Source organism: Streptomyces blattellae (assembly GCF_009709555.1).
Classification (GTDB): domain Bacteria; phylum Actinomycetota; class Actinomycetes; order Streptomycetales; family Streptomycetaceae; genus Streptomyces; species Streptomyces blattellae.
In genome coordinates this window covers 1-51633 of the sequence record NZ_WJBG01000250.1, presented here as the reverse complement: position 1 = coordinate 51633, position 51633 = coordinate 1, and the positions used below count along the sequence as shown (strand labels likewise).

General features: G+C 69.5%; 42 protein-coding genes, 8 tRNA genes, 1 other RNA gene and 4 pseudogenes. 28 read left to right on the top strand and 27 right to left on the bottom strand.

Going from position 1 to position 51633, the window contains the following annotated elements; all coding sequences use genetic code 11:
- Window positions 1-249 precede the first annotated feature (249 nt).
- Both GFH49_RS41140 and GFH49_RS37665 read left to right on the top strand, forming a co-directional pair.
- Window positions 250-381: a hypothetical protein gene (locus GFH49_RS41140; RefSeq protein WP_268867556.1), complete on the top strand. Its 132-nt coding sequence runs from the start codon at window positions 250-252 to the stop codon at window positions 379-381.
- Window positions 378-1571 (top strand): methyltransferase domain-containing protein, encoded by a 1194-nt coding sequence (locus GFH49_RS37665; protein ID WP_230396720.1) that lies wholly within the window; start codon window positions 378-380, stop codon window positions 1569-1571. The genes GFH49_RS41140 and GFH49_RS37665 overlap by 4 nt, the downstream gene beginning before the upstream one ends.
- A 294-nt stretch (window positions 1572-1865) precedes the next feature.
- Here GFH49_RS37665 and GFH49_RS41705 read toward each other — a convergent pair.
- The 3 genes and pseudogenes from GFH49_RS41705 to GFH49_RS37650 all read right to left on the bottom strand — a co-directional run.
- Window positions 1866-2099: pseudogene (locus tag GFH49_RS41705) on the bottom strand (sigma factor); the annotation flags it as partial.
- On the bottom strand, window positions 2068-2283 hold the full coding sequence (locus tag GFH49_RS37655) for a hypothetical protein (RefSeq protein ID WP_155060541.1): 216 nt from the start codon (window positions 2281-2283) through the stop codon (window positions 2068-2070). The pseudogene GFH49_RS41705 and the gene GFH49_RS37655, both read right to left, overlap by 32 nt.
- 140 nt (window positions 2284-2423) lie before the next feature.
- A complete protein-coding gene (locus tag GFH49_RS37650) occupies window positions 2424-2573 on the bottom strand; it encodes a hypothetical protein (protein WP_155060540.1) in 150 nt (49 codons plus the stop codon).
- A 281-nt stretch (window positions 2574-2854) separates the two neighbouring features.
- Between GFH49_RS37650 and GFH49_RS37645 the strand changes: the two genes are divergently transcribed.
- Complete coding sequence (locus tag GFH49_RS37645; protein WP_107443221.1) at window positions 2855-3205, top strand: metallopeptidase family protein; 351 nt, start codon at window positions 2855-2857, stop codon at window positions 3203-3205.
- A 69-nt stretch (window positions 3206-3274) separates the two neighbouring features.
- Here the strand turns inward: GFH49_RS37645 and GFH49_RS37640 are convergent, their stop codons facing one another.
- Complete coding sequence (locus tag GFH49_RS37640) at window positions 3275-3613, bottom strand: metallopeptidase family protein (RefSeq protein ID WP_196218267.1); 339 nt, start codon at window positions 3611-3613, stop codon at window positions 3275-3277.
- A gap of 104 nt (window positions 3614-3717) precedes the next feature.
- Here GFH49_RS37640 and GFH49_RS37635 point away from each other — a divergent pair, with 104 nt between their 5' ends.
- From GFH49_RS37635 to GFH49_RS37620, 4 genes are all read left to right on the top strand, one after another.
- Window positions 3718-5310: a metallophosphoesterase family protein gene (locus GFH49_RS37635; protein ID WP_196218266.1), complete on the top strand. Its 1593-nt coding sequence runs from the start codon at window positions 3718-3720 to the stop codon at window positions 5308-5310.
- Between the two features lie 80 nt (window positions 5311-5390).
- Window positions 5391-5463: transfer RNA gene (locus GFH49_RS37630), tRNA-Glu, on the top strand.
- 37 nt (window positions 5464-5500) lie between these two features.
- Window positions 5501-5575 (top strand) — tRNA-Asp (locus tag GFH49_RS37625).
- 24 nt (window positions 5576-5599) lie between these two features.
- Window positions 5600-5673, top strand: a tRNA-Phe gene (locus GFH49_RS37620).
- Between the two features lie 81 nt (window positions 5674-5754).
- On the opposite strand, the gene GFH49_RS41700 is transcribed toward GFH49_RS37620, so the two are convergent.
- Window positions 5755-6054: a hypothetical protein gene (locus GFH49_RS41700; protein ID WP_196218265.1), complete on the bottom strand. Its 300-nt coding sequence runs from the start codon at window positions 6052-6054 to the stop codon at window positions 5755-5757.
- A 341-nt stretch (window positions 6055-6395) separates the two neighbouring features.
- Between GFH49_RS41700 and hrpA the strand changes: the two genes are divergently transcribed.
- From hrpA to GFH49_RS40880, 3 genes are all read left to right on the top strand, one after another.
- Complete coding sequence (gene hrpA / locus GFH49_RS37610) at window positions 6396-10349, top strand: ATP-dependent RNA helicase HrpA (protein WP_155060539.1); 3954 nt, start codon at window positions 6396-6398, stop codon at window positions 10347-10349.
- Window positions 10350-10443: 94 nt separating this feature from the next.
- Window positions 10444-10518 (top strand) — tRNA-Asp (locus tag GFH49_RS37605).
- Between the two features lie 211 nt (window positions 10519-10729).
- Complete coding sequence (locus GFH49_RS40880; RefSeq protein WP_155060538.1) at window positions 10730-10921, top strand: DUF6274 family protein; 192 nt, start codon at window positions 10730-10732, stop codon at window positions 10919-10921.
- Window positions 10922-11403: 482 nt separating this feature from the next.
- Here the strand turns inward: GFH49_RS40880 and bldC are convergent, their stop codons facing one another.
- Window positions 11404-11610, bottom strand: coding sequence for a developmental transcriptional regulator BldC (gene bldC / locus GFH49_RS37595; protein WP_003949541.1), 207 nt, complete (start codon window positions 11608-11610; stop codon window positions 11404-11406).
- A gap of 577 nt (window positions 11611-12187) precedes the next feature.
- Complete coding sequence (locus GFH49_RS37590) at window positions 12188-13030, bottom strand: DUF8083 family protein (protein ID WP_155060537.1); 843 nt, start codon at window positions 13028-13030, stop codon at window positions 12188-12190.
- A gap of 317 nt (window positions 13031-13347) precedes the next feature.
- Between GFH49_RS37590 and GFH49_RS37585 the strand changes: the two genes are divergently transcribed.
- Together GFH49_RS37585 and GFH49_RS37580 are read left to right on the top strand one after the other, a co-directional pair.
- Window positions 13348-14439 carry a Leu/Phe/Val dehydrogenase gene (locus GFH49_RS37585; RefSeq protein WP_155060536.1) on the top strand — a complete coding sequence of 364 codons (1092 nt, stop codon included), beginning with the start codon at window positions 13348-13350 and terminating at the stop codon, window positions 14437-14439.
- Window positions 14440-14741: 302 nt separating this feature from the next.
- Window positions 14742-14993, top strand: coding sequence for a DUF3073 domain-containing protein (locus GFH49_RS37580; protein WP_155060535.1), 252 nt, complete (start codon window positions 14742-14744; stop codon window positions 14991-14993).
- Between the two features lie 93 nt (window positions 14994-15086).
- Here the strand turns inward: GFH49_RS37580 and purM are convergent, their stop codons facing one another.
- The 8 genes and pseudogenes from purM to purS form a co-directional block, all read right to left on the bottom strand.
- Window positions 15087-16163 carry a phosphoribosylformylglycinamidine cyclo-ligase gene (gene purM / locus GFH49_RS37575; protein ID WP_155060534.1) on the bottom strand — a complete coding sequence of 359 codons (1077 nt, stop codon included), beginning with the start codon at window positions 16161-16163 and terminating at the stop codon, window positions 15087-15089.
- 34 nt (window positions 16164-16197) lie between these two features.
- On the bottom strand, window positions 16198-17724 hold the full coding sequence (purF, locus tag GFH49_RS37570) for an amidophosphoribosyltransferase (protein ID WP_155060533.1): 1527 nt from the start codon (window positions 17722-17724) through the stop codon (window positions 16198-16200).
- A gap of 57 nt (window positions 17725-17781) precedes the next feature.
- Window positions 17782-18666: an META domain-containing protein gene (locus GFH49_RS37565; RefSeq protein WP_155060532.1), complete on the bottom strand. Its 885-nt coding sequence runs from the start codon at window positions 18664-18666 to the stop codon at window positions 17782-17784.
- A gap of 82 nt (window positions 18667-18748) precedes the next feature.
- The gene (locus GFH49_RS37560) at window positions 18749-19546 is read right to left on the bottom strand and encodes a maleylpyruvate isomerase family mycothiol-dependent enzyme (RefSeq protein ID WP_155060531.1); all 798 of its coding nucleotides are present in this window, start codon (window positions 19544-19546) and stop codon (window positions 18749-18751) included.
- A 9-nt stretch (window positions 19547-19555) separates the two neighbouring features.
- Window positions 19556-19735: pseudogene (locus tag GFH49_RS40875) on the bottom strand (M23 family peptidase); the annotation flags it as partial.
- Window positions 19736-20398: 663 nt separating this feature from the next.
- Entirely contained in the window at window positions 20399-22681 is a 2283-nt protein-coding gene (gene purL, locus GFH49_RS37550) for a phosphoribosylformylglycinamidine synthase subunit PurL (protein ID WP_155060530.1), read from the bottom strand.
- On the bottom strand, window positions 22678-23358 hold the full coding sequence (gene purQ / locus GFH49_RS37545) for a phosphoribosylformylglycinamidine synthase subunit PurQ (protein ID WP_155060529.1): 681 nt from the start codon (window positions 23356-23358) through the stop codon (window positions 22678-22680). Before purQ ends, purL begins: the two co-directional genes overlap by 4 nt.
- Window positions 23355-23618 (bottom strand): phosphoribosylformylglycinamidine synthase subunit PurS, encoded by a 264-nt coding sequence (gene purS, locus GFH49_RS37540; RefSeq protein WP_155060528.1) that lies wholly within the window; start codon window positions 23616-23618, stop codon window positions 23355-23357. The genes purQ and purS overlap by 4 nt, the downstream gene beginning before the upstream one ends.
- Window positions 23619-23951: 333 nt before the next feature.
- Between purS and GFH49_RS37535 the strand changes: the two genes are divergently transcribed.
- The 8 genes from GFH49_RS37535 (at window position 23952) to GFH49_RS37500 (ending at window position 28606) form a co-directional block, all read left to right on the top strand.
- Window positions 23952-24269 carry a histone-like nucleoid-structuring protein Lsr2 gene (locus tag GFH49_RS37535; RefSeq protein ID WP_155060544.1) on the top strand — a complete coding sequence of 106 codons (318 nt, stop codon included), beginning with the start codon at window positions 23952-23954 and terminating at the stop codon, window positions 24267-24269.
- A gap of 137 nt (window positions 24270-24406) precedes the next feature.
- A tRNA-Gly gene (locus GFH49_RS37530) sits at window positions 24407-24478 on the top strand.
- 80 nt (window positions 24479-24558) lie between these two features.
- Window positions 24559-24631: transfer RNA gene (locus GFH49_RS37525), tRNA-Gly, on the top strand.
- Window positions 24632-24841: 210 nt separating this feature from the next.
- Window positions 24842-25801, top strand: coding sequence for an ABC transporter ATP-binding protein (locus GFH49_RS37520; RefSeq protein ID WP_155060527.1), 960 nt, complete (start codon window positions 24842-24844; stop codon window positions 25799-25801).
- On the top strand, window positions 25798-26607 hold the full coding sequence (locus GFH49_RS37515; protein WP_155060526.1) for an ABC transporter permease: 810 nt from the start codon (window positions 25798-25800) through the stop codon (window positions 26605-26607). Before GFH49_RS37520 ends, GFH49_RS37515 begins: the two co-directional genes overlap by 4 nt.
- A 20-nt stretch (window positions 26608-26627) precedes the next feature.
- Complete coding sequence (locus tag GFH49_RS37510) at window positions 26628-27905, top strand: sensor histidine kinase (RefSeq protein WP_155060525.1); 1278 nt, start codon at window positions 26628-26630, stop codon at window positions 27903-27905.
- Window positions 27902-28510 (top strand): response regulator transcription factor, encoded by a 609-nt coding sequence (locus tag GFH49_RS37505; protein ID WP_155060524.1) that lies wholly within the window; start codon window positions 27902-27904, stop codon window positions 28508-28510. The genes GFH49_RS37510 and GFH49_RS37505 overlap by 4 nt, the downstream gene beginning before the upstream one ends.
- Window positions 28511-28533: 23 nt before the next feature.
- Window positions 28534-28606, top strand: a tRNA-Gly gene (locus tag GFH49_RS37500).
- Between the two features lie 57 nt (window positions 28607-28663).
- Here GFH49_RS37500 and GFH49_RS37495 read toward each other — a convergent pair.
- The 6 genes from GFH49_RS37495 to ffs all read right to left on the bottom strand — a co-directional run bounded on the left by GFH49_RS37495 (window position 28664) and on the right by ffs (window position 38049).
- Entirely contained in the window at window positions 28664-29566 is a 903-nt protein-coding gene (locus tag GFH49_RS37495; protein WP_155060523.1) for a phosphoribosylaminoimidazolesuccinocarboxamide synthase, read from the bottom strand.
- 132 nt (window positions 29567-29698) lie between these two features.
- Window positions 29699-31333, bottom strand: a complete 1635-nt coding sequence (locus tag GFH49_RS37490; RefSeq protein WP_155060522.1) for a N,N-dimethylformamidase beta subunit family domain-containing protein — start codon at window positions 31331-31333, stop codon at window positions 29699-29701.
- A 317-nt stretch (window positions 31334-31650) separates the two neighbouring features.
- The gene (locus tag GFH49_RS37485) at window positions 31651-33486 is read right to left on the bottom strand and encodes a hypothetical protein (RefSeq protein WP_155060521.1); all 1836 of its coding nucleotides are present in this window, start codon (window positions 33484-33486) and stop codon (window positions 31651-31653) included.
- 376 nt (window positions 33487-33862) lie between these two features.
- Window positions 33863-35113, bottom strand: coding sequence for a phosphoribosylamine--glycine ligase (gene purD, locus GFH49_RS37480; protein ID WP_155060520.1), 1251 nt, complete (start codon window positions 35111-35113; stop codon window positions 33863-33865).
- A 214-nt stretch (window positions 35114-35327) separates the two neighbouring features.
- Window positions 35328-37841, bottom strand: coding sequence for a DNA polymerase III subunit gamma and tau (locus tag GFH49_RS37475; protein ID WP_155060519.1), 2514 nt, complete (start codon window positions 37839-37841; stop codon window positions 35328-35330).
- 108 nt (window positions 37842-37949) lie between these two features.
- Window positions 37950-38049: signal recognition particle sRNA small type (ffs, locus tag GFH49_RS37470), an RNA gene on the bottom strand.
- Window positions 38050-38143: 94 nt separating this feature from the next.
- Here ffs and GFH49_RS37465 point away from each other — a divergent pair.
- Window positions 38144-38228 (top strand) — tRNA-Ser (locus GFH49_RS37465).
- Between the two features lie 253 nt (window positions 38229-38481).
- Here the strand turns inward: GFH49_RS37465 and GFH49_RS39620 are convergent.
- Both GFH49_RS39620 and GFH49_RS37450 read right to left on the bottom strand, forming a co-directional pair.
- Window positions 38482-38625, bottom strand: a complete 144-nt coding sequence (locus GFH49_RS39620) for a hypothetical protein (RefSeq protein ID WP_196218264.1) — start codon at window positions 38623-38625, stop codon at window positions 38482-38484.
- 69 nt (window positions 38626-38694) lie between these two features.
- Window positions 38695-41037 (bottom strand): 2OG-Fe(II) oxygenase, encoded by a 2343-nt coding sequence (locus GFH49_RS37450; RefSeq protein ID WP_155060518.1) that lies wholly within the window; start codon window positions 41035-41037, stop codon window positions 38695-38697.
- Between the two features lie 230 nt (window positions 41038-41267).
- On the opposite strand from GFH49_RS37450, the gene GFH49_RS37445 reads away from it, so the two are divergent.
- The 4 genes from GFH49_RS37445 to GFH49_RS37430 all read left to right on the top strand — a co-directional run bounded on the left by GFH49_RS37445 (window position 41268) and on the right by GFH49_RS37430 (window position 44127).
- A complete protein-coding gene (locus GFH49_RS37445; RefSeq protein ID WP_155060517.1) occupies window positions 41268-41996 on the top strand; it encodes a hypothetical protein in 729 nt (242 codons plus the stop codon).
- Window positions 41993-43309 (top strand): helicase-associated domain-containing protein, encoded by a 1317-nt coding sequence (locus GFH49_RS37440; protein ID WP_155060516.1) that lies wholly within the window; start codon window positions 41993-41995, stop codon window positions 43307-43309. The genes GFH49_RS37445 and GFH49_RS37440 overlap by 4 nt, the downstream gene beginning before the upstream one ends.
- 183 nt (window positions 43310-43492) lie before the next feature.
- Complete coding sequence (locus tag GFH49_RS37435) at window positions 43493-43708, top strand: type II toxin-antitoxin system VapB family antitoxin (RefSeq protein WP_155060515.1); 216 nt, start codon at window positions 43493-43495, stop codon at window positions 43706-43708.
- The gene (locus tag GFH49_RS37430) at window positions 43705-44127 is read left to right on the top strand and encodes a PIN domain nuclease (protein WP_053752750.1); all 423 of its coding nucleotides are present in this window, start codon (window positions 43705-43707) and stop codon (window positions 44125-44127) included. Before GFH49_RS37435 ends, GFH49_RS37430 begins: the two co-directional genes overlap by 4 nt.
- 90 nt (window positions 44128-44217) lie before the next feature.
- Here the strand turns inward: GFH49_RS37430 and GFH49_RS37425 are convergent.
- Window positions 44218-44541, bottom strand: a pseudogene (locus GFH49_RS37425) (transposase family protein); the annotation flags it as partial.
- Between the two features lie 240 nt (window positions 44542-44781).
- Between GFH49_RS37425 and GFH49_RS37420 the strand changes: the two are divergent.
- Entirely contained in the window at window positions 44782-45648 is an 867-nt protein-coding gene (locus tag GFH49_RS37420) for an NAD-dependent epimerase/dehydratase family protein (RefSeq protein ID WP_230396719.1), read from the top strand.
- Window positions 45649-45911: 263 nt separating this feature from the next.
- Here GFH49_RS37420 and GFH49_RS37415 read toward each other — a convergent pair whose 3' ends face one another.
- Window positions 45912-47174, bottom strand: coding sequence for a competence protein CoiA family protein (locus GFH49_RS37415; RefSeq protein WP_230396718.1), 1263 nt, complete (start codon window positions 47172-47174; stop codon window positions 45912-45914).
- A gap of 405 nt (window positions 47175-47579) precedes the next feature.
- Complete coding sequence (locus GFH49_RS37410; protein ID WP_155060513.1) at window positions 47580-48167, bottom strand: KpnI family restriction enzyme N-terminal domain-containing protein; 588 nt, start codon at window positions 48165-48167, stop codon at window positions 47580-47582.
- 270 nt (window positions 48168-48437) lie between these two features.
- On the opposite strand from GFH49_RS37410, the gene GFH49_RS37405 reads away from it, so the two are divergent.
- Together GFH49_RS37405 and GFH49_RS41335 are read left to right on the top strand one after the other, a co-directional pair.
- Window positions 48438-50051: an Eco57I restriction-modification methylase domain-containing protein gene (locus tag GFH49_RS37405; RefSeq protein ID WP_230396717.1), complete on the top strand. Its 1614-nt coding sequence runs from the start codon at window positions 48438-48440 to the stop codon at window positions 50049-50051.
- A 154-nt stretch (window positions 50052-50205) separates the two neighbouring features.
- Window positions 50206-50788, top strand: a pseudogene (locus GFH49_RS41335) (PaeR7I family type II restriction endonuclease).
- A gap of 209 nt (window positions 50789-50997) precedes the next feature.
- Here GFH49_RS41335 and GFH49_RS39615 read toward each other — a convergent pair.
- Window positions 50998-51633: transposase (locus GFH49_RS39615; protein WP_328288280.1), on the bottom strand; the 636-nt coding region annotated here is incomplete at its 5' end.

Sequence of the window (51633 nt, the reverse complement as noted above, 5' to 3'; positions counted from 1 at the left end):
GACCGCGCGGGAGGAACTGAGCGCCCGGCTCGCGGTGAAGAACTCCGGGAATCGGTGGGGGAAATGATCCGGGCTTTAGACCGGTACGCGGGTGTCCTGTTCATCATCATGGTGGCGGGATCGTGCGGGCTGGTCATCGGCGTGGCCATCGCGTCGTCCGGACCTTAAGCGGCCCGCCCGGTTGGTGCTGGGGCACTTTCCGGGCGGGTCATCCACGCACGACCGACCATATGGAGCGGTGAGACGACGATGAGGGTACGCATCGACCTGCGCGCCGACGGCGACGACGACAACACTCCTGGCCAGCCCTGGCAGCCTCCGCAGGACCCGCCGAGCCCCGACGGGTCCAGCCCGGAGGGCGACGGGAAGCACCGCAAGTGACAACCGACGCTCTACGTAGTGACCGCCCCAGCCGCAAGGAGCTGGGGCGGGTCCTCATGGACTCCGGCGCACTGTCCTCGGACTGGGTGCCGACGTTCGCGGCCGTGGACCGGGCCATGTTCCTCCCGGACCTCATGTGGCCCTACGACATGAAGGCCCGCGCGAGTGTTCCCGCCGACCGGCGGGAGGACCCGGACGCCTGGTACGACGCGGCGGACAGCAACGTCCCCATCGTGACCCAGTGGGACGACGGGGCCCACCAGGGCCCTGGCCCGGGAGAGCTGTCCACTGGCTCATCGTCCATGCCGTCCGTCGTTTACTCCCTGCTCCAGGACCTGGACGTGGAGGAGGGCATGCGCGTTCTGGACGTGGGCACGGGCACCGGTGAAACGGCCGGCGCACTGGCCCACCGCCTGGGCGGGGAGAACGTGACCACGCTTGAGGTGGACGCGTCCGTGTCCGCCAGGGCCCGTGAGCGGCTGTGCCAACACGGTCTGTACCCACACGTGGTTGTGGGGGACGGATACAAGGGCCATCGGGATGCGGCTCCCTATGACCGCATCCTGGCGACGGTCGGAATCCGCAGCGTGCCCCCGGCATGGATCGAACAGACCCGGCCCGGCGGGGCCATTCTCGCGCCGTGGGGGACGTTGTACAGCAACGCGGACGCCATGGTCCGGCTGGAGGTCACCGGGGATGAAGCCGTGGGCCCCTTCACCCGCTCCGTGGAGTTCATGAAACTCCGCGCGCAGCGGGGCCCCACGGTCCACCACGCCGACTACCTGTCGGCGGGCCCTCTGGAGGACGCGGAGCAGAGCACCACGGACACTACGGAGGACGAGTTCGTCACCGGCCGGTTCACAGACCTGCCGTTCGTACTCGGCCTCCGGGTGCACCAGTGCCGCCAGTCCGTGGCGGAAAAGCGTGACGGACAGCGGCCCGTGTGGTTCTACGGTCTGGCAGACCAGTCCTGGGCGTGCGTGATGTTCCGGGACGGGGAGCGGCGTGCATCCGTTTGGCAGTCAGGACCCCGGCGTCTGTGGGATGAGGTGACCGACGCCCACCGCTGGTGGAAAGACCAGTGGTCTCCCGAACTGACCCGGTTCGGACTCACGGCCACGGCGCACGGACAACGCGCATGGTTGGACGACCCGGCAAACGAAACCTGGCCCGTCCAACCGCCTGAGTGACCCACCCCGCAGGACCGGCCCGCCCGTGCGCCTCCCCCGTAGCGCATGGGCGGGCCTTTGTGTTGCAGGGCTATGCGGCGGTGGCCACCAGGGTGTCCAGGACTCCGCCGGTTGGAGGGCCACACGGACGGCGTGGGCCGTGGCGGCGGACATCCGGTGGCCGGGGCCAGGGAGGAGAGTCGCCAGGTATTCGGCGGCCTCCGTGTCCCCGCCCACGTTGCCCAGGCACGCCCGGAAGGTGGCCACAGCACGGGGTGGCACATGCACGGTCGGCGGAGTGGCCGCGTAGTCGGCCACGGTCCGCGTGATCCGGAGATAGGTGTACGTGGAGAACTTGGCCCCGCCCTCCGGGTCGTACCGCTTCAGGGCCTCCAGGGCGGCCACCCGGCCCTCCTGGACCATGTCGTCCACGTCCATCCCTGGCCGCCAACGGTGTTGGACCGCTCGGCGGACGATGCCCTCCACGGAGTCCAGGACGGCCAGGGTGGCCGTCTCGTCACCGTTCTGCGCGGCCCGTATGGCGGCCATCATGCGGCCACCGCCGGGGACACAGGGCCAGCGTCTCCGTGTCCCGGCGGGCCGTACGGGCGGACACGCCCACCAGGCGGCCGTACGTGGTGCCGTTGACCGGCTGGCCAGTGGCCTTCAACTCCTCCACGGCCGCCCGGATGTCCTCCAGCGAACGGCCGGACTTGGCGTGGACCTGGGCCACCTTGACCGGCTCCGGCTCCTCCAGGCCCGAAAGCGTGTCCGCCTGGGCTGTTAGGAGCGTCCAGCGATCACGGACAGCTCAGCCAGCCGTGACTCAACGTGCATTAGTTCCGGCTCCAGGGCCTCCAGGGCCTCCAGGTCCTAGCCGTCCACGGCGTCCGACTCCGGGACGTGAGGGACGGCCGCCAGGTGGAACATGTGCGCCACCACGACCGGCTGGACGGCCGACATGGCGGCCACCAGAAACGCGGAGGGGCACGGCGCACCCGGCCGCAAACAGGTGGCGGTCACATGGGCAGTCAGGGGCCATCGGCGCTCCGGGACGGCCGTTCCCCGGCCTGGAGATCATGCCGAGGTCCGGGCTCCATCAACATGGCCCGCCAGGCACGTAGACGGTGGAGACGGGCACCCGTACGAGCCAGGACACGGCCAGGGACCTACCGACCACCGGGCCAACTGGTACCACCAGCGGCCAGGACATCTAGGACGGCTGAGCCCTGTCTGTGGGCACGGCGGAAGGTCAGGACTCCGTAAGTGCTCCGATTACGTGACCACTCACAGACAATGGGCCTGTGCTGGAGATGACACGCGACAGGTTCGAAGAACTGGTGAGTGAGGCCCTGGACCAGATCCCGCCGGAGTTGACGCGGGTCATGGACAACGTGGCCGTCTTCGTGGAGGACGAGCCGCCCGCCGACGACCCGGAGCTACTGGGGCTGTACGAGGGGACCCCGCTCACGGAGCGCGGCGAGTGGTACGCCGGAGTCCTTCCGGACCGCATCACGATCTACATGGGCCCGACCCTGCGCTTCTGCGAGACATCGGAGGACGTGGTGCACGAGGTGGCCGTGACGGTCGTCCACGAGGTGGCGCACCACTTCGGCATTGAGGACGCGCGGCTCCACGAACTGGGCTGGGGCTGATCTCCTGGCGTCTTTCCGACGCCCCCACCTGCCCCCTGACCAGGAGTAATAACAGGCCCTCCGGGGATGTCACCCAACTGGCAGGAGACCAGCAAAAGAGGTGTACGACGGGGTATCCTGCACCACCGTCACCTCGGTCTCCTCCACGACCTCCTCCCGCGACTCGCACATCCGCAGCGTCGGACCCCGGTAGATCGTGATCCGGTCCGGCAGCACCCCGGCGTACCACTCCCCGCGCTCGGTCAGCGGAGTCCCCTCGTACAGGCCGAGCAGCTCGGGATCGTCCGCGGGCGGTTCGTCCTCGACGAACACCGCGACGTTGTCCATCAGCCGTGTCAGCTCCGGCGGGATCCGGTCCAGGGCCTCGGCGACCAGTTCCTCGAACGCCTCGCGCGTCATCTCCAGCACAGGGCCATTGTCCGGTACGGAACCGTCGTAGGAGAGTCACGGCGACGGTATGAGAGTCACCGCTGTCCGGCATATCCACTGGCGGACTTGGGCATACGGGACCAATGGCCGCCCGCGTTCCCAACGTCGCCGTCCTGAACCGCGTACGCCGGGCACCGCGTGCGCTCGCCCGCCGCTATCGTTCCCGCCGACCGCACCCCGCCGTCGAAGTCGAACTCGTCCCGCAGCCGCACCCCTGGGGCCGTGCCCTGGGGCTGGTCGCGGTCGTGCTGCTGGGCGCCTGGCTGGGTCTGCTGATCGTCGGGAACGTCCGGGTTCCCGTCGGGCCCATGGACACCACCATGACCCTGCGCCCCTCACTCACCGGCGGTACGAAGATCAACGTCTCGCCGCTCGGCGCGCTGCAACTGGAAAGCCACACCGCCCCGGTCCGCCTGGACGTGAACGTCGACCAACTGGACCCGGCCCGCTCCCAGGCCCTCGTCGACCACCCCGAACGAATCTCCGGCCTCCAGGACGAGGTCGCCGCCGACGTCGGCCACGGCACGCTCGACCTCGCCGTACGCTCCTGCGTCGCCGTCGTCTCCGGCGCCACCGCCCTGGGCCTCGCGGTCTACCGCCGCCCCCGCCGCGCCCTCGCGGCCGGCGGTCTCGCCTTCACCCTCCTCGCCGCGTCCGGCGGCACGGCAGCCGCCACCTGGAATCCGAACTCGGTCCTCGAACCCAGGTTCTCCGGCCTGCTCTCCTCCGCACCCTCCCTGGTCGGCGACGCACGCAGCATCGTCACCGAATTCGACGTCTACCAGAAGGAGTTGGCCCGTCTCGTCACCAACGTGACGAGGCTGTACGACGCCACGTCCACGCTCCCGGCCTACCAGCCCGACCCGACCACGATCCGGGTCCTGCACGTCTCGGACATCCACCTCAACCCGGCGAGCTGGCAGATCATCGCCTCGCTGGTCGAGCAGTACAAGGTGAACGTGATCGTCGACTCCGGCGACACCATGGACCACGGCACGGCCGCCGAGAACGCCTTCCTGGACCCGATCGAGGACCTGGGCGCCCCGTACGTCTGGGTCCGCGGCAACCACGACTCCGCCACGACCCAGCGCTATCTGGAGGGCATGAACAACGTCCATGTCCTCGACGACGGCCGAGGGGTGTCGGTCGCGGGACTGCGCTTCGCGGGCATGGGTGATCCCCAGTTCACGCCCGACCGCACGAACAAGGCCGGAGCCGAGCAGTCGCAGGAGCTGGCGGGCGCACGGCTGGCCTCCGCCCTGCGCGACCAGACGGCCGCCGGAACCCCGGTCGACGTGGCCGTGGCCCACGAGCCGTCCGCGGCCCGGGTGACGGACGGCCAGGTGCCGCTGGTCCTGGCGGGCCACCTCCACCACTCCGAGATGGAGGTCATGCCGTTCGGCACCCGTCTGCGCATCGAGGGCTCGACGGGCGGCAGCGGCCTGCGCGCGGTGGAGGGCGAGTACCCCGACCCGATCGAGACGTCGATCCTCTACTTCGACCGGGACACCCGCCGCCTCCAGGCCTGGGACGAGATCACACTGGGCGGCCTGGGCCTGACGACGGCGGAAGTGGCCCGCCACCTCCCCGAGGAGAACCAGCCAGGAGCCTCCCCGTCCCCCACCCCCACCCCGACCCCCTCACCCTCGCCCAGCCCCGCGACCCCGTCCCCGTAAACCGTTTTGGCGATACCTACCGCCATCCCATATGCTGCTCACGTCCCCGACGCGCTGAGAAGCGCCCAGGCGGGCCGATAGCCCTCATCGTCTAGCGGCCTAGGACGCCGCCCTTTCAAGGCGGTAGCACGGGTTCGAATCCCGTTGGGGGCACGCAACACCGTGTGCGACACTGTCGTACGCATCGCTTGGTCCTGTGGAGCAGTTTGGAGTGCTCGCCACCCTGTCAAGGTGGAGGCCGCGGGTTCAAATCCCGTCAGGACCGCTGAGGTTCCTCCCGGAGCCTCGTGGCTGGGTAGCTCAGTTGGTACGAGCGTCCGCCTGAAAAGCGGAAGGTCGCCGGTTCGACCCCGGCCCCAGCCACAGCCCAAGGGCCCTGCTCAGCGAGCGGGGCCCTTGATCATTTCGCCTTGGCGCAGGGGAGACGACGAGTCGGGACGAGGCTCAGGCCATTCCGGATGACGAGCTGGAGGAGCGCCGGGCGCGGTACGGGCTGCTCGCGGTGATCATCAGTAACCTCGCGATCTCGGGCGTGGCGATCTTCGGCGTCCGGCAGCTCGACGGCGACAACGCGGTGATCGTCGGTGTGCTCACGGCCGCGTTCACCGCGGTGAGCAGCATGACGACGGCGTACCTGGGGATCAAGGCCGTATCGAATACGGCGAAGTCCATCGCTCGGGGGGAATCGAGCCGGCGACGCCCGTCGAACTCCACGACCACGACCGCGACCACAAGCACAAGCACGACCACGCCTCCGTCGCAGCGCACTTCCTGAGGCCGGTCCGCCGAAGGAACCCGCTCGCCGGCCGCAGCCGGTCCGCCGGAAGAACCCGGTCACCACACCCAGCCAGTCCACCGGAAGAACCCGGTCACCACACCCAGCCAGTCCACCGGAAGAACCCGCTCGCCACACCCAGCCAGTCCACCGGAAGAACCCGCTCGCCACACCCAGCCAGTCCACCGGAAGAACCCGGTCACCGGACGCAGCCGGTCCACCGGAAGAACCCGCTCGCCGGACTTAGCCGGTCCGCCGGAGGCAAAAGCGTTCGCCACCGATTTCCCCGGGATGAGATCCTGGGTCGCGTATGTCTACGCACCCCGCCCCCGGCGCCCCCGCCCTCGGGACCCTCGCCCCCCGTCTGGCCGAACTGTCGCTGCGCGACGCGCACCGGCTCGGTCGGCGGCTCGAAGGTGCCCGCAAGATCCGCAAGCCGGAGGCCCGCACCGCCGTCCTCGCCGAGATCGAGGCCGAGGTCGCCAAGGCCGAACAGCGGATGGGTGAGCGGCGGGCCCGCGTACCCGCCGTCACCTACCCCTCGCAGCTTCCCGTCAGCCAGAAGCGGGACGAGATCGCCGACGCCATCCGCGACCACCAGGTCGTGATCGTCGCCGGTGAGACCGGCTCCGGGAAGACCACGCAGATCCCGAAGATCTGCATGGAACTCGGCAGGGGGGTGCGCGGGATGGTCGGGCACACACAGCCCCGCCGTATCGCCGCCCGTACCGTCGCCGAGCGGGTGGCGGAAGAGCTGGACACCCCGCTCGGCGAGGCCGTCGGCTGGAAGGTGCGCTTCACCGACCAGGTGAACCCGGACGCCACCTTCGTCAAGCTGATGACCGACGGCATCCTGCTCGCCGAGATCCAGACCGACCGCGAGCTGCGCGCCTACGACACGATCATCATCGACGAGGCCCACGAGCGGTCCCTGAACATCGACTTCCTGCTCGGGTATCTCGCGCAGTTGCTGCCGAAGCGGCCCGATCTCAAGGTCGTCATCACCTCCGCGACCATCGACCCCGAGCGCTTCTCGCGGCACTTCGGGGACGCCCCGATCATCGAGGTCAGCGGGCGCACCTACCCCGTCGAAGTCCGCTACCGGCCGCTCCTCGAAGACGACTCCGACGACGCCGACCGCGACCAGATCACCGCGATCACCGACGCCGTGGAAGAGCTGCAGGGGGAGGGGAAGGGCGACATCCTCGTCTTCCTCTCGGGGGAGCGGGAGATCCGGGACACCGCCGACGCCCTCGTCAGGAAGCAGTACCGGTTCACGGAGGTGCTGCCGCTCTACGCCCGGCTCTCCCACGCCGAGCAGCATCGCGTCTTCCAGCCCCATACCGGCCGCAGGATCGTTCTGGCGACCAACGTGGCCGAGACCTCCCTCACCGTCCCGGGCATCAAGTACGTCATCGACCCCGGCTTCGCCCGGATCAGCCGGTACAGCCACCGCACGAAGGTGCAGCGGCTGCCCATCGAGCCGGTCTCCCAGGCCAGCGCCAACCAGCGCAAGGGCCGCTGCGGACGGACCAGCGACGGCATCTGCATCCGGCTCTACTCCGAGGACGACTTCGAGGCCCGTCCGGAGTTCACGGACGCGGAGATCCTCCGTACGAACCTCGCGTCCGTCATCCTGCAGATGACCGCCGCCGGCCTCGGCGACATCGAGAAGTTCCCCTTCATCGACCCGCCGGACCACCGCAACATCCGCGACGGCGTCCAACTCCTCCAGGAACTGGGCGCGTTGGACCCGAGCCAGAAGGACGTACGCAAGAAGCTCACGGACACCGGCCGCAAGCTCGCCCAGCTGCCCGTCGACCCCCGGCTGGCGCGGATGGTCCTGGAGGCCGACAAGAACGGCTGTGTCCGCGAGGTCATGGTGATAGCCGCCGCCCTGTCCATCCAGGACCCGCGCGAGCGCCCGGCCGACAAGCAGACGCAGGCCGACCAGCAGCACGCCCGCTTCAAGGACGAGACGAGCGACTTCCTCGCGTATCTCAACCTCTGGCGGTACATCCGCGAGCAGCAGAAGGAACGCGGCTCGTCGTCCTTCCGCCGGATGTGCAAGCAGGAGTATCTGAACTTCCTGCGCATCCGCGAATGGCAGGACATCTATACGCAGTTGAGAACGGTCGCCAGGCAGATGGGCATCCATCTCAACGAGGAGGACGCGCCGGAGCAGAGCGTGCACGTCTCACTGCTCGCGGGGCTGCTGTCCCACATCGGCATGAAGGACGTGAAGGAGGGCGCGAAGAACGAGTATCTGGGCGCCCGGAGCGCCAAGTTCGCGATCTTCCCGGGCTCGGCCCTCTTCAAGAAGCCCCCGCGCTTCGTGATGTCCGCCGAGCTGGTGGAGACCAGCCGCCTGTGGGCCCGCGTCAACGCCCGCGTCGAGCCCGAGTGGGTCGAACCCCTCGCCGAGCACCTGCTCAAGCGGACGTACAGCGAACCGCACTGGGAGAAGGACCAGGCCGCGGTGATGGCGTACGAGAAGGTCACGCTCTACGGCGTCCCGATCATCGCCGACCGCAAGGTCAACTACGGGCGGATCGACCCGGAGGCCTCCCGCGAGCTGTTCATCCGCAACGCGCTCGTCGAGGGCGACTGGCGTACGCACCACAAGTTCTTCGCCGACAACCGCAGGCTGCTCACCGAGGTCGAGGAGCTGGAACACCGCGCCCGGCGCCGGGACATCCTCGTCGACGACGAGACGCTCTTCGACTTCTACGACCAGCGGGTCCCCGAACACGTCGTCTCCGGCGCCCACTTCGACTCCTGGTGGAAGCACAGACGGCACGAGCAGCCCGACTTCCTCGACTTCGAGCGCGAGATGCTCATCCGGGAGTCGGCGGAGGCGGTCACCAAGGCCGACTATCCGGACTCCTGGCGGCAGGGCAATCTGAAGTTCCGGGTGACGTACCAGTTCGAGCCGGGCGCGGACGCCGACGGTGTGACCGTCCATGTCCCGCTCCAGGTCCTCAACCAGGTCACGGACGAGGGCTTCGACTGGCAGATCCCGGGACTGCGGGAGGAGGTCGTCACCGAACTCATCCGCTCCCTCCCGAAGCCGATCCGCCGCAACTACGTGCCGGCGCCGAACTTCGCGAAGAGGTTCCTGGACGCGGCCGTGCCACTCCAGGAGCCGCTCACCATCACCATGGCCCGCGAGCTCAAGCGCATGGTGGGCGTTCCCTTCACCGCGGACGACTTCGACTGGACCAAGGTCCCCGACCACCTCCGCATCACCTTCCGGATCGTCGACGAACGCCGCCGCAAGCTGGCTGAGGACAAGGATTTGGAGGCGCTGAAGCTCCGCCTGAAGCCGAGGGCGCGCAAGGCCCTCTCGCAGGCCGCGGCGGCCACGGCCGAGCGAGAGGGCGGCGAGTTGCTGGAGCGCAAGGGCCTGACCGACTGGACGATCGGCTCCCTCACCCGCCTCTTCGAGACCCGGCGTGCGGGGCAGCCCGTGAAGGCGTACCCGGCGCTGGTCGACGACGGCGACACCGTCTCCGTACGCCTCTTCGACACGGAGGCGGAACAGCAGCAGGCCATGTGGCAGGGCACGCGGCGGCTGCTCCTCCGCAACATCCCGGTGAACCCGGCGAAATTCGCGAGCGATCGCCTGACGAACGCCCAGAAGCTCGCCCTGTCCGCCAACCCGCACGGCTCCATCCAGGCCCTGTTCGACGACTGCGCGATGGCTGCGGCGGACAAGCTGATCGGGGACTTCGGCGGGCCGGTCTGGGACGAGGAGTCGTACCGGAAGCTGTACGACAAGGTGCGCGCCGAGATCGTCGACACGACGGTCCGTACGGTGGGGCAGGCGCAGCAGGTCCTCGCCGCGTGGCAGGCCTGTGAGCGCCGCCTGAAGGCCGTACGGAGCCCCGCGCTGCTGCCTAACCTCGCGGACGTACGGGCGCAGCTGGACGGTCTCGTGAAGCCGGGGTTCGTGACGGAGACGGGGACACGGCGGCTGCCGGACCTGATGCGGTACCTGGTGGCCGCGGACCGCCGGCTCCAGCAGATGCCGACGAACGTCCAGCGGGACACCACGCGCATGGAGAAGGTCCACGAGATGCGGGACGAGTACGCGTGGCTGCTGGAGCAGATGCCGCAGGGCCGCCCGGTGCCGGCCTCCGTCCTGGACATCCGCTGGATGATCGAGGAGCTCCGGGTCAGCTACTTCGCCCACGCGCTCGGCACGGCGTACCCCGTCTCCGACAAGCGCATCGTGAAGGCGATCGACGCGGCAGTGCCGTAACCGGTCCCGCACCCTAAGTGAGTTCGACCAGGCGGCCCCCCTCCTGTACAGTCTCTTCTCGCAGCACAACGCACCGACAAGTGCCGCGAAACCAGGTCCTGTGGAGCAGTTTGGAGTGCTCGCCACCCTGTCAAGGTGGAGGCCGCGGGTTCAAATCCCGTCAGGACCGCAGCGAGAAGAGCAAGGCCCGCAACGAGCAAAGTTGCGGGCCTCCTTCATGACCCCACGCAGCATGGAGAGAGCCCGGGTCTTCGGAGCCGGGCCTTGTCGTGCTCTCGCCTTGCTTCGCGGCGGCCCCCTGACGCCGTCTTGACGCCGTCTCCATCCCTCGGTACCCAGAAACCAGGGGCGCTTCCCCGGCGGCCCGACGGAGGTGGGGTATGGCGGCATCGGCTAGGCACGAGACGCGGGCGTTGCTTCGTGCGCATCTGGCAGCCGCCTCTTCCTATCGCCATCTGACGCGCCACTGCCCGATCTGTCACCAGCTGCTGCGGCTGGCGATGGACACGCCCCCACGGGCCGCCCAGGATCCACAGGAGGCCGTGGAGGACGAAAGCCCATCGCCCGCGTGAGGAAGACACGAAGGCCCGGGCCAACACCGGCCCTGCGCTGGGACGCTGGAGCGTGTGACGCTCAATAGCGCACGGGAGCCCGAGGCAACAAGAGTCCCGCGGTGTGACGGGTGTCACTGGGCAAGTTTTTCAAACATCGGTTTTTAACCGGCACCTACAACAGGTCAATTTAATATGTGCAATTGCACCCGCCTGAGGCGTCTCCTCAGAGCCGGTACACAGGAGATCCGACACCCCTCCCCAGACTCCGACAAGGTCGCTCACAGAGCCTGCCGAACCAGTCGCGACAGGGCACAAAAAAGATCGCGCTGGACCCGGCGGAGTCCAGCGCGATCGACGACGCACCCTGTGATGTGCTTCATAAGCTCTGTGGAGCCTGGGCGTGGGCCCTGTTGGGGCAGAACCCGCGTCGCTTGGAGCTAGGTTTCCGAGCACCTCGGCCGATGGGGGGACCTGCCGATTTGCCCGGTTTATTCAGTTGTTCAGGCTTCGCTGCGCTGCTGCGGAATGCCCGCGAGCAGCGCACGGACCTCCGCCTCGCGGTAGCGGCGGTGCCCGCCGAGCGTGCGGATCGACGTAAGTTTCCCGGCCTTCGCCCACCGCGTGACCGTCTTCGGGTCCACGCGGAACATGGTGGCGACCTCAGCCGGGGTCAGCAGCGGCTCGGCATCAGGGGTGCGAGCGGTCATGAGCGGCCTCCTCGGGAGAACCGATCGTTCTCGGTTCTTTCCTCTAAATTCTGCACCTTGACCCGCGTTGCCCGAAATGGCGGACGCGGGACGAGTCGGTTATAGGACGAACGGCTTGTCCTCGGCACTACAACTACACCATCTGTCCAGCCGCGTCGGCCAAACCGATGGAATTGCCCCCCAGGTGTTCATCGGCGACGGAAGCCGATGGACCATGCCATAGCGGACAGTCACGCCACTGTGACGATCAGTCACAGGACGATCAGGAGTCGCAAGACCCCCCAAAGCAGGCAATGCTGAGATTCCGCCCACAGTGGAACACAGCGGGACGGACGGAGCCCTCCCCGGACTCCTTGTCCTATTTTGACATGAGGAGGGGCAAGGGAGGCAAGGGCCGCGTACGTGCGGTCCGTCACGCTTGGGACATACGCCCGGATCGGGGCCTACGTCCGCTGCTGACGAAACCTCAGGAACCTCAGGACGAGGACGAAACCCCAAAACGGGCGTCAGGTCAAACGTCAGTTCCCCGACCGCAGGTCAGGCGTCCTACCGCCGAACGGCGATCAAACTCCGGATGTCAGTTCGCCGACCGCCGGTCCCGCACCGACCGCCACCGCTCCACGAGCCGGCCGTACGCCTCGCCCGCCGTCTCCCCGTCCCCCTGCCGCAGCGCCGCGATCCCCTCGGCCACATCGGCGGCCGAGTGGTCGTCCTCCAGCTCGCCGGCCGACAGGGTGTGCACCAGGCCGCCGTAGTCCAGCTCGACCAGCGAGCGCGGATGGAACTCCTCCAGCCAGCGCCCCACGTCCATCAGGCCGTCGATCAGCGGCCCCTCGTCGATGGCGTCCTTCAGCGTCCTGAGCGCCCGCGCCACCCGCCGCCGGGCCTGCACCATCGGCGTCCGGTAGCGCAGCATCGGCGGAATCTCGCCGGAGCCCTTGTCGAAGCGCCGCTCCTCGTCCACGACCAGCACGAACCAGTGGAGCGGCACCTGCCAGGTCGAGGTGCGGATCCACGGGCGGGCGTCGGGGTTGCGGGCCAGCCAGCGCTCGTAGTCCTGGGTGGCCTGGCGCCGTACGACCGGGGGCAGGACCGCGTCCAGGACGGGCGGCGGGAGCTCCTCGGCGAGGTCGCCGAGCGCCTGCCAGCCGCGCAGCCGGGTGCGCCAGGGGCAGACGCAGACCACCCCGTCGACCTCCAGCACGAAGGCGTCGCTGCTCTCGTGCACCGGCACCGGGACGGGCGGGGTGGGCAGCAAGTCGGCCAGGGCGCGGCGGAGTTCGTCCTGGTAGGTGGGCCGGTCGGGGCGCCGGGCGTAGCGCGCCCAGTGGTCGCGCTCCCGTTCCGGGAAGGCGGCCAGCGGTTCGTACACGCGCAGATAGGTCGCGTACGGGACGATCACCGAGGACACCTTGGGCACGCCTGCTCCCTCCCCTGCCGTCTGCCAGGAAAACCTGCGGAACCCGCTCACAAACGTGCGGGAAAACTATGCAAATCGTCGCACGGGCGTACTCCGGAAGTAGGTGATCCTGAGCACGTCGCGGCCGGCGGGGCGTACAGGCTCTAATCTCGTGCTGGGGCCTGTCCGGCGGATCAGGCCGACTGCACGGAACGGCACCTCATCAGCGCAGGTGAGACCCCGCGCGCCGGCTTGATCCGCCGGACCGGCCCTGGCCGCCCCCGCCACCCCTACGGGGGCCCGTCCCAACCGCCGCTACTTACCCAGGAGTCACCACCGTGACCGACGTAACCGACGGCGTCCTGCACACCCTGTTCCATTCGGACCAGGGCGGCCATGAGCAAGTCGTGCTGTGCCAGGACCGAGCCAGCGGCCTCAAGGCCGTCATCGCCATCCACTCCACCGCCCTGGGCCCCGCGCTCGGCGGTACGCGCTTCTACCCGTACGCCAGCGAGGAGGAGGCCGTCGCCGACGCGCTCAACCTGTCCCGCGGGATGTCGTACAAGAACGCCATGGCCGGGCTCGACCACGGCGGCGGCAAGGCCGTGATCATCGGTGACCCCGAGCGCGACAAGACCGAGGAGCTGCTGCTCGCCTACGGGCGTTTCGTGGCCTCGCTCGGCGGCCGGTACGTCACCGCGTGCGACGTCGGCACCTACGTCGCCGACATGGACGTCGTCCACCGCGAATGCCGCTGGACCACCGGCCGCTCGCCCGAGAACGGCGGCGCCGGCGACTCCTCCGTCCTCACCGCGTACGGCGTCTACCAGGGCATGCGGGCCAGCGCCCAGCACCTGTGGGGCGACCCCTCCCTGCGGGCCCGGCGCATCGGCATCGCGGGCGTCGGCAAGGTCGGCCGCCATCTGGTGGAGCACCTGGTGGCGGAGGGCGCCGAGGTCTTCGTGACCGACGTGCGCGAGGAGGCCGTACGGCGGATCACCGAGCGGCACCGCGGTGTGCTGGCCGTCCCCGACACCGAGGCGCTGATCCGCGTCGACGGCCTCGGCATCTACGCCCCCTGCGCGCTGGGCGGCGCACTCGACGACGACACCGTGCCGGTGCTCACCGCCGAGATCGTGTGCGGCGCCGCCAACAACCAGCTGGCCCACCCGGGTGTCGAGAAGGACCTGGCCGACCGCCACATCCTCTACGCGCCCGACTACGTGGTGAACGCGGGCGGCGTCATCCAGGTCGCCGACGAGCTGCACGGCTTCGACTTCGAGCGGTGCAAGGCGAAGGCGGCGCAGATCTACGACACCACGCTGGCAATATTCGCACGTGCGAAGGCGGATGGCATCCCGCCGGCCGCCGCGGCCGACCGGATCGCCGAGCAGCGGATGCACGAGGCGGCGGCCGAGCGCGGACGCTGAGTGCTCCCGGGCCGGTCCGGGAGGTTTGACCGGTACCCGTCGGTGGGCACTTAGAGAGAACTCTCACTTCGATCGGCGGGTCGACCGCCAGGAAGTGGTTAAAATCGCGGTTGACCAGCGAGGACGGGGCGCCTCGAAGGTTCTGTGCACACGCGGCTGCTGCGGGCGACGTACCGTATGGGCGCGGGCTCAGGTACCGTGGAAGCCCTACGGACCGGCCTCTCCACGGAGAGTCCGTTCCGGATCATGAACGCGTGTCAGACTCTGGGGCCGTTGAGCCCCGTCGTTGAGGGGGTCGAGCCATGGGGCGCGGCCGGGCCAAGGCCAAGCAGACGAAGGTCGCCCGCCAGCTGAAGTACAACAGCGGTGGGACAGACCTCTCACGCCTGGCCGAGGAGCTGGGCGCATCGTCGACATCGAATCAGCCGCCGAACGGCGAGCCTTTCGAGGACGATGAGCAGGACGACGAGCTCTATTCGCGGTACGCCGACCTCTATGAGGACGACGACGAGGACGAGGACGACGAGTCCTCGCAGCAACGTCGCGGCGCTTGACCTTGCACTGAGCATCAGCCCGGTCGGTGGCTTCGGTCACCGGCCGGGTTCTGCGCTGCTCAGCTTTCTGTGCTGCTCAGCTTTCTGTGCTGCTCAGCTCGCGTAGTCCCCTACGAGGGCCGCGCCCGTCCCGTGATCACCCCTGTCCGTGATCTCGCCGGCCACCCATGCCTCCACACCGCGGTCGGCCAGGGTCGCCAGGGCCGCGTCCGCGGATTCCTCCGGGACGACCGCGATCATGCCGACGCCCATGTTCAGGGTCTTCTCCAGCTCCAGCAGCTCCACGTCGCCGGTCCTGCCGACGAGGTCGAACACCGGTGCGGGGGTCCAGGTGGAGCGGTCGACGATCGCGTGCAGGCCGTCCGGGATGACGCGGGCCAGGTTGGCCGCCAGTCCACCACCGGTGACATGGCTGAACGCGTGCACATCCGTCGTCCGGGTCAGGGCCAGGCAGTCCAGCGAGTAGATCTTGGTGGGCTCCAGGAGTTCCTCGCCGAGGGTGCGGCCGAACTCGGCCACCTGGGCGTCCAGCGCCATGCCCGCGCGGTCCAGCAGCACGTGCCGTACCAGCGAGTACCCGTTCGAGTGAAGGCCGGAGGCCGCCATGGCGATCACCGTGTCACCCGTACGGATACGATCCGGGCCGAGCAACCGGTCGGCCTCCACCACGCCCGTGCCGGCGCCGGCGACGTCGAAGTCGTCCGGGCCGAGCAGGCCGGGGTGCTCGGCGGTCTCGCCGCCGACCAGAGCGGTGCCGGCGAGGACGCAGCCCTCGGCGATGCCCTTCACGATGGCGGCCACCCGCTCGGGGTGGACCTTGCCGACGCAGATGTAGTCGGTCATGAACAGCGGCTCGGCGCCGCACACCACGATGTCGTCCATCACCATGGCCACCAGGTCGTGGCCGATGGTGTCGTAGACGCCCATCTGACGCGCGATGTCGACCTTGGTGCCGACGCCGTCGGTGGCGGACGCGAGCAGCGGACGCTCGTAGCGCCCCAGGGCGGAGGCGTCGAAGAGGCCGGCGAAACCGCCGAGGCCACCGAGGACCTCGGGGCGCTGCGTCTTCTTCACCCACTCCTTCATCAGCTCCACCGCGCGGTCGCCCGCTTCGATGTCGACGCCGGCAGCCGCGTAGGAAGCACCGGAAGCAGCATGAGTCTCAGACATTGCCTGGGATCTTTCGGGTTGGTTTCTGCGTGGCTTACGGGCGACGGATCGCGTCGGCCGCGGCCGTGGCGGCGGGCCCCGCGGCCAGCTCGGTCTCCAGGAGCTGCTTGCCCAGCAGCTCCGGGTCCGGGAGTTCCATCGGGTATTCGCCGTCGAAGCAGGCGCGGCAGAGGTTCGGCTTGGCGATGGTGGTCGCCTCGATCATGCCGTCGATGGAGATGTACGCCAGGGAGTCGGCGCCCAGGGAGGTGCCGATCTCGTCGATCGTCATGCCGTTGGCGATGAGCTCGGCGCGGGTGGCGAAGTCGATGCCGAAGAAGCAGGGCCACTTCACGGGCGGCGAGGAGATCCGGATGTGGACCTCCGCCGCGCCCGCCTCGCGGAGCATGCGGACCAGGGCCCGCTGGGTGTTGCCGCGCACGATGGAGTCGTCGACGACGATCAGGCGCTTGCCCTTGATGACTTCCTTCAGCGGATTCAGCTTCAGCCGGATACCGAGCTGGCGGATCGTCTGGGAGGGCTGGATGAACGTACGGCCGACGTATGCGTTCTTCACCAGACCCGCACCGAAGGGGATGCCGGAGGCCTCCGCGTAGCCGATGGCGGCCGGGGTGCCGGACTCCGGGGTCGCTATGACGAGGTCAGCCTCGACGGGCGCTTCCTTCGCCAGGCGGCGGCCCATCTCCACGCGGGAGAGGTATACGTTCCGGCCGGCGATGTCGGTGTCCGGGCGGGCCAGGTAGACGTACTCGAAGACACAGCCCTTGGGCTTCGCTTCCGCGAATCGGGACGTTCGCAGGCCGTTCTCGTCGATGGCGACGAACTCGCCCGGCTCGATCTCGCGGACGTAGCTGGCGCCGCAGATGTCGAGGGCGGCGGACTCCGACGCGACGACCCAGCCGCGCTCCAGGCGGCCGAGGACCAGCGGGCGGATGCCCTGCGGGTCGCGGGCGGCGTAGAGGGTGTGCTCGTCCATGAAGACGAGGGAGAAGGCGCCGAGCACCTGCGGGAGGACCGAGTGGGCGGCCTCCTCGATGGTCAGCGGCTTGCCGCCCTCGTCGACCTGGGCGGCGAGCAGCGCCGTGAGCAGGTCGGTGTCGTTGGTGGCCGCGACGCGCGGGGTGCGGCCCTCCTGCTTGGGCAGGTCGGCGACCATCTCGGCGAGCTGGGCGGTGTTGACCAGGTTGCCGTTGTGGCCGAGCGCGATGGAGCCGTGCGCGGTGGCGCGGAACGTCGGCTGGGCGTTCTCCCACACGGAGGCACCGGTGGTCGAGTAGCGGGCGTGACCGACCGCGATATGCCCCTGGAGCGAACCGAGCGAGGTCTCGTCGAAGACCTGGGAGACGAGGCCCATGTCCTTGAAGACGAGGATCTGGGAGCCGTTGCTGACCGCGATTCCCGCGGATTCCTGGCCCCGATGCTGGAGGGCGTAGAGCCCGAAGTACGTGAGCTTTGCGACCTCTTCGCCCGGAGCCCAGACACCGAAGACGCCACACGCGTCCTGGGGGCCTTTCTCGCCGGGGAGCAGATCGTGATTGAGTCGACCGTCACCACGTGGCACGGCTCCGAGTGTAGGCGAGATCGACCACTGGTCCGAATGCGTGAGGAGTGGGCTTGCTTACTTCGCGCGCGCCAGAAGGCCCTCGCCGAAGGACCGGGTGATGGTCAGGGACTTGTGTTTCTGCTGGTAGGAGACCTTGCCGGAGAGGATCTCAGTGAGTTCCCGCTCGGTCTTCATGACCGGCTCCGAGCACACCATGCGCGTGGTCGCCAGAGGGCCGATCTCGATGGTGCCGTCCTTGACGGTGGCCTTGGCGTTGAAGGTGTTGCAGCCGAGGCTGCCGGTGACGGTGTTGTTCTTGGTGAGGGTGAGATGGGCCTTCGCCCCGGCCGGCAGGGACTCGGCGACCGGATCGCCGCTCTCGCGCGACAGCAGGGTGTTGATCGTCCACCGGGTGCCCTGGAGAGGCGGGGCGGTCCCGGAGGTGCCCTCACGGAGGCTGATGCGGTCGCCGTTTCCGCTGGTCAGGGTGAGAGTCTTGGTGCCGTCGTGCTCTCCTGTGGCGGCCTTGAGGCTCCCGCGGAAGACGTGGAGGAACTTCGCCTCGAACTCGCCTACGGGCCCGGGGCAGCCCATGTTCGTCGTCACGAGGTCGGAGACCTTCACCGTGTCGCCCTCGATCTCGATGTCGGCGCCGAAGTGGTTGCAGCCGACCGTGCCTCCGGATTCGCCGCCGGGGACGCCCGGGTCGGCCGCGCCCGGCTTGAAGGTGATGCGGGCGTCCTCAAGGTCGAAGGAGTCCGCCCCGGGCAGGGTGTAGTCCTTGCCGTCGACGGTCACGCTCTGGGGCACCCAGCGGGTGTCAGCGATGGTGGAGACGTCCTTGGTCTCGCCCTCGCCGGCCGTGCTGCTGCCGGACTCCGTGCCGCAGGCGGCCAGGACGGCGGTACCGGCCAGGGCCGCGGCGGCGGAGTACGTCATGTTCTTCGCTGTCCGCTTCATGGCTCTTTGACGCGCGGGGCGGGCCATGGGTTCGGTCCGTCATGACTCTGTTGTCATGTGCCCGACTGTCATATGCCCGACGTCAGCGAAGCAGCGGCAGGAACGGCCCGAGATCCGCCCGCTCCCCACTGGCGCTGACCTTGGCGTCATGGACGGCATCCTTCCACTCCACCCGCCCCGTCGCGAGCCGGATCCAGGTGAGCGGGTCGGTCTCGACGACGCTGGGCGGGGTGCCGCGGGTGTGCCTCGGGCCCTGCACGCACTGCACCACGGCGTACGGCGGGATCCGCACCTCGGTCGAGCCGCCGGGCGCCTTGGCGGCGAGGGCGTCGGCGAGCAGCCGGGTGCAGGCGGCGAGGGCCTGGCGGTCGTACGGGATGTCCAGGCCGGGGACGGCGGCGTTGAGGTCGTCGGTGTGGACGACGAGTTCGACGGTGCGGGTGACCAGGTAGTCGGCGAGCGTCAGGGCGCCCGCGCTGGTGGGGAGCAGCCGGCTGTCGGGCTCTGCGGCGATGCGGGCCGTGAACTCCCGCTCGATGTCGGTGAGGTGGCTGCCCAGGTCCGGATACTGCTCGGCCCGCAGCCGGGCGGTGCCGGCGATGTCGTCGGCGGCGTCGGCGATCGCGGGCAGCCAATCGGACAGCACCGCGTCCTGCCGCGCCGGCTCCGCTTCGTCGAGCAGCCGCACCACGGCCGCCGGCGCCATCCCCGTGTGCGCCACCAGCTCCCGTACGCTCCACTGCCCCAGCCGCGTCGGCAACGCGAGCTGGTCGGATGTCAGGGTGCGTACGGCGTCTTGTACGTGCCCGAACTGGGTGAGCACGGCGGCGCGGATCTTGGCGGGGTCGTAGGTGCGGGGGCGTTTCCTGGCCGGGGGCATGGGGGAAGCCTATGCGGCCCGCGATTCCGTCACCGGCGCCTCGAACGTCTCACCGTTACGGGGAACGCCGATCCCGCGCCAGGTGAAGGGGAGGCCGTGGGCGGTGTCCGGGTCGGGGCCGTCCATCAACTGGAGGTGGAGGTGCCGTTGCCGGCAGCGGGCGAGGCGTCGTCCCGGTCGGCTCCGGTTACGCCGGGATGGACGCCGAGCACGCGTTCCTGTGGACCCGGCTGGCCGACCACACCGAGCGGCAGTGACTCGTCAGCGAGACCGAACTCGTCGCCCGTGGGCGGGAGTCATGAGGGCACTGCTCCGCCGCCGCCTCTTCCGGCGCCGACGCACGACAGAGCCGGCCACGGCACTCTCGGTGCCCCCATCGCCGTACCCGGCGCACAACCCGCGAGAGCGGCACACGCTGCTGGAGTGGGGAGTGTCCTGGCTGTACGTCCCTCACAGGAGCGAGATCGGCATCAACCACGCCAAGGCGAGTGAGGACGACGCCCTGTGCGACATCTGCGGGGTCGGGCGGACGCCGTTCCCGCGGTACGGCACGGTGAAGCGTACGGGCGCATGTGTCGGAAGTGCCTGCACCGGACCCGCATCTGCGCCCACCCTCGTCATCGCACGGCACCATGCGCGGCTACTCGCCCACGTGCGCCGCGTGGGCAGACCTCGCGGCGCGCACGACCTGATCATCGCAGCGGCTGCGGGCGACCGCGAGGGTCGAGGTCACATACGACAAGCAGGCCTCTTTCGCTGAACTGCCGGGCGTGTGCACGGTCGCCCGGACACCCTCTGGAAGTGACGAAGCCCCCGCCGGAGCGGAGGCTTCGACAAGAAGGAGCGCGGGCGTCAGGTCAGCAGCGCCGGGATCGTCCCCTCGTGTGCCGATCGCAGTTCCTCCAGTGACAGTTGGAACTCGCCCTGGACCTGCACCGCGTCGCCGTCCACAACACCCACGCGCGTCACCGGCAGGCCCCGCGCGCCGCACATGTCGTTGAAGCGGACCTCCTCCGAACGCGGCACGGCGACAACCGCCCGCCCCGCCGATTCCGAGAAGAGGAACGTGAAGGCGTCGAGCCCCTCCGGTACGACCAGACGCGCGCCCTTGCCGCCGAGCAGTGCCGACTCGACCACCGCCTGGATCAGGCCGCCGTCGGACAGGTCGTGCGCGGAGTCGATCATGCCGTCGCGGGAGGCGGAGATCAGGATCTCGGCGAGCATGCGCTCGCGCTCCAGGTCGACCTGCGGGGGCAGGCCGCCGAGGTGGTCGTGGATCACCTGCGACCAGGCCGAGCCGCCGAACTCCTCACGCGTGTCGCCGAGGAGGTACAGCAGCTGGCCCTCCTCCTGGAAGGCGACCGGCGTGCGCCGGGTGACGTCGTCGATGACGCCGAGGACCGCGACCACCGGGGTCGGGTGGATGGCCGCCTCGCCGGTCTGGTTGTAGAGGGAGACGTTGCCGCCCGTGACCGGGGTGCCGAGCTGCTGGCAGGCGTCCGCAAGACCCCGTACCGCCTCCGCGAACTGCCACATCACCGCCGGGTCCTCGGGCGAGCCGAAGTTCAGGCAGTCGGAGACAGCGAGCGGCTTGGCGCCCGTCGTGGCCACGTTGCGGTAGGCCTCGGCGAGGGCCAACTGGGCGCCCGCGTACGGGTCCAGCTTCGCGTAACGGCCGTTGCCGTCCGTGGCGATCGCGACGCCGAGGCCGGTCTCCTCGTCGATGCGGATCATTCCGGAGTCCTCGGGCTGGGCCAGCACCGTGTTGCCCTGCACGAAGTGGTCGTACTGGGACGTGATCCACTTCTTGGAGGCCTGGTTCGGGGAGGCGACCAGCTTCAGGACATGGTCACGCAACTCGTCCGAGCTCGCCGGGCGGGGCAGCTTGTTCGCGTCGTCCGCCTGCAGCTCGTCCTGCCAGGAGGGGCGGGCGTACGGGCGCTCGTAGACCGGGCCCTCGTGCGCCACCGTGCGCGGGTCGACGTCGACGATCTTGCCGCCGTGCCAGTGGATCTCAAGGCGGTCGCCGTCGGTGACCTCGCCGATCACCGTGGCGATGACGTCCCACTTCTCGCAGATCTCCAGGAAGCGGTCGACCTTCTCCGGTTCCACGACCGCGCACATGCGTTCCTGCGACTCGCTCATGAGGATTTCCTCGGGCGAGAGGGTCGAGTCGCGGAGCGGGACGTCGTCCAGGGTGACGCGCATGCCGCCCGAGCCGTTCGACGCCAGCTCGGACGTGGCGCAGGACAGGCCCGCCGCGCCGAGGTCCTGGATGCCGACGACCAGCTTCTCCTTGAAGGCTTCGAGCGTGCACTCGATCAGCAGCTTCTCCTGGAAGGGGTCGCCGACCTGGACGGCGGGCCGCTTCGACGGCTTGCCCGTGCCGGAGGCACTGTCAGATGCAGTGTCGAAGGTCTCGGACGCCAGGATCGACGCGCCGCCGATGCCGTCACCGCCCGTGCGGGCCCCGTACAGGATGACCTTGTTGCCCGCGCCGGACGCCTTCGCGAGGTGGATGTCCTCGTGCCGCATGACGCCGATGGCACCGGCGTTGACCAGCGGGTTGCCCTGGTAGCAGGAGTCGAAGACGACCTCGCCGCCGATGTTGGGCAGGCCGAGGCAGTTGCCGTAGCCGCCGATGCCGGCGACGACGCCCGGCAGGACGCGCTTGGTGTCCGGGTGGTCCGCGGCGCCGAAGCGCAGGGGGTCGACCACGGCGACCGGGCGGGCGCCCATCGCGATGATGTCGCGGACGATGCCGCCGACGCCGGTGGCCGCGCCCTGGTAGGGCTCGACGTAGGAGGGGTGGTTGTGCGACTCGACCTTGAAGGTGACCGCGTAGCCCTGGCCGACGTCCACCACGCCCGCGTTCTCGCCGATGCCGACGAGCATCGCGTCGGACTCGGGGGCCTTCTCGCCGAACTGGCGGAGGTGGACCTTGGAGGACTTGTACGAGCAGTGCTCGGACCACATGACCGAGTACATGGCGAGTTCGGCGCCGGTGGGGCGGCGGCCGAGGATCTCGACGATCCGCTCGTACTCGTCCTTCTTCAGGCCGAGTTCGGCCCAGGGCAGCTCGACGTCGGGGGTCGCGGCCGCGTGCTCGACCGTGTCCAGAGGCGTCCGGCTCATACGTTGACCAGCTTCTTGAGGATCGAGGTGAAGAAGGGGAGGCCGTCGGTGCGGCCGGAGCCGATGAGCGGCTCGACTGCGTGCTCCGGGTGCGGCATCAGGCCTACGACGTTGCCGGCCTCGTTGGTGATGCCGGCGATGTCGCTGAGCGAGCCGTTCGGGTTGAAGTCGAGGTAGCGGAAGACGACCCGGCCCTCGGCCTCCAGCTTGTCCAGCGTGTACCGGTCGGCGACGTACCGGCCGTCCATGTTCTTCAGCGGGATGTGGATCTCCTGGCCGGCCGTGTAGTCGCTGGTCCAGGCGGTGTCCGCGTTCTCCACCCGCAGCTTCTGGTCGCGGCAGATGAAGTGGAGGTGGTCGTTGCCGAGCATCCCGCCCGGGAGGAGGTGGGCCTCGGTGAGGATCTGGAAGCCGTTGCAGATACCGAGGACGGGGAGGCCGGCCTTCGCCTGTTCGATGACCGTCTCCATCACCGGCGAGAAGCGGGAGATGGCGCCGGCCCGCAGATAGTCGCCGTAGGAGAAACCGCCGGGGAGGACGACCGCGTCGACCTGGTGGAGGTCCTTGTCCTTGTGCCAGAGAGCGACGGGTTCGGCACCCGCGAGTCGGATCGCACGCCGAGTGTCCCGGTCGTCGAGACTGCCCGGAAAAGTGACGACGCCAATACGAGCGGTCACTTGGCCGCCTCCGCCACTTCTTCCACCCTGACCGTGAAGTCCTCGATCACGGTGTTGGCGAGGAAGGATTCCGCAAGATCATGGATGCGGGCGAGCGTGGCCTCGTCGACCGGGCCGTCAACTTCCAGTTCGAATCGCTTTCCCTGACGTACGTCCGAGATGCCTTCGAAACCCAGCCGCGGCAGTGCGCGCTGCACCGCCTGGCCCTGGGGGTCGAGGATCTCCGGCTTGAGCATGACGTCGACTACGACGCGTGCCACTGGCACTCCCGGTGTTGTGGTGCTGAGCAGGTTCCTGCAGTGCCTTCAGACTACCCGCACAAAATTTCTACGCGCGTCGACTTGTAGGTTCCTACGTGATTGCCGTCACGATCCGGCATCGGGAGCCGAGCGCACGAAAATTTCCGGGAAAGATCCCCGATCGACACCCGATAGCTATTGCGCCCACCGGTCTCCCACCACCACCCTCAATCGAAGTCGCTCGGGCTCCCTCTTGATTTTGGACACGCGGAGGGATTTAGTCGGACTTCACATTGCATTGCCGGGCACTGTACAAATGAATTGGCAAAGTGCCGCATGAAGGGACCGATATTCGTGGCGCAGAAGGTCGTGGTCACCCTCTTTGACGACATCGACGGTTCCGAAGCGGCGGAGACGATCGCCTTCGGACTCGACGGCAAGTCGTACGAGATCGACCTGAATCAAACCAATGCCAAGAAACTGCGTAAGGCGCTCGCGCCGTACGTGGAGGCCGGCCGCAAGCGGTCGCGGTCCGGCAAGGCCTACCGGCAGACCGAGGTCGCCCCCGACCCGGCGGCCGTCCGGGCCTGGGCCCAGGCCAACAAGATGGACGTACCGGCACGCGGCCGGATCCCCAAGAGGATCTACGAGGCGTTCGCCGCCGCCCAGTGAAGTGCCGACCGCCGTTGTCCTCAGGACGCGTCAGCGGGCCCTGGGGACAACCGACTTGCGCTGCACCCCCGCCGATCAGCTAGAGTCTGGAGCACGCCGCCGGGCAGGGCCGAAAAGGTCCAGCTCACGGAGTACATGCGGGTGTAGTTCAGTAGTAGAACATCCCCCTTCCAGGGGGAAGGCGCAGTGTGCAATTCCTGTCACCCGCTCTGCACTGCCGTCCGGACCACTGTCGTGGATCAGGTAGGCTGGTGCTCGCGCCGATCGGTGAGAGCCGGTCGGAGGCAGTGCGGACGTAGCTCAGTTGGTAGAGCGCAACCTTGCCAAGGTTGAGGTCGCGAGTTCGAACCTCGTCGTCCGCTCTCTTTCGAAGACCCCGGTCGATCCGACCGGGGTTTTTCGTGCCGCGTCTGCCCTACCGGCCGTTCAGTCCCTCCGACCGTCCCTCCGGCCGTTCAGTCCCTCCGACCGTCCCTCCGGCCGTTCAGTCCTTCCGGCCGTCTGACATTTGTCATGTCGAGTGGTGACAGCGTGCACTGCTGCCGGGCCCGGTCCGACGGCACGCTGAGGTCATGGACTCAAACGAACACGAGCACGTGATCGAGGTCACCGACCTGAGGCGTGTGTACGGGGGCGGGTTCGAGGCGGTGCGCGGGGTCAGCTTCTCCGTGGCCCGCGGCGAGCTCTTCGCACTGCTCGGCACCAACGGGGCCGGCAAGACGTCGACCGTCGAACTGCTGGAGGGGCTCGCCACGCCCGCCGGGGGCCGGGTGCGGGTGCTGGGCCATGATCCGTACGTCGACCGGGCCGCCGTACGGCCGCGGACCGGGGTGATGTTGCAGGAGGGCGGGTTTCCGTCCGAGCTGACCGTCGCCGAGACGGCGCGGATGTGGGCGGCCTGCACGAGCGGGGCGCGGCCCACGGAAGAGGCGCTGGGGCTGGTCGGGCTGGTGCGGCGGGCCGGCGTACGGGTGAAGCAGTTGTCCGGGGGTGAGCGGCGGCGCCTGGATCTCGCGCTCGCGCTGCTCGGCAACCCCGAGGTGCTGTTCCTGGACGAGCCCTCGACCGGGATGGACGCCGAAGGACGCCGGGACACCTGGGAGTTGGTGCGGTCGCTGCGCGAGGGCGGTACGACCGTCCTGCTGACGACGCACTATCTGGAGGAGGCCGAGCAGCTCGCCGACCGGCTGGCGATCATGCATGACGGGCGGATCGCGGCGGCCGGTACGCCCGCCGAGGTGACGGCGTCCCAGCCGTCCCGGATCTCCTTCGAGCTGCCCCCGGGGTACTTCGTCGGAGACCTGCCGCCGCTCGCCGAGCTGGGGGTGAGCGGGCACGAGGTGGACGGACGCGTCGTACGGCTGCGGACCCGGGAGCTGCAGCGGACGGCCACCGGTGTGCTGATGTGGGCCGCGCGGGCCGGGGTCGAGCTGCACCGCCTCGATGTGCGCGCGGCCTCGCTGGAGGAGGCGTTCTTGCGGATCGCCCGGGAGGCGTCCGGAGCTCCCGCCACCGAGAGGGAGCGCGTATGAGTACCGGAGCGCGTGTGAGTACCGGAGCACGTGTGAGTACGGTGACCACTCCCGCGGGGCGTATGGGCGCCCTCGCCCGCGCCGAGCTGACGCTGTTCGGGCGCAGCAAGGCGACGCTCTTCTCGGCGCTGTTCGTGCCGCTGGTGGTGCCGATCAGTACGCGGTCGGCGTTTCCGGAGTCGGATCTCGATGAGGCCGGGCTCACCGTCGGGCTGGTGATGCTCAACGCGGCGATCGGGTTCTCGCTCCTGTTCGCCGTGTATATGTCACTCACCGCGATCTTCACCGCCCGGCGTGAAGAACTCGTCCTCAAGCGGCTGCGCACCGGCGAGCTGCGGGATACCGAGATCCTGGCGGGGGCCGCGATACCGGCCGTGGTGACGGGGCTGCTGCAGTCTCTGCTGCTCGCGGTCGGACTGACGGTCCTGGTCGACGTACCGGCGCCCGAGGCCGTGCATCTCGCCGTCCTGGGGGTGCTGTTGGGACTGGTGATGTGCGTGGTTCTCGCGGCCTTCACCGCGAGCTACTCGCGGACCGTGGAGAGCGCGCAGGTCACCACGCTGCCGCTGCTGTTCGTGTCGATGTTCGGCTCCGGCATCGCCGTCCCGATGGAAGTGCTGCCCGACCGGCTGGCCTCCGTCCTGGCACTGCTGCCGCTGTCTCCGGTGATGAAGCTGGTGCAGGGCGGCTGGAGCGGGGACCTTTCGGCGAGCGAGGCGCTCGGCTCCATGACGCTCGCGCTGGCTTGGACTCTGGCCGCGGTGTTTGCTGTACGGCGGTGGTTTCGGTGGGAGCCGCGGCACTGACGGACGGGAGGAGCGAGGGTATGCGGGGGCCGGAGGGCTGGTGGCGGGGCAAGAGCACGCCGGCGAAGGTGGAGACGTACACGCGGTGGTCGTTCCACAGCTTCGCCGTGGTGGAGGTCGCGACGGTCGGGGTGGCCGGGTTCGGCGAAGTGGGGAACCCGCTCGCGGCGTGGCTGTTCGTGACGGTGTGCGCGCACGCCCTGCTCGGTACGTGGACCGTGGCCCGGGCACTCGACTGGACGCGCGGTCGCCGCCCGCAACCCCTGCGGCTGCTGTGGGCGCTGGGGGCGGTCACGGCGCTGATCGGGACCGGCTCGCTGCTGCTCGCCCATCGCGGCCTGCCCGGCTCCGCCTCCGACACCGCCGCGGGCGGCATCATCGGCACGGTGGTGATCTACGGCGTCGGCATCGTGACGCTCGGCATCCGCGACCGGCGGCGCGTGCTGATGCTGGTGGCGGGCTTCACCGCGGGCGCCGCTCTGGTGCCGCTCCTGCTGGGTGCCGCCGGGACCGCCGCGCTGGCCACGGCCGTCGCGGTGCTGGCCGGCGCCGGCTTCCTGTCCTATGCGTCCGTCTTCTCCGTCTGGCTGCTCAACGCCGTCTACGCACTCGACGAGGCCCGCGAGACCCGCGCCCGGCTCGCCGTCGCCGAGGAGCGGCTCCGCTTCGGACGCGATCTGCATGACGTGATGGGGCGGAATCTCGCGGTGATCGCGCTGAAGAGCGAGCTGGCCGTGCAGTTGTCGCGGCGCGAGCGGCCGGAGGCCGTGGAGCAGATGATCGAGGTGCAGCGGATCGCGCACGAGACGCAGCGGGAGGTGCGGGATGTCGTACGGGGATACCGGGAATCCGATCTGTCGGTCGAACTCGCCGGTGCGCAGGGCGTGTTGACGGCGGCCGGGATCGGCTGCGAGGTGTCCGGCTCGACCGAGGGGCTGCCGGTCGAGGTGCAGTCGGCGCTCGGGTGGGTGGTGCGTGAGGCGACGACGAATGTGCTGCGGCATGGGGATGCCGGCCGGTGTGCGGTGTCCGTGCGGAGGAGGGAGGGGCGGGTGGTGCTCGCCGTGGAGAACGACGGGGCCCGTACCGCGTCCGGCTCCGGGTCCGGCTCCGGGTCCGGCTCCGGCTCCGGTGGTTCGGGGCTCGCGGGGCTGCGGGAGCGGCTGGCGGCGGTGGACGGGACGCTGGAGGCGGGACCGGTGCGGGAGGGTGTGTTCCGGCTGGTGGCCGAGGTGCCGGTGACTACGGCCGTGGTCAGTGCCGTAGTCAGTGCCGTGGTCAGTGAGGTCGCTTCATGACCGTCCGGCTGCTGCTCGCCGACGACGAGCACCTCATCCGAGGTGCGCTCGCCGCGCTGCTCGCGCTGGAGGACGATCTCCTGGTCGTCGCCGAGGCGGCCACCGGGCCGGAGGCGCTGGCGATGGCCCGGGCGCATGCGCCCGACGTCGCCGTGCTCGATCTTCAGATGCCCGGCGCCGACGGTGTGAAGGTCGCCACATCGCTACGGGCCGAACTGCCGGCGTGCCAGGTGCTGATCGTGACCAGTCATGGCCGACCGGGGCATCTGAAGCGGGCCCTGGCGGCCGGAGTGCGCGGGTTCGTCCCGAAGACGGTGAGCGCGCGGCGGCTCGCGGAGGTGATCCGCACGGTGCACGCCGGGAACCGTTACGTCGACCCGGAGTTGGCCGCCGACGCGATCTCCGCCGGGGACTCGCCGCTGACCGCGCGCGAGGCCGAGCTGCTGGAACTCGCCGCCGACGGGGCGCCCGTATCGGAGATCGCGGAGCGGGCCTCGCTGTCGCAGGGGACGGTACGCAACTATCTGTCGTCGGCCGTCTCCAAGCTCGGGGCGGAGAACCGGCATGCCGCCGTACGGCTCGCACGTGAGCGAGGTTGGGTATAGTTGCTCTCGCGCCATGGCGCAGTGCGGACGTAGCTCAGTTGGTAGAGCGCAACCTTGCCAAGGTTGAGGTCGCGAGTTCGAACCTCGTCGTCCGCTCTGTATGAGTCTTTGTATGAGACCCCGGTCGGTCCCTCCGACCGGGGTCCCTTGCGTTCAGGCCCAGCTCATGCCCGTCAGCAGCTCGTACGCCTCCACGTACTTGGCGCGGGTCGCGTCCACGATGTGCTGGGGCAGCGGCGGCGGGGGCTGCTCGCTCTTGCGGTCCCAGCCGGACTCCGGCGAGGTCAGCCAGTCACGGACGAACTGCTTGTCGTACGACGGCTGCGGGCGCCCCGGCTCCCACTGGTCGGCCGGCCAGAAGCGGGAGGAGTCGGGGGTCAGGACCTCGTCGGCGAGGACGAGAGTGTCGCCGTTCTCGAAGCCGAACTCGAACTTCGTGTCCGCCAGGATGATCCCGCGGTCGCGGGCGATGTCGCGGGCGCGGCCGTAGACGGCGAGGGTGGCCTGGCGCAGCTGGGCGGCGGTGTCCGCGCCGACCTGGCGGGCGACCTCCTCGTACGACACGTTCTCGTCGTGCTCGCCGACGGCCGCCTTGGTGGCGGGGGTGAAGATCGGAGCGGGGAGCTCCGAGCCGTCGCTCAGCCCCTCGGGGAGGGCGAGGCCGCAGACCGTACGGGACTCGTTGTACTCGGCGAGACCCGAGCCGGTGAGGTAGCCGCGGGCCACGCACTCGACCGGGATCATCCGCAGCGACTTGCAGATCAGGGTGCGGCCCTGCCAGTCGGCGGGGGCGCCGGCGGGGAGGTCGGTGCTCAGGACGTGATTGGGCACCAGGTCGGCGAGCTGGTCGAACCACCACAGCGACAGCTGGGTGAGGACGCGGCCCTTGTCGGGGATCTCGGTGGGGAGCACCCAGTCGTACGCCGACATGCGGTCGCTGGCGACCATCACGAGGTCGCCCGCCTCGTTCTGGTACAGATCGCGCACCTTGCCGGTGTGCAGGTGCACCAGACCCGGAACCTGGATCGGCTCGGGCTTTTCTACGAATCCGGACACGGTTCCTCCCCGTGGGTCTGTCTCATGGGCTTGATTCTCCCGTATGCCGGAGATCGGCCTTGGGCCGGGGTGTGGGGCAGGGGGCGACGGCCGTTTCTCGGCCGCCGTGCGTCCGGGACCGTCCGGGACGGCTCAGTCACGTTTGCAGATGCGGTCCAGGAGGTTTGCTGTGGCGCGCTGGATGCGGGCGTCGACGTGGCCCGGTCGGTCCAGCGCCGGGGACCACGCGAACGTTCCGGACGCGAAGACCAGCGAGCCTGAGGGGGCGCGGTAGAGGGAGGTCTCCTGGTGGCGTAAGGCGCCCTCGCTGTCGCGGTACGGGGAGTGGGCGAGCAGGATGCGGTTCTCGTGCTCGGGGAGCGGGGTGCGCGGGAAGTAGCGGTCGGCCTCGCCCGCGACCAGGCCGTCGATCTCGTCGCCCTCGTGCGCGCCGGTCGCCTCCCACAGCCAGTGCTCGGCGTTGCGCACGATCAGGGGGTGCGGCTCGGGGACGCGGCCCGCGTACTGGATGCCGACGAGTTGCTGCTCGGGGCGGTCGATCTCGCGCCAGAGAACCGGCCTGCCCGGCCCTTTCCGTTTCCGGCAGGTGAGCAGACGGTCCGGAACGCCGGACGGGGACGGGCCCAGCTCCACTTGCCAGTACATGGTGTTGGCGGAGAGGAAGACCAGGGAGGTGCCGTGCTCGCGGGCGAGTTCCGTGGTGCGGCGCATCGCCGGCGACCAGTACTCGTCGTGGCCGGGGAAGACCAGGCCGCGGTAGCGCGCGGGGTCGACGAGGCCTGCGTGCAGGTCGCGGGCGTCGGCGTAGGCGAGGTCGTAGCCGTAGCGCTCGGCCCAGCGGATGAAGTCGTAGGCGTGGCCGACGTGCAGGGGGAGGCCCGCGCCGGCGTACGGGCGGTCGAAGGAGACCGTGGTCGCGGCATCGGCCTCGCCCAGCAACCGGCCCTGCTCGTCCCAGGCGTGGTAGAGGCTGGCGCCGGTGCGGCCGTCCTCCGGGTAGAGGTTGTAGGCCTGCCAGGTGATGTCGGGCAGGAGGAGCAGCAGATCCGCGGGGTGGTTGTCGCGGACCGTGAACGGCACGTGGGAGCGGTAGCCGTCGGCGGTGGTGAGGACGGCGACGTAGGCGCCGACGCTCCAGTAGGAGGGGATCTGCAGCCGCCAGGACAGCCACCAGTGGTGGCAGGAGACGGTTCGGTCGGCGGTGAGCGGGGGTGGCTGGACGATGCCGGAGAGACGGGGGCTGGTGGTGATCTTGGCTGCGCCGTCGCCGCCGTAGTGGCCGATGCGGTAGACGTCGACGCCGAATTCCTGGGGCGGGTCGACGGTGATGTGGAAGTCGATGGCCTCGCCGGGCGCGACCGCGCCGGTGGAGACGAAGCCCTTGATCTGGCGCTTGACGTCGTCGGCGGCGCGCGGGCCGCCGCCGGTGGCCGAACGCGGGGCGGGAACGGCTGGACCGGCTGGACCGGCGGGAACGGCTGGACCGGCGGGAACGGCTGGACCGGCGGGAACGGCTGGACCGGCGGGAACGGCTGGACCGGCGGGAACGGCTGGACCGGCGGGAACGGCTGGACCGGCGGGAACGCGGGGGTTCTCGCCGGTCGACTGCGCGGGGCCCGGATCCACATACCAGGGGACGACCTGGCCGGTGTCGTCGAAATAGGTCTCGCTGCCGCGCAGCCAGGGGACGGGGCCCTGGCCGAAGGGGTCCGTGACCGCGTGCGCCAGCGCGCCCGACTCCCAGCGGCGAATCTGCTGCGACCCCATGATCGCTCCCCTCCCTTGGGCCCCGTGTGCGTTGTGATTCGTGCGGGTTGTTTCGTGCGGGTTGTTTCGTGCGGGTTGTTTCGCGCGCTCCGTTCGTGCCTCGTGTGCTTGTCTTATGTCGCAAGCCCTTGCCATGTCCGCTATCGGTCCCAGCACATCACATAACGCACGCAGGCTGTCACTATTCGTTGCGAATTGGCCGAAAGTGGAATCCGACCTTCCGGTGGGACCTGGTCCCGGAGGCGGCCCCGGAGGCGGCCCCGGCTTCCGACGAAGGTCCGTCACCGGAGGCGGCCCCGGCTTCCGACGGGGACCCGTCAGGCGAGGCGGACCGGCTTCTCCGGACGTATCCCCGACTCCACCAGCCAGGCCCGCAGCGGTGCAGGGTCACCGTCCTCAATCAGGCTGAGGACTCGGGAGGTCAGGTCGGCGGCCCGCTCTCCGTTGACGATGAGGGACGGACCGTCGAGCCAGTCAAGGCCGGGAGTCGCCCCCGCGGTGTCCATCGCGGCGCAGCACACCATCGCCGTGACGTGGTCGGCGAGCAGTTCGCGGGCGGTGCGGGGTTGTTGCAGCGGGAAGAGCGAGAGCGTGCCGTCGTCCCAGAGCGCGGTGTCGGGGCCCTGGCCTGCGGTTGAGGACGCTGTTCGGTTGGTGGGGGTTGCCGCTTCTTCTCGGGCCAGTTCGGCGGTGAGGCCTGCGGCGAGGGCGGAGGTGCGTTCGGTGGGGGTGGGCGTGGTGGTGGTGTCTGGGGCGGGGGCGGGGGCAGTGCTGGGGTTGGTAGCGGGGCCGGGGTCAGTGCCGGTGTGGGTGTGGGGCTCGGCGTTGATGTGCGGGCCGGCGTTGTTGTCGGTGTCGGCCTCGGTGTTCGGTGTGGACGACAGGTGGTCGAGGACGCGGGCGAGGGTGTGGTCGTCGGCTTCCGGGGCGGTATGGCCGGGGGAGCGGCGGACGCCGAGGGCGTCCAGGACGCGGTGGAGGCGGGCCGCGTCGGTGCGCCATTTGCGGTCGACGACTTCCTCCGGATACTCCTGCCAGTCCACCGGGGACCAGTCGGGGCCGGGCTCGGCGGGGCCGCCGTGGAAGAGGCGGGCGGCGAGGAGTGAAGCGGCCTCGTCCACCGCGCCGGGCTCTTCGAGCAGGTCGCAGGCGGGGCGCTCGCCGAGCCGGGAGGCGAACCCCTCGGCCAGCCGGTCACGGCGGGACAGCTCGGTCAGCGCGGCCACCACGCCCGCGTCCAGCCGGGACGGCCAGCGGCCCATCCGCCAGGCGGGCAGCGCGACCCGCGTCAGCAGCCGGTCCCAGCCCGCGTACGCCAGCCCTACCTGCTCCTGCGCGACGATCCGCAGCCCGTAGTCCACAGCCTGTGCACGCTCGGCGGCAGCGGCGGCCACGCCCCGCTCCATCTCCGCCGCATGCCCCCGGCAGCTGCGCAGCAGGACGCGGGCGACCCAGCCGACACCCGCGAGCACCGTGCGCGCCACGGGCCCGCGATGAGGCGCCGAGGTGACGGCCACCGCCGCGTCCAGCCCCCGTACGAAACGGCGGGCCGCCGCTATGTCGGGGTGCGCCGAGGGTCCCGTACCGGCGACGACCGGGGCGAGGACCGCGCGCAGCTCACCGACACGCATCCACCACAGGAACGGCGAGCCGATGACCAGGACGGGCGCTGTGGCGCTGCGACGGTGGGCGTGCTTGCCCAGGCCCGCCATGTCGTCGTCCCCCGGCGGGGGCGGTCCGTGGGACAGGTGCGTACGGTCCTCCAGCCAGCTGTCGCAGTCCGGTGTGAGCGCTATGGCGGAGGGGGCCGGGACGTCGAGGCGGTCGGCGAGGTCGCGCACCATTCGGTACAGATCCGGCGCCGACTCCTCCCCGACCGGGACCGTCGGGCTCACGGCAGGGCGGGAGCGGGCGACAACCAGCGCGATGCCGCCGGCGGCGAGCAGCACGAGCACGGCGACCGGCGTCACGACCCAGCGCGCGGCGTGCCAGCCCGCGCCCACGAGATGGCCGGTGGACGCGCCGGCCAGCAGCACCACGGCGAGTGCCGCGGGCAGCAGTGCGACGGCCAGCGCCCGGCTGCGGATGTGCAGCACGGCGAGAGCCCGGGAGCGCGCGGACTGTGTGCCCGCCTCTCCACGCATACCGGTCATGATCGGTCGTCACCCCCTCCCTGCTGTCCCATACGGCGGCAAGAGCGACGCCCGTCGTGACGGTGCCCGTCACTGTGGCCGCCGCGGACTGCCCTGGCGTTGCTCACTCCCCCACTGTGGCACCCACCACTGACATCGCAATGCCGGTGGGCCAAGTGCCGGAACGCTTGCGCCGCACCCTAGTTGGGGCCCCGGCCCTCGTCAGCCGTATGGGGCACCGGTCACTCGATGGAATGGCTTTGGGGAGAGGTGGATGACGGACAGCGAGGATCAGGCCCCGGATCCATATACGGATTCGGGGCCTGAGGATTGGCCGGTGACGGCATTTTGGGGTGGTTATGGGTGTTTTTTCGGGTCCTGGCCCGGACCTGATCGTTTACGCGCCCGCCGCCTTCGCCGCGATGTCCGTGCGGTGCTGGGAGCCGTCGAGGTGGATACGGGAGACGGCCTGGTAGGCGCGGTCGCGGGCCTCGGTGAGGTTCTTGCCGGTGGCCGTGACGGAGAGGACGCGGCCGCCCGCGCTGACGATCGCGTCGCCGGTGCGCTTCGTGCCGGCGTGCAGGACGTATGCGTGCGGGGCGTCCTGAGCGGCCACCTCGTCGAGGCCGGTGATCGGGTCGCCGGTGCGCGGGGTGGCCGGGTAGTTGCGCGAGGCGACGACCACGGTGACCGCGGCGTCGTCGCTCCAGCGCAGGGGTTCGAGGACGTCGAGGGTGCCGTTCGCCGCGGCGAGCAGGACGCCGCCGAGCGGGGTCTTGAGGCGGGCGAGCACGACCTGGGTCTCGGGATCGCCGAAGCGGGCGTTGAACTCGATGACCCGTACGCCCCGGCTGGTGATCGCGAGACCGGCGTACAGCAGGCCGGAGAAGGGAGTGCCGCGCCGCCGCATCTCGTCGACGGTGGGCTGGAGCACGGTCTGCAGGACCTCGTCGACCAGCTTCGGGTCGGCCCAGGGCAGCGGGGAGTACGCGCCCATGCCGCCGGTGTTCGGGCCCTCGTCGCCGTCCAGCGCGCGCTTGAAGTCCTGGGCGGGCTGGAGCGGGACGACCGTCTGGCCGTCGGTGATCGCGAAGAGGGAGACCTCGGGGCCGTCCAGGTACTCCTCGATGACGACGCGCTCACAGGCGTTGGCGTGCGCCGCGGCCACCTGGATGTCGTCGGTCACGACGACGCCCTTGCCTGCGGCGAGCCCGTCGTCCTTGACGACGTACGGCGTGCCGAAGGCGTCCAGGGCCTCGTCGACCTCGGCGGGCGTGGTGCAGACGTACGACCGGGCCGTGGGGACGCCGGCCCCCGCCATGACCTCCTTCGCGAAGGCCTTGGAACCCTCCAGCTGCGCGGCCTCCTTGGAGGGGCCGAAGACCGGAATCCCCGCCTCGCGCACAGCATCGGCGACCCCCGCGACGAGCGGCGCCTCCGGGCCTACGACGACCAGATCGACGCCCAGCTCGCCGGCCAGCGCGGATACGGCGGTGCCGTCCAGGGCGTCCACCTGGTGCAGCTCGGCGACCTCGGCGATGCCGGCGTTGCCGGGGGCGCAGTGCAGCGCGGTGACGTCGGGGTCGAGGGACAGGGAACGGCACAGGGCGTGTTCGCGGGCGCCGTTTCCGATGACGAGGACCTTCACGGGGGTCAGCCTAACCGGCGAGGGGCCTGGTGAATTGTGCGGGTTGCTGAGGCGTCCGGGGTTGGTCGATTGGAGGATCCTCCGAGGTGCGCTTCGATCCTGACCGACGGTTTCCGATCCTGACCGGCGGTCTGCGGGAAACGGCCGCTGCTCGCTCTCTGTCTACGGGAAACGGCCCCTGCTCGCTTCTCCACTCGTCTCCCTGCTCGCTTCCCTACTCGTTCGTGAACTCCTCAACCACCGTCGCCCCCAGCTCCTTCACGATGAGGTCGTGGCCGGAGAGGGCGGACTCGTCGAGGTCCGGGTCGTCGTCCTCCGGGATGTCGTCCTCGGGAGAGACGGGGGGTGGCTCCGGAGTGGACGACGAGACCGAGGGCTGGGAGGAAGGCGCGGCGGGAGCCGGGGTGGCTGCGGGTGAGGTGGGAGCGGGCGTGGGTACGGGCCGGGAGGACGCCGGGGGCGGGGGTGTCGTACCTCCGCTGCCGTGGCCGGTGCCGCCACCGCCGTAGCCACTGCCCCCGCCAAAGGCACTTCCACCGGCGCTGCCGCCGCCACCGACGCCGTTGAAGCCGGAGGCGCCGACGGAACCGGGCGAGCCGTGCGACGTCGGGGGTGCCGAGCCGCCGGACGGGTCGACGACGGCCTCGATCTTCCACTGGACGTTGAACTGCTCGGCCAGCGCCTGCCGCAGCACGTCCTCACTGCCGCTGCTCGCGAAGTTGTCCCGCGCACCAGCGTTGACGAAGCCGAGCTGGAGGGTGGTGCCGTCGAAGCCGACCACCTGGGCGTTCTGGCTGAGCAGGATCCAGGTGAAACGGCGGCGGTTCTTGACGGCCTCAAGGATGTTCGGCCAGAGCATGCGGGGGTCGAGGCCGCCGGGCGCCGGGGGGGAAGCGGGGGTGGTGGTCGGAGGGGTGGGTGGTGGCGGGGACGCGGGTGCGGGAGCAGGCGCCGGTGCCGGTGTGCTGGCAGCCGCGGGCTGGCCGCCGCCCGCCGGGGCCGCCGTCGGCCAGCCGCCGGGGCGTCGGCCGCCACCGGCGGGGGTGGCGGTCGGCCAGGCGCCGGGGGCGGAGGCGGGGGTTGGTGCAGGGCTGTGCACGTCTTGGCCAGGTTGGGACTGTGGGGGCTGTTGGGGCTGCTGATGCGGCTGCTGAGTGTGCGGCGGCTGATCGCCACCGGCGGGTCCGCTGTCCGGGCCGATGCCGGAAGGTCCGCCGCCCGGCACGGTGGCGGCAGGGGGAACCGCCCCAACCGCCGACGCCCCAGCCGCCGACGCCGTACCGCTGTCCGGACGGGTGGCACTCACCGCGCCGGACCCAGGACCGCCGAAGCCGGAACCGGAGCCGGAGTCCTGGGCGCCCACTCCTCCCTGCGCCCCCGAGCCCCGCACGGCAGCCCGAGCCGCAGCGGCCCCGCCCCCGGTAGGAACCGAAGGAGCGGAGGGAGCGGAGGGAGCGAAGGGGGCGGAAGGAACCGGAGCCCCCATCCCCCCACTCCCAGCCGCACCGGTATGCGCCTCGGGCCCTGGCACATAGCCCATGGCGGGTGCACCGCCCCCGGTGGAGAAGTTCACGCCGCGCTCAAGCCGGTCGAGGCGGGCCATCACCGAACGCTCGTCCCCGTATGCGGCGGGCAGCATCACGCGTGCGCAGATCAGTTCGAGCTGGAGTCGGGGCGAGGTGGCGCCCCGCATCTCGGTCAGACCTTCGTTGACGAGGTCGGCGGCACGGCTGAGTTCGGCGGCGCCGAAGGTGCCTGCCTGGGCCTGCATCCGCTCAAGGACATCAACGGGGGCATCGATGAGCCCCTTCTCCACGGCATCGGGAACGGCGGCGAGGATCACCAGATCCCGCAGCCGCTCCAGCAGATCGGCGACGAAGCGGCGCGGGTCGTTGCCCCCCTCGATGACACGGTCGACGACCTCGAAGGCGGCGGCCCCGTCACCCGTGGCGAAGGCCTCGACGACGGAGTCGAGCAGCGAGCCGTCCGTGTAGCCGAGCAGCGAGGTGGCCATGGCATACGTGACGCCGTCGGCACCGGCCCCGGCGAGCAGCTGGTCCATGACGGACATGGAGTCACGCACCGAACCGGCCCCGGCGCGTACGACGAGCGGCAGCACACCGTCCTCAACAGGGATGTCCTCCCGACCGCACACCTCGCCGAGGTATTCCCTCAGCGTCCCCGGCGGAACGAGCCGGAACGGATAGTGATGGGTCCGCGACCGGATGGTCCCGATGACCTTCTCGGGCTCGGTGGTGGCGAAGATGAACTTGAGATGCTCCGGCGGCTCCTCGACGACCTTCAGCAGCGCGTTGAAACCGGCCGACGTGACCATGTGGGCCTCGTCGATGATGTAGATCTTGTAGCGGCTGCCGGCGGGCCCGAAGAAGGCCTTCTCCCGCAGCTCACGCGCATCATCGACACCACCGTGCGAAGCGGCGTCGATCTCGATGACGTCGATGGAACCGGGCCCGTTCCGAGCAAGGTCCCGACAGGACTGGCACTCGCCGCACGGGGTTGGCGTAGGCCCCTGTTCGCAGTTCAGGCACCGCGCCAGAATCCGCGCACTCGTCGTCTTGCCACACCCGCGCGGACCGCTGAACAGGTACGCGTGATTGACCCGGTTGTTCCGCAGCGCCTGCTGCAGCGGGTCGGTTACATGCTCCTGCCCGATGACCTCGGCGAACGACTCCGGGCGATAGCGGCGGTACAGCGCAAGAGACGACACGCATACGAGGTTATAGGCGCCCACTGACAACGCGGACCGCCCGGATACGGCAACGCCACGCGAGGCACCCCGCGGCGACCACGGCCCCCTTGCCCCAGTACCCCCGTAACGCGCAAGACCCCCCACGCACCCGCCAGAGCCAACCTACCCTTGCTGCCTTCCGGCCCTGGGGGAGTTCAGTCAGATAGCGCCGCGTGAGGGGCTTCCCCCAGCCTACCCGATCCCCTCACCTCCCTCGCCCACCCCTCCCCACCGGGGAACGAGTTCGCTAGCACTCCTCTCGGTCATGTAATGTTTCCGGCGGAGGATTCGCCTAGAGGCCTAGGGCGCACGCTTGGAAAGCGTGTTGGGGGCAACCCCTCACGAGTTCGAATCTCGTATCCTCCGCAGCCGCCTGAACAGGCGAAACGAGGAGCCGAGCCGCAATTGCGGCTCGGCTCGTCGTCATGCACTGGTTGCAGTTTTGGTTGCATTTATAGGCGACATTCGGAACATATCGACCGACAGGCAGGCGCACGTCCCGCGACTCCCGGCGGGCGGGCGGTCGGCACCGACTTGCACTGCGGAGTCCTGTGGAACTTGGCGGTGGACGTCCCGGCGATTGCCGACGGTCAGGATCCACACGATCAACTGACGATCCTCAGCGGGGCAGACAACGCGGCGGTCGCCGGCCCCAGTCAGGGACGTGATGGCCCTCAACGAGCAGATCGCCGAGTTGGACGAACTCGTCGAGAGCCAGTTTCCCGAACACGGACTCGCTGACCGTCCAGAGCGTCCCCGGCATAGGCGCCGCCTTGGGCGTGGAGTTCCTTTCGGCCTTCGCCGGCGTCGCTCCCGCGCCCCGCGTCTCGTGTCACGGCCTCGTGTCGACCCCGGCCTCGCCGGGAAGGTTCCATGTCGAGGCCAGCCAGGCCAGGTCGGCTCCGGCCTGACGGCGGGTCGCCCGCTCGCGCGAGAACAGCTCCTCGGTCTTCGTCAGCACCAGCGTGTACGGGCGTCCCTGCCTCCTGGTCACATGGCTTACGGGCAGCTCGGCCGTGTCGATCCTGCTGTGCACGTGCCGCCGCCCGTCCTTCGCCAGCGGCCACTCCAGCGTCCGCCGCGACCGGGAGCCGAGAAACTCGCCCAGGCCGCCACACAACTCACAGCCGCACCCGGTCCACGCCACCGACCAGTCGTCCGCGGCGCGTGGCGCCCGGCGCGCGAGCGCGCCGAGCCGGTCCCCGCACTCCCGTGCCACCGCCGCGAGGCCGGCCGCCCGGGGCTCGCCCTCCGTCTGTTCCCGTGCCGCGTGGCGCAGCAACGGCAGCAGGCACTCCAGGACCGTGTCCTGGTAGGAACGCAACGCTGCCATGATCCGGCCGCGCAGCTTTCCGTCAGCCGCTTCCAGGATGCGCAGCAGCGGCAGGCTCAGCCGCTCCAATCGCGCGCGGCGGATCTCGGCCGGCCCGGTTGCGGCCCACAGCCGCAGCTCACCGTCCACCTGGGTCCAGGCCCCGGTCAAGAGCAGCTCGGCCACTGCGGAACTCCGGGCGGAGCACAGCGCCGCGCACAGCTGGGGAAGCCGCTCGGTCCAGTCGTACCGGTGTTCCTCGAAGCGGTTCCGCGCGCCGCCGAACCAGCCCTCGGTGACCCGGCCCAGCCACGGGACGCCGTACCGCTTCGCCACCGCGGCCAGGTCGTCCGCGTCTTCCGGAGTGAGCGCGTCGATCCGGAACGGCTCAAGGAGCATCGCGGCGGTCCCGGGCGCCCGAAGGCCCTCGGCCACCCGCAGTGCGCTCCCCAACTGCCCGGGCAGTACACCACTGCCCTTCCAGAACGGCGCGAGGGACTCGGCCGCGGCGCGTGCGCCGTCCCGGTCACCCGTGGTGATACGGGCCTGCAGTTCCTCGAGTGCCCACCGCGATCCGGCCTCGCCGCGCGCCGCGAAGGCCCGCTCCCGTGGCCACACCACGACCGCGGCCCTCCGGTACCAGCGGTCCAGTGTGTTGCCGTAGTTGCCCATGTAGCCCTCGTACCGGGAGTCATAGGGCTTCAGGTCCGTACTCGGGGTACTGGCGCAGCTCTCGTAGTCGCGGACGTAGAGCGAGATCTCCTCGCCGTCGGCGCCGTCCGGACCGGTCCACCAGCCGAGGGTGATCTCGTCGTCGACCAGCTCGCCCAGCTCGTAGTCCTCGTCGGCACCCGCGCCGTCGACCGCGGCTGCTTCCTCCCCCTCTTCCTCTTCCTCTCCCTCCTCCTCGTCGTAGCCGTAGTCGTCCCAGGGGTCGTATCCGGCCGGAGTGGCGTCCCAGGTCTCCTTCACCTCGGCGAGGGCGAGTACCGTCTCGCACCCCGCCTGGGCGGCCGCGGCGCGCAGCAGCGCGGCACGCTCCGCGTCGGCGCCCTTGAGCCGGTCCCAGCCGAGACCCCGCTGCGTGTATTCGTGATCGAGCAGGTAGACGAGACGACGGGGCGGATCGGAGTACGGGCCGCCGTAGCGCGGCCTGGCCGGTGCGTCGAAGTGCTGTTCCAGGCAGTGCGCCAGGTCGTCGAGTGGGCCGGACTCATGCTCCGGGACCCCTCGCTCGGCCAGCAGGTTGAACGTGAGGGTCACCCGGTAGCCGGTCCTGACCGGTGTCACCTCGTGCGGGCAGTCGGCGTAGAAGGCCACCAGGCTCAGCTCCGTCCTCGACGCACGGTAGGTCCGGCTCTGCCCGGCGTGCCCGATGACCAGCTCGCCGCCGGTGTGCGCCGAGGGCAGCGACAGCACCAGCGTGCCCACCATGGCGTCGTCCTTCTCCGAGTCCTGGTGGGGGAGGAAGAACTGCCCCTTGCCGTACACGAGGAGCGCGTGCGGCTCGGCCCTCAGCCGGGTCGACGCGGGCAGCCCGAGCTCGTCCCGGAAGTACTCCAGCGCGCCGTCGAGCAGCGTCGGCCAGGCCGGGCCGCCCAGCGTGACCTGGTCCGGCCGGATCTGCCACGTGTCGCGCACACTGCTGTCGCTCAGGGTGTCCTCCCCCCGGCCGAACAGCGCCGGACGCGCCACCGCGATCAGCTTCTTCACCTGCGGCGCGCGCAGCGGCAGACGCACCGGTCCGACCCCGGCCACCTCAAGGCCGACACCGTCCGCCGGTGCTTCGAGCCGGGCGCTGAACTCCGCCGCCCTCGACCCGCCGAGCAGCACGCCCAGCCGCTCCCTCGCGCTCCTGGTCATCAATGCGCCCTCCCTGTTCCCGCGGCCGTGCCGCCTTGCCCCGACTCTACGGAGCGGCGGGACCGCGGGTGGCGGTCTCACCCGTACGGGAACGCTCTGCCTCGCGCGGACGGACGGGGCCGGGAAACGCCGGCTCGGGCCTGCGTGCCCACGCACGTCCCCCATCCGGGGACAACGGGAACAGCCGACCCCCCGCACCTGACGCCCCGGCGTTGCGGAACAATGGCCCCGTGAACGACGACGACGCTCAACTGCTGTCCCAGGTACGGTCACTGCGGGAGAAGGGCAGCGGACCGAAGCAGATCGCGCGGGCCCTCGGGCTGAAACCGGCCCGGGCGAGCGCGCTGGTGCGCCGGGTGGCCCACGAACAGCAGAGCACGGCCGCGCCGGCCGCGCGCCCGGTGGTGGGCTGCTGGGTGAACGCCGGCTGGAGCACGGGCCTGGAGCTGTCCGAGACCCCCGACTGGGCGCGCGCCGACGCCGAGGGCGCCGAGGATCCCGAGGCGGCCGGTTTCGCCCAGGTCCTGATCGCCCGACAGGAGCGGGCCAGCCGGGTCACCGTCTGCGGGTTCCTGGTCGACGTCTACTGCCTCGGCCTCAAGGACACCGTCGGCCCACGGGTGATGGGCGGGGGATCGCTGGACGCCTACGTACGCGACTACTACCAGGCGTTCGACCGGCCTCCGCTGCGGATCGGCCTGGAGCAGGCACAGAGCATCGTGCACGGTGGTGTGGCCTACGCCCGCACCCTCGGCTTCGAGCCCGCGCCGGACTTCGCGCAGGTCTCCGTACACCTCGGTGAGCCCGGCCCGGCCGCCCCGCGGATCGGCTTCGGCCGCCAGGGCAAGCCGTTCTACATCAACGGCCCCCGCGACGACGCCCGGACGATCGTACGGACGCTGGAACACACCTGCGGCGAAGGCAACTACGACTACATCCTGGCGACGGGGCCGCTGTGACCCTCGACCACGACGAGCACCAGGTACGCACGACCGAGCACGAGGCACAGGCCAACCTGAAAGCGGTGCTCCAGCTGTGCGCGGCAGGCCGACTGCGCTGCAGCGAGAAGACACTCCGCCCGTCCGCGGCGACGGTCAAGGCGGTCGTGGAAGTGCTCAGCGGCGGTGACTTCTACGCCGAGGAGTCAATCGCGTCCTTCGCCTGGCCGCTGCTGCTCCAGGCCGGCGGACTCGCCGAACTCGCCTCCGGGAAACTCACGCTGACCGCACGCGGCAGGGCGGCGCTGACCAAACCGGCACACGACACGCTCGCCCTGCTGTGGCGGCGCTGGCTCAGCCACGGCGTGATCGACGAGTTCTCCCGCGTCGAAGCGATCAAGGGCCAGCGCGCGGCGAACGTCCTCACCGCCGTCAAGCCGCGCCGGGCCCAGGTCGGCGCGGCCCTGGCCGCCTGCGCCCCCGGCGAGTGGACCGACGTCGACACGCTCTTCCGCACCATGCGCAAGGCCGGTCACGATCCCAGGATCGCCCGCACCGAGCGCGCCCTGTGGAAGCTCTACCTGGAGGACCCCGAATACGGCAGCCTCGGCTACGACGGGTTCCACGACTGGGAACTCCTCCAGGGCCGCTACACCCTCGCCGTACTCTTCGAGTACGGCGCCGTCCTCGGCCTGATCGACGTGGACTACCGGCCACCGGTGGGCGCCCGCGACGACTACCGCGACAACTGGGGCGCCGACTGGACCGACTGCATCAGCCGCTACGACGGCCTCCTCGCCCTCCGCCTCAACCCACTCGGCGCCTACGCCACCGGGCAGACCGCCACCTACCTCCCCACCCCCGCACCGGCCGACACCGCCCCGAAGAGCACTGGCGGCCTGAAGGTCCTCCCCAACCACGACCTGGTGGCCCTCGACGGACTCACCCCCGCCGAGACCCTCCTCCTCGACGCCTTCGCCGAGCGCACCGGCGACCGCGTGTGGACCCTGACCCCCGCCTCGCTGCTCGCCGCCGCGGACACGGGCCGCGACCTCGCCGAACTCCGCCGTCATCTGGAGGCCGCCGCTGGTCCGCTCCCGCAGACGGTCACCACGCTCCTGGACGATGCCACCCGCCGCGTCGGCCAGGTCCGTGACACCGGGCCGGTGCATCTCATCGAGTGCGCGGACCCCGCCGTCGCGGCCCTCCTCGCCACTGACCGCCGCACCCGCGCCCACTGCACCCGCCTCGGCGAACGCCACCTCGCCGTCCCCCTCGACAAGCTCCCCGCATTCCGCAGGTCCGCCCTTGCCCAGGGTTACCCCGTCGGCTGACACGCACCCTCGGTGTCTGGTGCCACCCGCGCGAAGCGGAACCCGTCTTCGCTCTCTGCCGTATCCACGGCGTGCTGCCCACGGAGGGACTGGCAGCGCCCAAGGCCAGGCGCCAGGAAGCGTCACCTCGTGGACACCTTAAGGGATATACTTGGAACCATATTTGATATCATGGAGGCCCTTGTGAGTAGGACGGTTATCGACCTGGACGACGACCTGGTCGCGGACGTGGCCAAAGCCCTCGGGACGAGCACCAAGAAGGAGACGGTCAACACCGCTCTTCGCGAGGTGTTGGAGAGCCGGCGTCGCGCCCTGGCTCTCGCCCGGCTGCGGGCCGCGGCCGGAGACGGCGCATTCGATCTGGAGCTGTTCGAGAGCAAGGGGAACTACCGCCGGTGAACGCGGCCCAGTTCCTGATCGACACCAGCGCGCTCGCTCGGTTCATGCGCGAGGACGCGGAGCAGTACGGCTGGGACCAGGCGGCAGCCGCCGGGCTCATCGCCACCTGCCCGATCACCGAGCTTGAGTTCTTCTACAGCGCCCGGTCGGCCGCCGACAGGGCGCGCGGCATCGAGGACATGCGGCTGATCTTCGGTTGGGTTCCCGTCGACGACCGCGCCTACGACCGCGCCTGGCAGGTCCAGGAAGCTCTCACCAAACAGGGAAAGCACCGCAGTGCGGGTGCGGTGGATCTCGTCGTGGCCGCGACAGCCGAGCTGCAAGGACTCACCCTCCTGCACCGCGACCACGACTTCGCCTGCATCGCGGCCGTGACCGGCCAGGCTCTCCAGTGGTACGGCCCGGAGAGCGGCAAATAGGCGGGCGACGTCGTCGGGTTTGTCGTCGAGGCCGACGAAGCCGAGGTCGGCCAAGGCGCCGAGGCCGGTTTCCCGCAGGTGTTCGGTGATCTTGTTGTGGCGGGCGGTGGTGATCTCGCTGGACCGTCCGGGCTTGGCCGCGGAGATCCAGATCAGGTTGCCCTTCTCGTCGGTCAGCGCGAGAAACAGCAGGCCATGGGCCTTGTGCTTGCCTGAGTAGTTCTTCCGGTCATCCTTCCCGGTGCGGCGGTGGGTGCGGATCAGGGTGCCGTCGAGGAGGACCACGACCCCGCCGCTGCGGGCGATCTTCTTCAACGCCCGGTCCAGGCGCGGGGACCGGGCGGCCAGCAGCTTCACGACTTCCTTCACCCAGTGGCGGACGGTGGACTCCCCGACACCGTTGCCGCCGGTCATGTCGGCCAGACGCGGGTCGTGGCGCAGGACGGCGAGCACGATGACCGGCCACACCCCAAACTCCCGCGAATCACCCCAACGAGGCACCCTCACAAGATCTGCACCCAACCGGCATGGAGCAAGGCCCGTCTCGGTCCCTCCCCCTGGTCATGGACCTGGCACAACCGCACCCACTACCTCATGGCCGTCCCTCAACGGCTCCCGGATTCTGCTGCTCGGCCTCGCGTACAAGGCCAACACATGAGGCGCCCCGAGATCAGCCGAATCCGGGTGATCGACAACCTCTCCACCGGCTGCAAGGAGAACATCGCAGGTCTCGACGTTGACTTCTTCGAGGGCGACATCCAGGACGCTGCGCTCCTGAACCAGGCATTTCACGGCGCGGATGCCATCGTCCACCTCGCCGCCTTGCCGTCCGTGCCTCGGTCCGTGAAAGACCCCCTGGCCAGCCACCATGCCAACGTGACCGGAACCCTCCAGGTCCTCGAAGCAGCCCGCCGAGCCGGCAACCTGCACGTGATCGCCGCCTCCTCGTCATCCGTCTACGGGGCGAACCCGCACCTCCCGAAGCACGAAGACCTCACCACCGCACCGATGAGCCCGTACGCGGTCACCAAACTCGCCACGGAGGCGTACTTGGGCGCGTACCACTACAGCTTCGGCCTCCCGGTACTGCCCTTCCGCTTCTTCAACGTCTACGGGCCCGGCCAGCGCGCCGACCACCCCTACGCCGCGGTCATACCGAAGTGGATCAGCGCCACGCTCAACGGGCGCCCCCTGACCGTGCACGGTGACGGCACTCAGACACGCGACTTCACGTACGTGGGCACGGTCTGCGAGGTCCTCACCGACGCCCTCCTGCGCCGAGTCGTCGAACCCTGGCCAGTAAACCTGGCTTTCGGTACACGAACGTCCCTCCTGGCCCTGATCCCCGATATCGAGGCCGCAACCGGGTTCCGCGCTCAGCGGGAGCACACAGCCGACCGCGTTGGTGACGTCCCCCACTCGCAGGCCGATGGCACCCGCCTGCGAGCGCTCTTCCCGACCGTCGCGCTCGCACCGCTGCAGGAAGGGATATCGGCTACAGCAAAATGGCTCCGTGCTTGATTGGTCTCAGATTTGGTCTCATTCACCCCCGTCCGGCGCCGTCCGAAACTCCCACCAGCGCCCGCTCCACCGCAGGTCAGGACGCCCCCGTCCCGCCCCGGACACCCGGGCGAACATTTGGAAAGCGTGTTGGGGGCAACCCCTCACGAGTTCGAATCTCGTATCCTCCGCCAGTGCCTCACCGGGCACGATGTCGAAGGGCCCCACCGTTCGCGGTGGGGCCCTTCGTCGTGCGTGGTTGCAGTTTTGGTTGCAGTTCCCGGCTACCGACCGTTGAGGACGGCCCGGCACACGCGGCAGTACATCGCCGCGTACCGCCCGTACCTGCGCATCAGCTGGCCGCACCCGGCACACGGCCCCAGCTCCCACGTCGGGCATCCCAGCGCGGCGGAGGCGGCGGTCCGCTCGACAGGGGTGATCCGCATCGGATCACGAGAGCCCTGCACGGGCATGCGGGGAAGGGTGATGCCGCCAGTCGGCTGGCCGAGGTCGCGGATGGGCCGGGTGTCGCTGACGAACCAGCCTTCTTCTCCTGCCCGGCAAGTACGGTCGATCTCCTGCTCGGCGAAGGTGATCACGTCGTCGTCCTCATCGGCCGAGGCTGGAGGAAGAGGCGTCCGTTCACCGACGATCTCCTCCCACAGCGTGCGGTCGTCCGCCGACACCCACATGTGCCGTCCGGCCCGGCCGTTGCCGCGGCTGGGCACGTAGACCGGGACGCTCTCCCCCGTGGCGCTCTGCAAGACCAGGTCTTCGATGTAGACCGGCTTCTTCTCGGGCACACACAGCGCGGGGACGAACCAGTCGGCGTGAATCGCGCCGCAGTGACCGGCACCCTCGCTGACGAGGCAATGGCGGTCGCTGCTGGGTACGCACTTCCATACCTCCAGGTGGCGGTACCCGCCGCGGATCACCATCTCCTTGCCGTCGGCGATGTCCTTCCACGGCAGGTCGTCCACGCGTGCCCATGGGGCTCGGTCGATCAGTGAGGCCGTCCGGTCCTTCGCCACCCAGAGGGGTGTGATGCCGTGCTCCACAGCGTTGGCCGAGCGGCGGTGCACGCTGCTGGGGCTGAGGTGGTGGTACTGGATCTCCCAGCCGATCCGTAGGCCGCTGGGCCCGGTGACGACCGCGTCGGTGACGCTCCGCCGGTTGGCTACGGGAACCTCGGCCTCGGAGTCCAGCCCGTACTTCGCAGCGGTCTCGACGACCCGTTCCTTCGTGGCCTTGTGCTGTGCACTCTCCGCCGTAGTCGGCTTGTGGGTGACCGGTAGGTGAGAGGCAACCAGGGGCCTTCGGCCACCCACCCTGCCTCGACGGATGAACATCCACGGAGACTTCCCACCTGTCTCCGACTGGCACTCCCGCCCCTTGTGGTGTGCCAGGCACTCAAGCAGTTGCGGGTCTCGGTCGGTGACGCGCGCGGTGATCTCGCCGAGCAGCTCCGGACGGCCCGGATGCCCGAGATCGGGTAACGAGAGATTGATCTCTATGCCATATCCGGTGTGCCACACCCCGTTAGCCATGCCCTCCACGATAGGAACGGCCACTGACAGTGGGTAGAGAGCCACGAGACATGACCTGGAGCCGGCCCCGACAGTGCGAGGCCGGCTCCAGGTACGAAGATGGGTCACCAACCGAGGCAGGTGATCAGCGACGCCACCTCTCCCACACCCACGCGATCGCGGCCACAGTGGCGCCTCCGATCACCTGCTCCGCCTGAGTGCCGACGCCGGCGGAATAGCCCGCGGCATAGCCGACAGCGACAGCGGCTACCAACACGTCATACCTAGGCGGTCGCTCGCCTTCGGCCAAAAGCACACGCATACTGGACAAGGTCCTTCTCCTCATTATTTCGACGGGGTTGGGCCATCCGCCGGAGCCCGGAGATCTGTGGAAGGTGACACGGGGTCCGGCGGAAGTCTTTGTACTCAGGGGTTTGGGCTGGTGCCGCCCTCCCCCATCTGGTCGGAGAGCTCGGAGCTGATCAACTCGCCCAGCCGGATCGTCAGGTCGCGGCGCTGCCCATCGGAGAGGCCGCGGAAGGCACGCCAGGCCAGTTCAACAGGTGAACTTGGGCGGTGCCCCATGGCGATCCAAGCCATGAGGAGTGACCTCTCGGTCGAGGAGAGATCTTTCAGCTTCTCCCAAACTGCTTCCGGATCCGGTGGGTTCCGGACCTGTAGCCGCTCCGCAAAGCTCGGGCGTAGTTCCTCGGGTCTGCGTGGCGACCGCCGTATGCCCGGCTCCCAGACGGGTTCGCCAGCGCGCACGAAGCGGGCCTCATGAGGAGCCAGGGCCGCGTCATCCCGGTTGGTATCCAGCACCCACCCGTGCGCTCGGAGATCCCTGAGGCGCCTGTCGATCTGCGCGATGTCCGGGAACGCCGTTCGCAACTGGTCCTTGGTGTAGACGTTCCCCTCCCCGACCTGCGTCACGAGCCACAGGGCCGCGCGGACCATGCTCCCCATCTTTTCGTTCGTCCAGTCAGGCAACTGGGTTTCCGACACCAGGGTCACACCTCCTTCACTGACGGCAGTAAACCATATTCGGCAGAGTTCGGCGACGTTCGGCGAACTTTCCGGCGCCGATCGGCAACCTGCTGGGCGAAGCCCTGCGGGGCACAAATGAGCGACGGGCGTCAGTCAGGTGCTGTAGCGGCGGCGCATGCAGGCCGACCTGTGGATAACTCTCGTGGCCGAGATCCTCCCTAGTAGTGTCAAGACGTGGCCACTCCTCTGTTCCCTGACACCGATCTCCACGGTCTCCCTGCTCTTCCCGCGGAAGCCGTGGAGCACGGCGAGGTCTTCACGCGGCGCTGGGTGGTCGACCTGATCCTCGACCTCCTCGGCTACACGGCCGACAAGGATCTCTGCGACGTAAAGCTCGTAGAGCCGGCCTGCGGCTCGGGTGCCTTCCTGGTGGCTGTGGCATCGCGGATCAGCGCCTCCTGCCGTGCACACAATCGACCGATTACAGACGCGCTCGCGGCCGTTCGTGCTCTGGACCTGCTGGAGCGCAACGTGAAGCAGAGCCGTGCGGTCATCGAGAAGCAGCTGGTGGACGAGGGATGGCAGGCCGAGGAAGCTCAGCGGGTGGCAGCAGCATGGATCGAAGAGGGCGACTACCTGCTGCAGTCCGACGCAGATCACCGCGCCGACTACGTGGTGGGCAACCCTCCGTACATTCGCCTTGAAGACGTCCCCGACCATCGGATGGCTGCCTATCGCAGCGCCTGTCCCACGATGGGCGGCCGCGCGGACATTTACGTCGGCTTCTATGAGATCGCGCTGCAAAGCCTCAAGCCCGGAGGCCAGCTGGGCTTCATCTGCGCGGACCGCTGGATGCGGAACCAGTACGGCCGTCGGCTCCGGCAGCTGGTGAAGCGTCACTTCAGCATGGATCTGGCACTCGTCATGCACGACGTGGACGCCTTCGATGATCAAGTTTCGGCCTATCCGGCGATCACGATCATCTCGAACCGCTCCCAAGGTGAGGCGGTGGCAGCGGACACAACCCGCGCGTTCGGAAGCACCCAGGCCCACGCCTTCGCCGACTGGTATTTGAAGGGCACGTCGGAGTCGATCGCTACTGCGACCTTCCAAGCCGCGCGTATGCCGCACTGGTTCCCGGACGAGGACTCGTGGCCGTCCGCGTCACCAGCCAGGCTGGCGGCCCTGGAGGAGCTGACCGAACGTTTCCGGCTGCTGGAGGACGACAGGACCGGAACACGCGTCGGCATCGGCATCGCCACCGGCGCCGACAAGGTCTTCCTCACAAACGACGACAGCCTCGTCGAGCGTGACCGGCTGTTGCCGATGGCCATGGTCCGTGACACCACCAGCGGCACTCTGAACTGGCACGGCACCTACTTGGTCAACCCGTGGACTGCCGAAGGCGACCTCGTAGACCTCACCGCACACCCCCGGCTCTTCAAGTACTTCGAAGAGCACGGTGCCTCCCTGCGTAAGCGCTACATCGCGGTCAAGCAGCCTCAACGCTGGTACAAGACGATCGACAAGGTCGACCACCGCCTGACCGGGCGTCCCAAGCTGCTGTTTCCGGACATGAAGCTGACGATCCATCCGGTCCTCGATGAAGGCGGCCTGTACCCTCACCACAACCTGTACTTCATCGTCTCGGACATCTGGGACATGCGCGTACTCGGTGGTCTGCTGCTGTCCAAGGTCGCGGAAGCGTTCGTGGAGGCGTACGCGGTCAAGATGCGAGGCGGGACCCTCCGGTTTCAAGCGCAGTACCTCCGCAAGATCCGCGTACCCGACCCCGCAGCGATCAGCGAGAGCGACCAGGCTGCCCTTGCAGAGGCTTTCGACAAGCGTGACGTGAAGGCCGCCACGGAGGCCGCGCTTCGCGTCTACGGACTCGCCGAGCTGCCTGACTAGGGAGGGACGGATCTTGACGGTCACCCGCCAAGACTTCGAAGACGCTATTGCGGCCTACTGGGGTGCGAAACAGCTTCAGAACGAGCAGTCCGCGATCAAAGCCGCGGTTGGCGCCGGCACAGCCGGATCGGTACGCGGTGGCAAGCACTTCGACGTGATCGCGACCCTCTTGGCGAAGTTCTTCCTGGACGCCGGCTTCCCGCCCGAGAGCATCCGGGTCAGCAAGTCCCAGGGTCTGGAGCTGCCCGGCTACTACCGGCCGCAAAAGCAGTGGGACCTCGTAGTCATTCACCAGGGCGTACTCGTCGCGGCCTTCGAGATGAAGGCGCTCGGAGGGCCGTCGTACGGCAACAACTACAACAACCGGGTAGAGGAAGCACTCGGCAGCGCGGTGGACCTCCGCCGCGCGGCTCTCGCCGAGCTGTACCCGAAGGAGACCCTGGCTCGGCTACTTCTTCATAATGCAGGACGGCGAAGGCTCCCGGAGGCCGGTCAAGACCGCGAAGGGCGCCCTGCCCTCCGACGAGATCTGGCACAACACCTCGTACCAGGACCGGTTCGGGATCTTCTGCGAGCGTCTCATGGCCGAACAGCTCTACGACGCCGCGTGCTACGTCACGTCCTCGGCCGAGAACCCCAAGCCCATCGAGCTGGTGGAGAGCCTCGATTGGAGGCACTTCTCAGCAGCGATCAATGCGCGCCTCACATATTTGAAGGACCTCGGGCTTCCCGGTTAGAGCCAATGCCGTTCAGTTAAGCGGTAGAGGCGAGTCTGATCGTGGCTGGACCGCTGTGTCGAGTTCCGGTGTCGTGGGGGCGTTTGACGCGGTAGGAGTTGTGGCGGGCTCGCTTGACGACTCGGGGGTAAGTGCGGTGCCGGCGTTCGGGATTGGGGCGCTGGAGGAGTTCGGTGATGGCCGCTGTGCGAGTGGCGGTACGTGGGTGGTCAGGGGGGAAAGGCCGCCTGGTCGGTGACCTGGCGGCGGGTGATGCGGACGGCGCGGAGGAAGGAAAGCCGGTCGGGGTCGAGTTCGGCCTGGTCGGCGGCGCGGGTCATGAAGGAGCGGACGGCGTAGTGGGTCAGCAGCAGTCCGTAGATCTCCTGCTCGACCAGTTCCGGGCTTTTCGAGCGCAGGACGGCGGCCGAGCCCAGGAGCTGGGATTTCATCTCTGCCAGTGCCGTTTCGTGTTCCCAGCGCTGGTGGTAGGCCCAGGCGAGCTCACCGGCCGGGAGGTGCGCGGGGTCGAGCAGGTCGGTGGCGAGCACGATGAGCTCACCGTCGGGGTTGCGGTCGGGCACGGTGTACTCCACCACCCGCACCAGCTGGGCCCGGTCGTCGTCCAGGGGGTGTCCGGCGCGGGCACTCTGCAGCAGGCGGTGGCGGGTGGGAGCGTGCAGGCCCGGCGCGTACAGCAGGGCCAGGTACGAGCCGTCGTCCAGCGCCCGCACCAGGGGCAGCTCCACGCTTGCGCCGATGCGCCAGCACAGGTGGGCACCGCGTTCACGGGCCCGCTGCCACAGCTGCCAGGAGTACAGCCCGGCATCCGCCAGCAGCAGCATGCCGTCCTGGAGGCAGCCCAG

Excerpts from the sequence above, each read along its gene's own strand:
- GFH49_RS37580 (WP_155060535.1), top strand. The coding sequence starts at position 14,742 with ATGGGGCGCGGCCGGGCCAAGGCCAAGCAGACGAAGGTCGCCCGCCAG.
- GFH49_RS37420 (WP_230396719.1), top strand. The coding sequence starts at position 44,782 with ATGAGGCGCCCCGAGATCAGCCGAATCCGGGTGATCGACAACCTCTCC.
- GFH49_RS37510 (WP_155060525.1), top strand. The coding sequence starts at position 26,628 with ATGCGGGGGCCGGAGGGCTGGTGGCGGGGCAAGAGCACGCCGGCGAAG.
- purL (WP_155060530.1), bottom strand. The coding sequence starts at position 22,681 with ATGAGCCGGACGCCTCTGGACACGGTCGAGCACGCGGCCGCGACCCCC.
- GFH49_RS41140 (WP_268867556.1), top strand. The coding sequence starts at position 250 with ATGAGGGTACGCATCGACCTGCGCGCCGACGGCGACGACGACAACACT.
- bldC (WP_003949541.1), bottom strand. The coding sequence starts at position 11,610 with ATGACCGCTCGCACCCCTGATGCCGAGCCGCTGCTGACCCCGGCTGAG.
- GFH49_RS37635 (WP_196218266.1), top strand. The coding sequence starts at position 3,718 with ATGGCCGCCCGCGTTCCCAACGTCGCCGTCCTGAACCGCGTACGCCGG.
- GFH49_RS37520 (WP_155060527.1), top strand. The coding sequence starts at position 24,842 with ATGGACTCAAACGAACACGAGCACGTGATCGAGGTCACCGACCTGAGG.
- GFH49_RS37560 (WP_155060531.1), bottom strand. The coding sequence starts at position 19,546 with ATGCCCCCGGCCAGGAAACGCCCCCGCACCTACGACCCCGCCAAGATC.
- GFH49_RS37485 (WP_155060521.1), bottom strand. The coding sequence starts at position 33,486 with ATGACCGGTATGCGTGGAGAGGCGGGCACACAGTCCGCGCGCTCCCGG.
- GFH49_RS37565 (WP_155060532.1), bottom strand. The coding sequence starts at position 18,666 with ATGAAGCGGACAGCGAAGAACATGACGTACTCCGCCGCCGCGGCCCTG.
- GFH49_RS37505 (WP_155060524.1), top strand. The coding sequence starts at position 27,902 with ATGACCGTCCGGCTGCTGCTCGCCGACGACGAGCACCTCATCCGAGGT.
- GFH49_RS37415 (WP_230396718.1), bottom strand. The coding sequence starts at position 47,174 with ATGGCTAACGGGGTGTGGCACACCGGATATGGCATAGAGATCAATCTC.
- hrpA (WP_155060539.1), top strand. The coding sequence starts at position 6,396 with ATGTCTACGCACCCCGCCCCCGGCGCCCCCGCCCTCGGGACCCTCGCC.
- purM (WP_155060534.1), bottom strand. The coding sequence starts at position 16,163 with ATGTCTGAGACTCATGCTGCTTCCGGTGCTTCCTACGCGGCTGCCGGC.
- GFH49_RS39620 (WP_196218264.1), bottom strand. The coding sequence starts at position 38,625 with ATGCCGGGGACGCTCTGGACGGTCAGCGAGTCCGTGTTCGGGAAACTG.
- GFH49_RS37490 (WP_155060522.1), bottom strand. The coding sequence starts at position 31,333 with ATGGGGTCGCAGCAGATTCGCCGCTGGGAGTCGGGCGCGCTGGCGCAC.
- GFH49_RS37515 (WP_155060526.1), top strand. The coding sequence starts at position 25,798 with ATGAGTACCGGAGCGCGTGTGAGTACCGGAGCACGTGTGAGTACGGTG.
- GFH49_RS37450 (WP_155060518.1), bottom strand. The coding sequence starts at position 41,037 with ATGACCAGGAGCGCGAGGGAGCGGCTGGGCGTGCTGCTCGGCGGGTCG.
- GFH49_RS40880 (WP_155060538.1), top strand. The coding sequence starts at position 10,730 with ATGGCGGCATCGGCTAGGCACGAGACGCGGGCGTTGCTTCGTGCGCAT.